The organism is Mesorhizobium sp. P3_A9 (assembly GCF_056402975.1).
Window position 1 is genome coordinate 112556 of record NZ_JBFUGJ010000001.1, and the last position, 56206, is coordinate 168761.

General features: G+C 63.7%; 51 protein-coding genes, 1 tRNA gene and 1 pseudogene (2 of these 53 cut by a window edge). 37 read left to right on the top strand and 16 right to left on the bottom strand.

Features of this window, described 5'->3' with window-relative positions:
• On the bottom strand, window positions 1-1399 hold the 5' portion of the coding sequence (gene acs / locus AC1DX0_RS00540; RefSeq protein ID WP_477221607.1) for an acetate--CoA ligase. 557 nt of this gene lie to the left of the window's left edge; 1399 of the gene's 1956 nt are visible here — the first part of the coding sequence; the start codon lies at window positions 1397-1399; the stop codon falls past the left edge of the window.
• Window positions 1400-1714: 315 nt separating this feature from the next.
• On the opposite strand from acs, the gene AC1DX0_RS00545 reads away from it, so the two are divergent.
• The gene (locus AC1DX0_RS00545; RefSeq protein WP_477221608.1) at window positions 1715-1987 is read left to right on the top strand and encodes an usg protein; all 273 of its coding nucleotides are present in this window, start codon (window positions 1715-1717) and stop codon (window positions 1985-1987) included.
• Window positions 1988-2294: 307 nt separating this feature from the next.
• On the opposite strand, the gene AC1DX0_RS00550 is transcribed toward AC1DX0_RS00545, so the two are convergent.
• The 3 genes from AC1DX0_RS00550 to AC1DX0_RS00560 are packed head-to-tail and all read right to left on the bottom strand — an operon-like array spanning window position 2295 to window position 5909.
• Complete coding sequence (locus tag AC1DX0_RS00550; RefSeq protein ID WP_477221609.1) at window positions 2295-3329, bottom strand: aldo/keto reductase; 1035 nt, start codon at window positions 3327-3329, stop codon at window positions 2295-2297.
• A 45-nt stretch (window positions 3330-3374) separates the two neighbouring features.
• Window positions 3375-4655: an SGNH/GDSL hydrolase family protein gene (locus AC1DX0_RS00555; protein ID WP_477221610.1), complete on the bottom strand. Its 1281-nt coding sequence runs from the start codon at window positions 4653-4655 to the stop codon at window positions 3375-3377.
• Between the two features lie 60 nt (window positions 4656-4715).
• A complete protein-coding gene (locus AC1DX0_RS00560) occupies window positions 4716-5909 on the bottom strand; it encodes an MFS transporter (protein ID WP_477221611.1) in 1194 nt (397 codons plus the stop codon).
• A 138-nt stretch (window positions 5910-6047) separates the two neighbouring features.
• Between AC1DX0_RS00560 and AC1DX0_RS00565 the strand changes: the two genes are divergently transcribed.
• Together AC1DX0_RS00565 and AC1DX0_RS00570 are read left to right on the top strand one after the other, a co-directional pair.
• A complete protein-coding gene (locus AC1DX0_RS00565; RefSeq protein ID WP_477221612.1) occupies window positions 6048-6953 on the top strand; it encodes a LysR family transcriptional regulator in 906 nt (301 codons plus the stop codon).
• Between the two features lie 123 nt (window positions 6954-7076).
• On the top strand, window positions 7077-7802 hold the full coding sequence (locus tag AC1DX0_RS00570) for a neutral zinc metallopeptidase (protein ID WP_477221613.1): 726 nt from the start codon (window positions 7077-7079) through the stop codon (window positions 7800-7802).
• A gap of 32 nt (window positions 7803-7834) precedes the next feature.
• Here the strand turns inward: AC1DX0_RS00570 and AC1DX0_RS00575 are convergent, their stop codons facing one another.
• The 3 genes from AC1DX0_RS00575 to AC1DX0_RS00585 all read right to left on the bottom strand — a co-directional run bounded on the left by AC1DX0_RS00575 (window position 7835) and on the right by AC1DX0_RS00585 (window position 10118).
• Complete coding sequence (locus AC1DX0_RS00575; RefSeq protein WP_477221614.1) at window positions 7835-8263, bottom strand: hypothetical protein; 429 nt, start codon at window positions 8261-8263, stop codon at window positions 7835-7837.
• A gap of 31 nt (window positions 8264-8294) precedes the next feature.
• Window positions 8295-9344 carry an aldo/keto reductase gene (locus tag AC1DX0_RS00580; protein WP_477221615.1) on the bottom strand — a complete coding sequence of 350 codons (1050 nt, stop codon included), beginning with the start codon at window positions 9342-9344 and terminating at the stop codon, window positions 8295-8297.
• A 111-nt stretch (window positions 9345-9455) separates the two neighbouring features.
• Complete coding sequence (locus AC1DX0_RS00585; RefSeq protein WP_477221616.1) at window positions 9456-10118, bottom strand: YggS family pyridoxal phosphate-dependent enzyme; 663 nt, start codon at window positions 10116-10118, stop codon at window positions 9456-9458.
• A gap of 155 nt (window positions 10119-10273) precedes the next feature.
• Here AC1DX0_RS00585 and leuS point away from each other — a divergent pair, with 155 nt between their 5' ends.
• The 3 genes from leuS (at window position 10274) to AC1DX0_RS00600 (ending at window position 16300) form a co-directional block, all read left to right on the top strand.
• Window positions 10274-12913, top strand: coding sequence for a leucine--tRNA ligase (gene leuS, locus AC1DX0_RS00590; protein ID WP_477221617.1), 2640 nt, complete (start codon window positions 10274-10276; stop codon window positions 12911-12913).
• Window positions 12900-13484 carry an LPS assembly lipoprotein LptE gene (locus AC1DX0_RS00595; protein WP_477221618.1) on the top strand — a complete coding sequence of 195 codons (585 nt, stop codon included), beginning with the start codon at window positions 12900-12902 and terminating at the stop codon, window positions 13482-13484. The genes leuS and AC1DX0_RS00595 overlap by 14 nt, the downstream gene beginning before the upstream one ends.
• Before the next feature lie 245 nt (window positions 13485-13729).
• Window positions 13730-16300 (top strand): DNA translocase FtsK, encoded by a 2571-nt coding sequence (locus tag AC1DX0_RS00600; RefSeq protein ID WP_477221619.1) that lies wholly within the window; start codon window positions 13730-13732, stop codon window positions 16298-16300.
• 88 nt (window positions 16301-16388) lie between these two features.
• Here AC1DX0_RS00600 and fsa read toward each other — a convergent pair whose 3' ends face one another.
• The gene (gene fsa, locus AC1DX0_RS00605) at window positions 16389-17045 is read right to left on the bottom strand and encodes a fructose-6-phosphate aldolase (RefSeq protein WP_477221620.1); all 657 of its coding nucleotides are present in this window, start codon (window positions 17043-17045) and stop codon (window positions 16389-16391) included.
• A gap of 91 nt (window positions 17046-17136) precedes the next feature.
• On the opposite strand from fsa, the gene AC1DX0_RS00610 reads away from it, so the two are divergent.
• The 9 genes from AC1DX0_RS00610 (at window position 17137) to lepB (ending at window position 27052) form a co-directional block, all read left to right on the top strand.
• Window positions 17137-19320: a primosomal protein N' gene (locus tag AC1DX0_RS00610; protein WP_477221621.1), complete on the top strand. Its 2184-nt coding sequence runs from the start codon at window positions 17137-17139 to the stop codon at window positions 19318-19320.
• Between the two features lie 50 nt (window positions 19321-19370).
• Window positions 19371-20066 (top strand): aspartate/glutamate racemase family protein, encoded by a 696-nt coding sequence (locus AC1DX0_RS00615; RefSeq protein WP_477221622.1) that lies wholly within the window; start codon window positions 19371-19373, stop codon window positions 20064-20066.
• Window positions 20067-20161: 95 nt separating this feature from the next.
• Window positions 20162-20557 carry an AGROH133_08824 family phage infection protein gene (locus tag AC1DX0_RS00620; RefSeq protein WP_069090425.1) on the top strand — a complete coding sequence of 132 codons (396 nt, stop codon included), beginning with the start codon at window positions 20162-20164 and terminating at the stop codon, window positions 20555-20557.
• Between the two features lie 246 nt (window positions 20558-20803).
• Window positions 20804-21364: a F0F1 ATP synthase subunit delta gene (locus AC1DX0_RS00625; protein ID WP_477221623.1), complete on the top strand. Its 561-nt coding sequence runs from the start codon at window positions 20804-20806 to the stop codon at window positions 21362-21364.
• Window positions 21364-22893 (top strand): F0F1 ATP synthase subunit alpha, encoded by a 1530-nt coding sequence (gene atpA, locus AC1DX0_RS00630; RefSeq protein ID WP_172222567.1) that lies wholly within the window; start codon window positions 21364-21366, stop codon window positions 22891-22893. The genes AC1DX0_RS00625 and atpA overlap by 1 nt, the downstream gene beginning before the upstream one ends.
• Before the next feature lie 32 nt (window positions 22894-22925).
• Window positions 22926-23810, top strand: a complete 885-nt coding sequence (locus AC1DX0_RS00635; protein ID WP_027043027.1) for a F0F1 ATP synthase subunit gamma — start codon at window positions 22926-22928, stop codon at window positions 23808-23810.
• A 70-nt stretch (window positions 23811-23880) separates the two neighbouring features.
• A complete protein-coding gene (gene atpD, locus AC1DX0_RS00640) occupies window positions 23881-25476 on the top strand; it encodes a F0F1 ATP synthase subunit beta (protein WP_477221624.1) in 1596 nt (531 codons plus the stop codon).
• A 100-nt stretch (window positions 25477-25576) separates the two neighbouring features.
• On the top strand, window positions 25577-25984 hold the full coding sequence (locus tag AC1DX0_RS00645; RefSeq protein ID WP_477221625.1) for a F0F1 ATP synthase subunit epsilon: 408 nt from the start codon (window positions 25577-25579) through the stop codon (window positions 25982-25984).
• Window positions 25985-26209: 225 nt separating this feature from the next.
• Window positions 26210-27052 carry a signal peptidase I gene (gene lepB / locus AC1DX0_RS00650; RefSeq protein WP_477354033.1) on the top strand — a complete coding sequence of 281 codons (843 nt, stop codon included), beginning with the start codon at window positions 26210-26212 and terminating at the stop codon, window positions 27050-27052.
• Window positions 27053-27079: 27 nt separating this feature from the next.
• Here lepB and AC1DX0_RS00655 read toward each other — a convergent pair whose 3' ends face one another.
• Entirely contained in the window at window positions 27080-28558 is a 1479-nt protein-coding gene (locus AC1DX0_RS00655) for a mannitol dehydrogenase family protein (protein WP_477221626.1), read from the bottom strand.
• Between the two features lie 155 nt (window positions 28559-28713).
• Between AC1DX0_RS00655 and uxaC the strand changes: the two genes are divergently transcribed.
• Together uxaC and AC1DX0_RS00665 are read left to right on the top strand one after the other, a co-directional pair.
• Window positions 28714-30123 (top strand): glucuronate isomerase, encoded by a 1410-nt coding sequence (uxaC, locus tag AC1DX0_RS00660; protein WP_477221627.1) that lies wholly within the window; start codon window positions 28714-28716, stop codon window positions 30121-30123.
• A 46-nt stretch (window positions 30124-30169) separates the two neighbouring features.
• Window positions 30170-30508 carry a cupin domain-containing protein gene (locus AC1DX0_RS00665; protein ID WP_477221628.1) on the top strand — a complete coding sequence of 113 codons (339 nt, stop codon included), beginning with the start codon at window positions 30170-30172 and terminating at the stop codon, window positions 30506-30508.
• Here the strand turns inward: AC1DX0_RS00665 and AC1DX0_RS00670 are convergent.
• Together AC1DX0_RS00670 and AC1DX0_RS00675 are read right to left on the bottom strand one after the other, a co-directional pair.
• Window positions 30501-31520, bottom strand: coding sequence for a glycosyltransferase family 9 protein (locus AC1DX0_RS00670; RefSeq protein WP_477221629.1), 1020 nt, complete (start codon window positions 31518-31520; stop codon window positions 30501-30503). The genes AC1DX0_RS00665 and AC1DX0_RS00670 overlap by 8 nt on opposite strands.
• 173 nt (window positions 31521-31693) lie before the next feature.
• The gene (locus tag AC1DX0_RS00675; protein ID WP_477221630.1) at window positions 31694-33115 is read right to left on the bottom strand and encodes a coniferyl aldehyde dehydrogenase; all 1422 of its coding nucleotides are present in this window, start codon (window positions 33113-33115) and stop codon (window positions 31694-31696) included.
• 255 nt (window positions 33116-33370) lie between these two features.
• Here AC1DX0_RS00675 and recQ point away from each other — a divergent pair, with 255 nt between their 5' ends.
• Window positions 33371-35206, top strand: coding sequence for a DNA helicase RecQ (recQ, locus tag AC1DX0_RS00680; protein ID WP_477221631.1), 1836 nt, complete (start codon window positions 33371-33373; stop codon window positions 35204-35206).
• 18 nt (window positions 35207-35224) lie between these two features.
• Here recQ and AC1DX0_RS00685 read toward each other — a convergent pair.
• Window positions 35225-35323: pseudogene (locus AC1DX0_RS00685) on the bottom strand (SDR family oxidoreductase); the annotation flags it as partial.
• An 814-nt stretch (window positions 35324-36137) separates the two neighbouring features.
• Here AC1DX0_RS00685 and AC1DX0_RS00690 point away from each other — a divergent pair.
• The gene (locus AC1DX0_RS00690; RefSeq protein WP_477221632.1) at window positions 36138-36401 is read left to right on the top strand and encodes a PilZ domain-containing protein; all 264 of its coding nucleotides are present in this window, start codon (window positions 36138-36140) and stop codon (window positions 36399-36401) included.
• Between the two features lie 153 nt (window positions 36402-36554).
• Here the strand turns inward: AC1DX0_RS00690 and AC1DX0_RS00695 are convergent.
• Window positions 36555-36644 (bottom strand) — tRNA-Ser (locus tag AC1DX0_RS00695).
• A 137-nt stretch (window positions 36645-36781) separates the two neighbouring features.
• Window positions 36782-37810: a serine hydrolase domain-containing protein gene (locus AC1DX0_RS00700; RefSeq protein ID WP_477221633.1), complete on the bottom strand. Its 1029-nt coding sequence runs from the start codon at window positions 37808-37810 to the stop codon at window positions 36782-36784.
• 242 nt (window positions 37811-38052) lie between these two features.
• On the opposite strand from AC1DX0_RS00700, the gene AC1DX0_RS00705 reads away from it, so the two are divergent.
• The 4 genes from AC1DX0_RS00705 (at window position 38053) to AC1DX0_RS00720 (ending at window position 40373) form a co-directional block, all read left to right on the top strand.
• Complete coding sequence (locus AC1DX0_RS00705) at window positions 38053-38745, top strand: 50S ribosomal protein L21 (protein WP_477221634.1); 693 nt, start codon at window positions 38053-38055, stop codon at window positions 38743-38745.
• Window positions 38746-38843: 98 nt separating this feature from the next.
• Complete coding sequence (gene rpmA / locus AC1DX0_RS00710) at window positions 38844-39113, top strand: 50S ribosomal protein L27 (RefSeq protein ID WP_095771984.1); 270 nt, start codon at window positions 38844-38846, stop codon at window positions 39111-39113.
• Window positions 39114-39230: 117 nt separating this feature from the next.
• On the top strand, window positions 39231-39818 hold the full coding sequence (locus AC1DX0_RS00715) for a GNAT family N-acetyltransferase (protein ID WP_477221635.1): 588 nt from the start codon (window positions 39231-39233) through the stop codon (window positions 39816-39818).
• Window positions 39819-39839: 21 nt separating this feature from the next.
• Window positions 39840-40373 carry a GNAT family N-acetyltransferase gene (locus AC1DX0_RS00720; RefSeq protein WP_477221636.1) on the top strand — a complete coding sequence of 178 codons (534 nt, stop codon included), beginning with the start codon at window positions 39840-39842 and terminating at the stop codon, window positions 40371-40373.
• Window positions 40374-40380: 7 nt separating this feature from the next.
• Here AC1DX0_RS00720 and AC1DX0_RS00725 read toward each other — a convergent pair whose 3' ends face one another.
• Window positions 40381-41250, bottom strand: a complete 870-nt coding sequence (locus AC1DX0_RS00725) for an endonuclease/exonuclease/phosphatase family protein (protein ID WP_477221637.1) — start codon at window positions 41248-41250, stop codon at window positions 40381-40383.
• 132 nt (window positions 41251-41382) lie between these two features.
• On the opposite strand from AC1DX0_RS00725, the gene obgE reads away from it, so the two are divergent.
• The 6 genes from obgE to AC1DX0_RS00755 all read left to right on the top strand — a co-directional run bounded on the left by obgE (window position 41383) and on the right by AC1DX0_RS00755 (window position 47910).
• Complete coding sequence (obgE, locus tag AC1DX0_RS00730) at window positions 41383-42414, top strand: GTPase ObgE (RefSeq protein WP_477221638.1); 1032 nt, start codon at window positions 41383-41385, stop codon at window positions 42412-42414.
• Between the two features lie 3 nt (window positions 42415-42417).
• Window positions 42418-43572, top strand: coding sequence for a glutamate 5-kinase (gene proB, locus AC1DX0_RS00735; RefSeq protein WP_477221639.1), 1155 nt, complete (start codon window positions 42418-42420; stop codon window positions 43570-43572).
• A gap of 3 nt (window positions 43573-43575) precedes the next feature.
• On the top strand, window positions 43576-44862 hold the full coding sequence (locus AC1DX0_RS00740; RefSeq protein WP_477221640.1) for a glutamate-5-semialdehyde dehydrogenase: 1287 nt from the start codon (window positions 43576-43578) through the stop codon (window positions 44860-44862).
• 285 nt (window positions 44863-45147) lie between these two features.
• Entirely contained in the window at window positions 45148-45780 is a 633-nt protein-coding gene (locus AC1DX0_RS00745; RefSeq protein ID WP_477221641.1) for a nicotinate-nucleotide adenylyltransferase, read from the top strand.
• Window positions 45777-46547: a glycosyltransferase family 32 protein gene (locus AC1DX0_RS00750; RefSeq protein ID WP_477221642.1), complete on the top strand. Its 771-nt coding sequence runs from the start codon at window positions 45777-45779 to the stop codon at window positions 46545-46547. Before AC1DX0_RS00745 ends, AC1DX0_RS00750 begins: the two co-directional genes overlap by 4 nt.
• A gap of 73 nt (window positions 46548-46620) precedes the next feature.
• On the top strand, window positions 46621-47910 hold the full coding sequence (locus AC1DX0_RS00755; protein ID WP_477221643.1) for an MFS transporter: 1290 nt from the start codon (window positions 46621-46623) through the stop codon (window positions 47908-47910).
• On the opposite strand, the gene AC1DX0_RS00760 is transcribed toward AC1DX0_RS00755, so the two are convergent.
• Window positions 47911-48762 carry a mechanosensitive ion channel family protein gene (locus AC1DX0_RS00760; protein ID WP_477221644.1) on the bottom strand — a complete coding sequence of 284 codons (852 nt, stop codon included), beginning with the start codon at window positions 48760-48762 and terminating at the stop codon, window positions 47911-47913. It lies immediately after the preceding gene.
• Between the two features lie 242 nt (window positions 48763-49004).
• Between AC1DX0_RS00760 and rsfS the strand changes: the two genes are divergently transcribed.
• The 8 genes from rsfS to AC1DX0_RS00800 form a co-directional block, all read left to right on the top strand.
• Complete coding sequence (gene rsfS, locus AC1DX0_RS00765) at window positions 49005-49382, top strand: ribosome silencing factor (protein WP_023777607.1); 378 nt, start codon at window positions 49005-49007, stop codon at window positions 49380-49382.
• Between the two features lie 73 nt (window positions 49383-49455).
• Entirely contained in the window at window positions 49456-49938 is a 483-nt protein-coding gene (rlmH, locus tag AC1DX0_RS00770; protein WP_477221645.1) for a 23S rRNA (pseudouridine(1915)-N(3))-methyltransferase RlmH, read from the top strand.
• A 204-nt stretch (window positions 49939-50142) separates the two neighbouring features.
• The gene (locus tag AC1DX0_RS00775; protein ID WP_477354036.1) at window positions 50143-51498 is read left to right on the top strand and encodes a murein hydrolase activator EnvC family protein; all 1356 of its coding nucleotides are present in this window, start codon (window positions 50143-50145) and stop codon (window positions 51496-51498) included.
• A gap of 1 nt (window position 51499) precedes the next feature.
• On the top strand, window positions 51500-52831 hold the full coding sequence (locus tag AC1DX0_RS00780; RefSeq protein WP_477221647.1) for a S41 family peptidase: 1332 nt from the start codon (window positions 51500-51502) through the stop codon (window positions 52829-52831).
• A gap of 151 nt (window positions 52832-52982) precedes the next feature.
• A complete protein-coding gene (locus AC1DX0_RS00785; RefSeq protein WP_477221648.1) occupies window positions 52983-54164 on the top strand; it encodes a divergent polysaccharide deacetylase family protein in 1182 nt (393 codons plus the stop codon).
• 50 nt (window positions 54165-54214) lie between these two features.
• Window positions 54215-54733 carry an RNA pyrophosphohydrolase gene (locus AC1DX0_RS00790; protein WP_477221649.1) on the top strand — a complete coding sequence of 173 codons (519 nt, stop codon included), beginning with the start codon at window positions 54215-54217 and terminating at the stop codon, window positions 54731-54733.
• A gap of 175 nt (window positions 54734-54908) precedes the next feature.
• Window positions 54909-56045, top strand: coding sequence for an alanine racemase (gene alr / locus AC1DX0_RS00795; protein WP_477221650.1), 1137 nt, complete (start codon window positions 54909-54911; stop codon window positions 56043-56045).
• 91 nt (window positions 56046-56136) lie between these two features.
• Window positions 56137-56206, top strand: partial view of a D-amino acid dehydrogenase gene (locus tag AC1DX0_RS00800; protein ID WP_477221816.1) — the 5' end (the start) only. Its footprint extends 1187 nt past the window's final position; only the first 70 of its 1257 coding nucleotides appear in the window; its start codon is at window positions 56137-56139; its stop codon lies off the right edge, out of view.

The following is a 56206-nucleotide window of genomic DNA, read 5'->3' on the forward strand; positions in this document are numbered from 1 at the left end:
TGCAGAGATTGCCGTCGGCGGCACCCTCCAGCACCTTGCCTTCGCCGTCGACCAGCTGCGGCTTGACGCCGAAGAAGGGCCGCGTCGCCGAGCCTGCCTTGAGGTCGGTGGCGCCGGGCAGCGGCGTGATCAGGATGCCGCCGGTCTCGGTCTGCCACCATGTGTCGACGATCGGCACCTTGCCGTTGCCGACGACGTTGAAATACCACTCCCAGGCTTCCGGGTTGATCGGCTCGCCGACCGAGCCGAGCACACGCAGCGACTTGCGTGAGGTCTTCGTCACCGGATCGTTGCCGGCGCCCATCAGGGCGCGCAGCGCCGTCGGCGCGGTGTAGAAGATGTTGACCTTGTGCTTGTCGATGACTTCCCAGAAGCGCGACTGCGACGGGTAGTTCGGCACGCCTTCGAACATCAGCGTGGTAGCGCCGTTGGCGAGCGGGCCATAAACGATGTAGCTGTGGCCGGTGACCCAGCCGACATCGGCGGTGCACCAGTAGATATCGCCGTCGTGATAGTCGAAGACATATTGGTGCGTCATCGAGGCGTAGACGAGGTAGCCGGCGGTGGTGTGCAGGACGCCCTTCGGCTTGCCGGTCGAGCCCGAGGTGTAGAGGATGAACAGCGGATCCTCAGCCTTCATCTTCTCCGGCTTGCACTCGGCCTTCACCGTTGCGACTTCATCATGGTACCAGAGGTCGCGGCCGGGCGCCCAGCCGATCTTGCCGCCGGTGCGGCGCACGACGATGACGTTCTTGACCATCACATGCTGCCTGGCGGCGATGTCGATGGCCTTGTCGGTGTTTTCCTTCAGCGGGATCGGCTTGCCGCCGCGCAGGCCCTCGTCCGATGTGATGACGAAGGTCGATTCGCAGTCGACGATGCGGCCGGCCAGCGCGTCGGGCGAGAAGCCGCCGAAGACGATCGAATGGATGGCGCCGATACGCGTGCAGGCGAGCATCGCATAGGCGGCTTCCGGGATCATCGGCATGTAGATGGTGACGCGGTCGCCCTTCTTGACGCCGTGCTTCTTCATCACATTGGCGAGCCGGCAGACATGCTCGTAAAGCTCGTTGTAGGTGATTTTCTTGTCGTCGTAGGGGTTGTCGCCTTCCCAGATGATGGCGGTCTGGTCGCCGCGCTTCTTCAGGTGGCGGTCGATGCAGTTGTAGGAAACGTTGGTCAGCCCGTCCTCGAACCATTTGATCGAGACCTTGCCGTCGAAGGAGGTGTTCTTGACCTTGCTGAAGGGCTTGAACCAGTCGATGCGCTTGCCGTGCTTGCCCCAGAACTTGTCCGGATTCTTGATGCTGTCGGCATACCATTTCAGGTAGGTCTCATTGTCGATCAGCGCTTTTTTCTTCCACGCCGGCTGGACGCGATGGACATGAACCTCGGACATTCCTGACTTTCCTCCCGAACCAATCCGCCAGCTTGAAACGCCGGCGGGATCGCGGCGACGCAGCCGCGAATTCGGCGGCATTATTACCAGTTCCGCCGTGACGGCAACATTAGACGTTGGATTCGCGCGGCGGGATGCCGCAGGGGCATTGTCATCCGTTGTCAGCACTCGGCTCAGCTCGCTGCTAACTGTATGTTTTCGCGTCGAAAAGCCTGTTTCGATCAGGAAAAATCAATAGACAGTTAAGCAACGGCGCGCACAATCTGACGTTGGGAGGAAAGGAGACTCAACCCGGGACCGCCCAAGGGGGCCACAATGCGCGACTATGCCGAAATGGACCTGATGCTCAAAGGCTATGGCCTGACCACGGCCAAGATTCTCTATCATTTTCCCGATCATCCGCATCTGCTGCAGAGCTTCATCTGGCAGGACTACGACCTCGCTCCGCAGTTTCCGGTACTGATCAAATTCATCGAATTCTGGAAGGCCAAGCTCGACGGGCCGCTGCATTCAGTCGTCTATACGCACCAGAAGCTGATCGCGCCGAATGAATGGCGCAAGGTGGATGGCGAGTTCGTGCTGCATTAAGGGCAGTAGTGCAGGCATTTTTATCGATTGCTAGTGATTGGCGGAAACGCCCATCGCTTCGTCATCCACGGGCGAAGCAAGGAGCGTAGCGACGCGGCGCAGACCCGAGGATCCATGCCGGGACTCCAACGCGTCACCACGCTGCGGAATTCTGCTCCGCTGCACTTTACGGTCAAGGTCGCGGCATGGATCCTCGGGTCTTCGCGACGCCGCTTCGCGGCTGCTCCGCCCGTGGATCACGAAGTTGAGGGGCTTCGGCTACTCCCCTATGTCTATAGCGGTCCCGGAGCATAGGACCGCGACTTAATCACACCGGCGGTGGGTTCAGCCGGGCAAAGCCTTCCTGCCGCCGATAGGGGAAGTACGGGTAGGGCGCTGTCACTTCGCTCGCCGCATCGAGTTTTTTCACCTGATCCGGCGTCAGCGACCAGCCGACGGCGCCGAGATTCTGGCGCAGTTGTTCCTCGTTGCGGGCGCCGATGATGACCGAGGAAACGGTCGGGCGTCGCAACAGCCAGTTGATGGCGATCTGCGACACGGTCTTGCCGGTTTCCTGCGCCACCGCGTCAAGCGCGTCCATCACACGGTAGAGATGTTCGTCCTCGACCGGCGGACCGAAATCTGCCGTGTCGTGCAGCCGGCTCTTTTCCGGCAGAGGCTGGCCACGGCGGATCTTGCCGGTCAGGCGGCCCCAGCCGAGTGGGCTCCACACCAGCGCGCCAACGCCCTGGTCGATGCCGAGCGGCATCAGCTCCCATTCATAGTCGCGGCCGACCAGCGAGTAGTAGACCTGATGCGCGGCGTAGCGCGGGTAGCCGTGCTTATCGGCTTCCGCCAGCGACTTCATCACTTGCCAGCCGGAGAAGTTGGAGACGCCGACATAGCGCAGCTTGCCGGCGCGCACGAGGTCGTCCAGCGTCGACAGCACCTCTTCGATCGGCGTACCCGCATCAAAGGCATGCAGTTGCAACAGGTCGATGTAGTCGGTGCCAAGGCGCTTCAGCGCGGCGTCGACGGACTTGATCAGACGCGAGCGCGATGAGCCGTAGTCGGCCGGTCCATCGCCCATCGGCAGCGAGGTCTTGGTCGAGATCAGAACGGCATCGCGGCGGCCCTTGATCGCTTCGCCGAGCACCTCTTCGGAAGCGCCGTTCGAATAGACGTCGGCGGTGTCGAACAGATTGACGCTGGCCTCCAGGCAGATGTCGATCAGCCGCCGCGCTTCGACGGCGTCGCTGTTGCCCCAGGCGCCGAACAGCGGGCCGGAGCCGCCAAACGTTCCCGCTCCGAATGAAAGCGCCGGCACTTTCAGGCCCGATGCGCCAAGACGCCGATAATCCATGGTTTTATCCTTTCAATTGCAATTCCAGGTCAGGTGCCGGTCTGCTCAGTTCCCGATCAGTTGGCCAAGGTCGATGGCCTCGGCCATGGCGCGGTTTCCCTTCTCACCCGGATGCAGATGGTCGCCGGAATCGAATTCCGGCAGCAGGCGTGCCGGATGCCTGGGATCGCGAAGCAGCGCATCGAAGTCGACGACGACGTCGAAGGCGCCACTGGTTCGGATCCAGTCGTTGACCTTCTGGCGCAAGGCTTCCTTCTCCGGTGTGTAGTAACCCTCGAGTGGAGTGCCGCTCAGCGCGCCCTCGAAAGGTGTCAGCGTGCCGCCGAGGATGATGAGATTGTGGGCGTGAGCCTGGGCGGCGAGCTGCTGATAGCCGTCGGTGAGTGCCGCCAATGACGGCAGGGATTTTCCAGACACAAAGGGCGTGCCGGGCCAGCTGATGTCGTTGATGCCGATAAGCAGCACCACCGCCTTGGCGCCGGGCTGGGCCAGCACGTCGCGTTCGAAGCGGGCCGATGCCTTCATGCCCATCGCGTCGTCGAGCAGCCGCGCGCCTGATATGCCCGCGTTGAGCACCGCAATATGCTTGGAAGCCAGGCGCTTTGCCAGGAAATCCGGCCAGCGATTGTCGGCGTCCAGCGTGGCACCATTGCCGTCGGTGATCGAATCGCCGATCGCGATCACCGCGCCATCATTTGCCGGCGCATCCACCAGGATTTCGCTCACCAGGATGCGCGCATCGGTGGTTTGCGCGGCGGCGATCGCGTGGGAAGCCGTCTGGTTGCCGTCACCGATGTAGGCGGTCTGCTTGCCGTCCCAGTGGAAGGTGGAGATCGGCGTTGCCTGAGGCAGATAGATCGATATGGACAGATGGCTCAAGGCGTCGAGGGGCAGGTCCACCGGATCGCTGACCAGAGGCGCGCCCGCCGGAACCATTGCCTTGGTCTGGCCGCCGAAGGTCACGACGTGGTCGGTGCCGGCGACGATTTTCGAACCCTCGCCAGCAATCGCGGCATGCGTTTCACCGATTTGGGTCGGTGTGTCGGTATATTCGTTCGACAGCACGATGCGGAATTGCTTGCCGCCAATGCTGGTGCGGACCGTCTGGCGTATGGTCTGGTTCTCAAGCTTCGGCGCTATCTTCACCGGCAAGGCGAAGTCGGGACCCCATGTCGGTTGCGGGCTGGCGGTCCAGGTGCCGACCCAGTCCTGTCTTTCGCCTGACATTGCGGGGTCGGCCATCAAAATGGTCGCCAAGACGAGCGCGGCGAGGGCCAAACGCTTTGCCGCAAAGGTGGTGATGGTACGGCGCATAGGATGTTTCATTGGGGCTCTCCTCTTGGGTTCTACCTTCCGTCATGCCGAAGGTAGGGTTCGGGCCTGCCGTCACTCTATGGATGCGGGGCGAGCAGCAGCCGGGACCAGCCGCTCTTCATGTCTGTCGAGACGCAGTGCCAATCCCGCCACGCCGAGCGCTGCGACCGGCAGCAAAGCGGCGACCCAGGTGAGGGAACCGAGCCCCATTCCATGGGCGATGACCGCGCCACCAAGCCAGGCGCCGGCGGCGTTGCCGAGATTGAAGGCGGCGATGTTGAAGGACGAGGCAAGGCTCTGGCCGGCCCCTTGCGCCTTGTCCAGCACCCACATCTGCAGCGGCGCCACGGTGGCAAAAGCGGCGGCACCGAGCAGGCCGACATAGATCACGGCCATGACCTGGCTGTGGATGGCGAAGCTCATGGTTGCGAGCACCAGGGCCAGCACGACGAGGCTGCCCAGCACGGCGGGCACCAGCCAGCGGTCGGCGACCTTGCCGCCGGCGAGATTGCCGGCGATGAGACCGCCGCCGAAGACGAGCAGAATCGGCGACACGGCGGCTTCCTTGAAGCCGCTGATCTCGGTCAGCAAAGGCGCGATGTAGGTGAAGACGGCGAAAACGCCGGCATAGCCGAGCACGGTGGTGGCGAGGCCGAGCAGGACGGGCGTACGGCGCAGCACGGCGAGGTCGGCGCGCAAATCACTCTTCTCGGGTGCCTCCTGGCTGCGCGGCACCAGAGCAAGGATGACGGCGAAGGCCGCCAGGCCGACCAGGGTCACTGCCCAGAAGGTCGCACGCCAGCCAAAGGCCTGGCCGAGCCAGGTGCCGAAGGGCACGCCGAGGATGTTGGCGATGGTGAGCCCGGTGAACATCAGCGCGATCGCCGAAGCCTTCTTGTTGGGCGCGACCAGGCCGGTGGCGACGACCGAGCCGACACCGAAGAAGGTGCCATGGGCAAAGGCGGTGATGACGCGGGCGCCCATCAGCGTCCAATAATCGGGGGCCAGCGCACAGGCGAGATTGCCCAGCGTGAAGATCGCCATAAGCGCCAGAAGCACGGTCTTGCGTGGCCAGTTGCCGGTGGCGATGGTCAGCAGCGGCGCGCCGATGACGACGCCGAGCGCATAGCCCGAAATCAGCTGGCCGGCGGCCGAGATCGAGACGCCGAGATCCTTGCTGACATCGAGCAGCAGGCCCATGATGACGAATTCGGTGACACCGATGCCGAAGGCACCGGCGGCGAGGGCGTAGAGAGCAAGAGGCATGGCTGTTTCCACTTCCAAGACGGCCCGTTAAGGCGACGAGCGCCTTGTCCAACCCGCGCCCCGACCCCTGAGATCGTGTCGCCATGCACTGTGAACCAGACTTGCATTGGGCACATTTTCTGTGAAATAGATTCACAGATGGCAAGATCCGACATCAACCGCTCCGGCGAGATCGAAGTTTTTGTCCGCGTCGTTGAGGCGGGCAGTTTTTCCGCCGCGGCGCGTGCGCTGCGTATGACGCCATCGGCGGTGAGCAAGCTGATCGCGCGGCTTGAGGCCCGGCTTGGCGCGCGGCTGGTCAGCCGGTCGACACGCAAGCTGCAGCTGACGCCGGAAGGGTCGGCTTTCTACGATAGCGGATTGCGCATCCTGGCGGACATGGCGGCGGCCGAGCGCGAGGCGGCGGCGGGTGCTGCACCTCGTGGGCGGCTGCGCGTCAACACCTATGTGCCGTTCGGGGTGCACCGGCTGATCCCGCTCTTGCCGCGTTTCCTCGAACGCTACCCCGAAATATCGGTCGATCTGGTGCTGACCGACAGCGTCATCGACCTGATGGCCGAACGCGCCGACGTTGCCATCCGCGCCGGTCCGCTCGGCGAATCACGGCTGGTGGCGCGCAAGCTCGGGCAGAGCCCGGTGGTGGTGGTTGCGGCACCCTCCTATCTCGAAACGCATGGCATACCGCTGGCGCCGGCCGATCTCGACAGCCACAACCGCATGGGCTTCGGCTTCGTCAGGCATATCGACGGCTGGCCGTTCCGCGACGCGGAGGGCCGCGCGGTCATGATCCCGATCACCGGCAACACGCTGGTCAGCGATGGCGAAGCGATGCGGCTGATGACGCTGGCCGGCGCCGGCATCTCCAGGCTGGCGCGCTGGCATGTGGCGGCCGATATCGCCGCCGGCCGGCTGGTGGCGCTGCTGGAGGAGTTCAATCCGGGCGACGAGGAGGCGACCCACGCCGTCTATGTCGGCCAGGGCCGGCACTTGCCGGCGCGGGTGCGGGCCTTTCTCGATTTCCTGGCCGAGAACGCGCGGCTCTGACGAAGCGCGGCTTTCAAGGTCTGTTCGACAACCCAATTGGGGCAGGATATGGAATCCCGTCCGGTTATTGCAGGCGCCTCGGCGCCCCGGCTCCGGGAGCGTTGGCAATTCAGGAGGCGTGAGTTGGTCCGCTTGTCCTTGGTCGCGGCATCCCTCCTTGCCATCGCGACATGGCTGCATGCCCCGACAATCTCCGAGGCCGCCGAGGTCGCCAAAGCAGCGGCACCTGCTGCAAACGCCAGCGATGACAACGTCAAGCAGCTCCTTTCCGTGGCTTTGGCTGAAACCGAGGATTTCTGGGGCGCCACCTTCAAAGCTGGTGGATCGACCTATGAGGAGCCCAAGCTGGTGCTGTTCACCGGCTTCATCGCTACCGCATGCGGTCCTGTTTCAGGGACATTGTACTGCGCGCAAGACCACAAGATTTATCTCGACCCGGCGTTCCCCGAGCTTCAACAGATCGGTTTGACGGGAGATTTCGCCAAGGCGTTGATTCTCGCCCGAGAGGTTGGGCATCATGTGCAGACCATCTCGGACGTTCCGCACGCCGCTGTCACCGACGGCGACCAGGAAGCCGCCATCGTCCGATCGGAACAGATGGAGCTCCAGGCCGATTGTTTTGCCGGACTATGGAGCCGCTATGTCCAGGACAAGGGGCTCCTGGAAGACACCGATCTGACTGAGGCCAGGCAATTGCTTCGATCTCTTGGAGATGATCAGCCCGCCAATGCCTCCAGAAATTCGACGGCAAATAGGTACGGCACCTCAGAACAGAGGATCCGCTGGTATGATCGCGGCCTTGCCGGAAAAGCGATCGCGGACTGCAATACCTCTGACAATCCGCTTTGATACCGAGCCCACCCATCGCCGGGTGAGCGCCATCATTGGCCGACGAGCCTCAATGCTGCCCTTATGTTCTCAATGACGGTGCCGATATCCGATCGCCCGGAGGTGTATTCTCCATCCGGGTCGTAATATGCGTCTCGCAGCCGCTCCAAACGAGAAATGACCGCGGCTCCATAGTCATGTGCCGTACCGGCGACAACGACCTTTTCAAATTCGCCTCTCGCGGCACTGACCGCGCCGACGCAGACCTTCCAATCGTAAGGGCTGGCAGAAGCCGCGGTTTGGCGAGCAGCCATGATCGCGACAATCCTGTCTCGAAATTCCTCGGCGGATGGTGCCATCATCGCCCCTGACATCCCGGCATGCTGCTCCGGCGGCATGATGGTAGCCGCGAAATCGTGTCCGGTACAAGGCGACCTTGCGGCCTTCATAAAGCGCGAAAAAGCCGCGCGCCCGAAGGGCACGCGGCTTTCCGGAATTCGCGTCGGAGACGGATTATGCCTTCGGCACGAAGGGCGCAGGGCGCCGGCCAGCCGCCTGGCGCTCGAGCATCCAGCCGGGATATTCGGCCGGCAGCGCGCTGACCTCATCGAGCTTGGCGAGATCGTCCGCATCGAGCTCCACTTCAGTCGCGGCGAGGTTCTGTTCGAGCTGATCCATACGGCTGGCGCCGATGATGACGCTCATCACGAAAGGCTTGGCCAGGACATAGCCGAGCGCCACCGTGGCGACGCTGACATCATGCTTCTTCGCGATCTCGCGCATGACGGCGACGGCCGCCCAGGCACGGTCCTCGTTGACCGGCGGGAAGTTGAAGGACGCGCGGCGGCCCTCGCCATTACCGGGCGCGCCGGGGCCGTATTTGCCGGAGAGCAGGCCGCCGGCCATCGGCGACCACACCATCAAGCCGAGTTTCTCCTCGTTGATCAGCGGCACGATCTCGCGTTCGAGGTCGCGGCCGGCGATCGAATAATAGGACTGGATGGTCTCGAAACGGGCAAGGCCCTTGCGGTCGGCGATGCCGAGCGCCTTGGCGATCCGCCACGCCGCCCAGTTCGACACGCCGACATAGCGGACCTTGCCGCTGGCAACGAGATCGTCGAGCGCTCGCAGCGTCTCGTCGATCGGTGTCACCGTATCGGTGCCGTGCAACTGATAGAGATCGATGTGACCGAGTTGCAGCCGTTCGAGGCTGGCATCGACCGCATCCATGATGTGGCCGCGCGACGAGCCGCGGTCATTCGGCCCGTTGCCCATGGCGCCATGCGCCTTGGTGGCGATCACCACGCTCGATCTGGCGACGCCGAGATCGCGAAGCGACTGGCCGAGCAGACGCTCGGACTCGCCGAAGGAGTAGACGTCGGCCGTGTCGAAGAAATTGACCCCGGCGGCGATCGAGCGGCCGACGATCTCGTTAACGCCCTTCTGATCGAGGCTGGCGATCAGGCCCCATTGGGCATTCTGGCCGGCGGCGCCGAAAGTCATGGTGCCGAGGCACAGTTCGGAGACGAACATCCCCGTATTTCCAAGCTGGTTGTAACGCATGGCGAAGGCTCCAGGAGACTATGTGATGACGCCAAACAAATAGGAACGGTACGTTTCGTTTCCAGTGGTGGTGTAGCCACCTTGCCAAACTGGACCAACACCTGCGGTTTGTTAGCGGCTCCCAAAAATCGCCGAGCCAACCCGCACGCTGGTGGCGCCGAAGGCGATGGCCGTCTCATAGTCGCCGGACATGCCCATCGACAGTTTTGCGACGCTGGCCTCACGCGCCAGTTTTTCCAACAAGGCGAAATGCGGGCCAGGATTCTCGTCGGCCGGCGGAATGCACATCAGGCCTTCGATGGCGAGGCCGTGGACATCGCGGCAGCGGGCGACGAAGGCGACGGCGTCGCGGGGTTCGATGCCGGCCTTCTGCGGCTCGGAGCCGGTGTTGACCTGGACATAGAGTTTTGGAGCGCGGCCTTGCCGGGCAATTTCCTTGGCGAGTTCGGCGGCGATTTTGTCGCGGTCGACCGTTTCGATGACGTCGAACAGCGCCACCGCTTCCTTGGCCTTGTTCGATTGCAGCGGGCCGATCAGATGCAGTTCGATATCGGCAACGGCCTGCTTCAGATCAGGCCATTTGCCTTGCGCCTCCTGCACGCGGTTCTCACCGAAGACGCGTTGGCCGGCCTCGATCACCGGCTGGATGTCGGCGGCGTCAAAGGTCTTGGAGACGGCCACCAGCGTCACTGCGTCGGCTTCGCGGCGGGCCTCCTGCTCGGCGGCGGCGATCTTCGCCTTGACCGCGAAAAACTGCTGAACGGTGTCACCCATATGCAAATCCCGCTGTTTTGACTCGCGTTTTTAGCCGCCGCGATACCCATATGGTTGACGGGTTTGCCAAACCATGGTGAACACCCGGACCACATTCCCTGAACCGCCGAGCTGTCGCCCGCGGTTCGCGCCTGCTTTTAAGTGAAAAACGTCCCATGGCAACCGAACGATACAATCCGCGCGCGTCAGAGCCCAAATGGCAGAAGGCCTGGGCCGAAAAGAAGCTGTTCGAAGCGCACAATGACGACCCGAAGCCGAAATACTACGTGCTGGAAATGTTCCCGTACCCGTCGGGGCGCATCCACATCGGCCATACCCGTAACTACACGATGGGCGACGTGGTGGCGCGCTACAAGCGGGCCAAGGGGTTCAATGTGCTGCACCCGATGGGCTGGGACGCCTTCGGCATGCCGGCAGAGAACGCGGCGATGCAGAACAAGGTCCATCCCAAGGAATGGACTTATCAGAACATCGCCACCATGCGCGAGCAGCTCAAGGTCATGGGCCTCTCGCTGGACTGGGCGCGCGAATTCGCCACCTGCGATGTCGACTACTACCACCGCCAGCAGATGCTGTTCCTCGATTTCGTCGAGAAGGGGCTGGTGACGCGCAAATCCTCCAAGGTCAACTGGGACCCGGAGGACATGACGGTGCTCGCCAACGAGCAGGTCATCGACGGGCGCGGCTGGCGCTCGGGCGCGCTGGTCGAACAGCGCGAGCTGACGCAGTGGTTCTTCAAGATCACCGATTTCGCACAGGACCTGCTGGATTCGCTCGACGGCCTCGACGAATGGCCCGAAAAAGTGAAGCTGATGCAGCAGAACTGGATCGGCCGTTCGGAAGGCCTGCTGATCCGCTGGCCTCTGGCTGTCCCAGATGCTGGCAAGATTGGCGACGGCGAGCATGAGCTGGAAGTCTACACGACGCGGCCCGACACCATTTTCGGCGCCTCCTTCATGGCCGTCGCAGCTGATCATCCGCTGGCCAAGAAAGCCGCCGAGAACAATCCGGAACTGGCGAAGTTCATAGAAGAGATACGCCATATGGGCACTTCGGTGGCAGCGCTGGAGACGGCCGAGAAGAAGGGTTTCGACACCGGCATCCGCGTCGTCCATCCTTTTGACGACAGCTGGACGCTGCCTGTCTACGTCGCCAATTTCGTGCTGATGGAGTACGGCACCGGCGCTATCTTCGGCTGCCCGTCCGGCGACCAGCGCGACCTCGACTTCGCCAACAAATACGGCCTGCCGGTGATTCCGGTGGTGATGCCCGAGGGAGCCGACGCGAAGACCTTCCAGATCACCGAGGAAGCCTATGTCGACGACGGCGTGATCATCAATTCACGCTTCCTCGACGGCATGGAGCCGGACCGCGCCTTCGACGAGGTGGCGAAGCTGCTGGAGCAGAAGACGATCGGCAACCGGCCTATGGCCGAGCGCAAGGTGAATTTCCGCCTGCGCGACTGGGGCATTTCGCGCCAGCGTTACTGGGGCTGCCCGATCCCGATGATCCATTGCGAGGCTTGCGGCGTGGTGCCGGTGCCGAAGGCCGACCTGCCGGTCAAGCTGCCGGACGATGTCGATTTCGACCGGCCGGGCAATCCGCTCGACCGGCATCCGAGCTGGCGCCATGTGAAGTGCCCGCAATGCGGTGGGGATGCGCGGCGCGAAACCGACACGATGGACACGTTCGTCGATTCGTCCTGGTATTTCGCCCGCTTCACCGCGCCCTGGGCGCATGAGCCGACCGATCCCAAGGCGGCCAATGAGTGGCTGCCGGTCGACCAGTATATCGGCGGCATCGAGCATGCGATCCTGCATCTACTCTATTCGCGCTTCTTCACCCGCGCCATGCGCGAGACCGGCCATGTCGATCTGGCCGAGCCGTTCAAGGGCCTGTTCACGCAAGGCATGGTGGTGCACGAGACCTACCGCGTCGGCTCGGCTTCGAATGGCCGCTGGCTGGCGCCGACCGAGGTCAGGCTGGAGGGCGTCGACGGCGAACGCCGCGCCTTCGACATCGCCACCGGCGAGGCGGTCACCATCGGTCCGCTCGAGAAGATGTCGAAGTCGAAGAAGAACACGGTGAGCCCGGAAGACATCACCGACGGTTACGGCGCCGACACGGCGCGCTGGTTCATGCTGTCGGATTCGCCGCCCGAGCGCGACGTCGAATGGACCGACGATGGCGCCGCCGGCGCGCATCGCTTCATGCAGCGCATCTGGCGCCTGGTGTCGACGGCGGCCGAGACGCTGGCAGGCGTCAAGCCGGTCGCCGCTGATGCCGGCGAGGCGGGAGCGGTCTCGAAGGCCACGCACAAGATCCTGAAGGCAGTCGGCGAGGACATCGAGAAGCTCGGCTTCAACCGTGCCATCGCCCGCATCTATGAACTGGCCAATTTGCTGACCACGCCGCTCAACGCGGTGGCGGAAGGCAAGGCCGATCCGGCACTGCAAGGCGCCTGCCGCGAGGCGGTGGAGATCCTGGTGCATCTGGTCGCGCCTGTCATGCCGCATCTGGCCGAAGAGTGCTGGGAGACGCTCGGCGGCACCGATCTGGTCGCCGAACGGCCGTGGCCAGTCTTCGATCCGGCACTGGTCGTCGACAATGAAGTGACCTATCCGGTGCAGGTCAACGGCAAGAAGCGGGGGGATTTGACAATTGCCCGCGACGCGGACCAAGGTGCGGTCGAAAAAGCGGTATTGGCTCTCGACTTCGTGCAGAAAGCGCTCGAAGGTAAGGCTCCGCGCAAGGTGATCATCGTGCCGCAGAGGATCGTCAATGTCGTTGCCTGATCGGGAAAAGACAGAGCTGAGCCGTTTGCTGCGCCGCGCCGCGCTTGCCGGCCTAATCGGCTCGCTTGCGCTGGTTTCGGCCTGCACGGTGCGGCCGCTCTATTCCAACGCGCCTTTGTCGCCCGGCTCGAACGCGACAGCCAATTCCGAACTAGCGTCGATCGCCATCAAGCCGGTCAAGACGCGCTATGCCCAGCAGGTGCGCAACAATCTGATCTTCGGCTTCGGGCGCGGCGCCGGCGAACCGGCATCGCCGGTTTATTCGCTCGACCTCACCGTGACCGAGGCGGTCGAATCCTCGGCCCTCGTGCAGGTCCAAACCGATCAGGACGAGCCAACCGCCGGTTCGGTGACGCTGACCGCCAGCTATTCGCTGACGGACATGAAAACCGGCGCCGTCGTCACGGTCGGCAAGCGCGCGATCACCTCGTCCTTCGACAGGCCGCGGCAGGAATTTGCCTCCTACCGGGCGCAGATCGACGCCGAAAATCGCGCCGCGCGCGAGCTGGCCGAAGCCCTGCAACTGTCCATCGCCCAGGATCTGGTCCGGCACGGCAAGAAGACTGGCTAGCGCCACTTTTCCTGTCACGGAAGACGCCATCTCGGCCCGCTTTGCGCTGGCCGAGAGCTCCTTCTTTTTAGCCTCACGCATGTCGATCAGTGGATGATCATGGGTGAGGATCGTCGGCTCGAATCCGGCTCGTCCGCCGTCGCTGCGAAAGATGCATTTCGGTCGCTCCAAAGGCGCTGACGGGAAGCAACTGTTAACCACTCGCTCCCTATTGCTCAGCAGACGGTTCAGCGTGAGTCTTGAGAATGGAATCCAAGCGTTTTCCTCGGGTCAATTCATTGACAGTTTCGCCCGATAATCCCGAGGGTGAGCGTTTGAACAACAAGGCGGATGGCCAGCGGGCCGGCGCGGCCAGGGCTGGCAATCCCCCGCCGCCTCTCGATCTCGGCGGCAACGAAAGCCCGGCCTGGCAGGACTATTTCTTCCTGGCGCCCAATGTGCGGTTCACGCGCACGCCGGACTATGAAGCCAGCACACGTCAGCCGCGCCAGATTACCCCCGAGCAAGGCGAACCGCCGGCGCGGCAAGCAGTCGCACAGCCTGCTGCGGCGCCGTCGTCCGCAGTCTCGCCCCCGTCATTGTCGGCGGCGGTGCAAAGCCGGAATTCGGCTTCGGTGGCCGCTCGGCCACCTGCGGACAACAGAGCCGCGACGCATGGGAGGCCGCCAGCACCGGGTGCGGCAGCCGTTCCGCCAAGGCATGTTGGCGAAGATGCACGGGCTGCTGCGCCGGCGGGTGCGAGAACAGCGGTCGCGGCACGTGCATCCGCACCGGCATCGTCTGCCCAGGCAATGGCGGCGCCGGTCAAAACAACAGGTCGCGAAACCGTACGCTGGCCCTATCTGTCGAATCACGTCTTCTTCGAACTCATGGCGCCTTACATGATCGAGAGCCCGTTGCCGGCGCCGCGGGCGGTTCCGGCTTCGCGCCCGGCAGCGCCGGTTGTCTCCCCACGGGTCGACATCCGCGCCGCCACGGCCGATCCGACCGCGTTGTTCCGGATCATTGAATGCCTTCCAGGCCAGCAGGCTCCGTCGACCTTGCCGGAAGTCCGCCCTGCCAACTCGAACGAAGCGGTGGTTCAACCGGCAGCGAGCAGCGCACCGCAACGGACCCGGGTGAAGGTGGCAATTCCGTCTGCTGTCAGCAACGGCGTTCCGGCGCAGGTCACGCAAGGCGCGGAGGAGACCGTGTCTGCTCCGGCAGCACGCGTGTCTTCGCCGCTGCCCGTGGTCGGCAAGATCGTGCCGGCCACGACAGGCGAGGCGTATGAACTTCCCTCGGAAGAGCTGCTGCAGCGGCCGCCGGAGGGACAGGGTTTCTACATGTCGCAGGAGCGGCTTGAGCAGAATGCCGACCTGCTGGAAAGCGTCTTGGAAGATTTCGGCGTGCGCGGCGAGATCATCCACGTTCGCCCCGGTCCGGTCGTCACGCTCTATGAGTTCGAGCCGGCGCCGGGCGTCAAATCCTCGCGTGTCATCGGGCTCGCCGACGACATCGCCCGCTCCATGTCGGCGGTTTCGGCGCGCGTCGCCGTCGTGCCCGGCCGCAACGTCATCGGCATCGAGCTTCCCAACGAGACGCGCGAGACCGTCTATTTCCGCGAACTGATCGAATCGGAGGGTTTCCGCAAGACCAGCTGCAAGCTGGCGCTTTGCCTCGGCAAGACGATCGGCGGCGAGCCTGTCATCGCCGAGCTGGCGAAGATGCCGCATCTGCTCGTCGCCGGCACCACCGGCTCGGGCAAGTCGGTTGCCATCAACACCATGATCCTGTCGCTGCTCTACCGGCTGAAGCCGGAAGAGTGCCGGCTGATCATGGTCGATCCCAAGATGCTCGAACTCTCGGTCTATGACGGTATCCCGCATCTTCTGACCCCCGTCGTCACCGATCCCAAGAAGGCGGTTACCGCGCTCAAATGGGCGGTGCGCGAGATGGAGGACCGCTATCGCAAGATGGCGCGGCTCGGCGTACGCAATATCGACGGCTACAATGAGCGCGCCGCCCAAGCCCGCGACAAGGGCGAGGCGGTCGTCATGACCGTGCAGGCCGGCTTCGAAAAGGGCACCGGCGAGCCGCTGTTCGAGCAGCAGGAAATCGACCTTGCGCCGATGCCCTACATCGTCGTCATCGTCGACGAGATGGCCGACCTGATGATGGTCGCCGGCAAGGAGATCGAAGGCGCCATCCAGCGCCTGGCGCAGATGGCGCGCGCCGCCGGCATCCACCTGATCATGGCGACGCAGCGCCCCTCGGTCGATGTCATCACCGGCACGATCAAGGCCAACTTCCCAACCCGCATCTCCTTCCAGGTCACCTCGAAAATCGACAGCCGCACCATTCTGGGCGAGCAGGGCGCCGAACAACTGCTTGGCCAGGGCGACATGCTGCACATGATGGGTGGCGGCCGCATTTCTCGCGTGCACGGCCCCTTCGTGTCCGACGCGGAGGTCGAGCATGTCGTGGCGCATCTGAAGGCGCAGGGCCGCCCGGAATATCTGGAAACCGTGACAGCCGACGAGGACGAGGAAGAGATCGAAGACGACCAGGGCGCGGTCTTCGACAAGGGATCCGTTGCCGCCGAAGACAGTGATGCCGCCTATGACGAGGCGGTCAAGGTGGTGGTGCGAGACAAGAAGTGTTCGACGTCGTACATCCAGCGCCGCCTCGGCATCGGCTACAACCGCGCCGCATCGCTGGTCGAACGCATGGAAAAGGAAGGGCTGGTCGGCGCGCCCAACCATGTCGGCAAGCGCGAGATCATCATGGGGCGGCGCCCGCCGGTAGCCGCGCCTGACGATGACGGCGCGGAATGATCGGCGGCCCTTTCGGCGATAGGGCTTCTTCTGACGCGTAATAAAAAAGGCCGGTTGCCCGGCCTTTTCTCATTGAAGCAGTGCGACCTCAGCCGATCTTCTGGCCGGTCTTTGCCCAGTCTGCGGCGAACTGGTCCAGGCCCTTATCGGTCAGCGGGTGCTTGACCAGCGCCTTCAGCGTCGCCGGCGGTGCGGTCACGACGTCGGCGCCGATCAGGGCGGCCTGCTTGACATGGTTCACCGTGCGCACCGAGGCGACGAGGATCTCGGTCTGGAAATCGTAATTGTCGTAGATCTGCCGGATCTCCTGGATCAGCTCCATGCCGTCCGAACCGGTGTCGTCGACGCGGCCGACGAAGGGCGAAATGAACGAGGCGCCGGCCTTGGCGGCGAGCAGCGCCTGGTTGGCCGAGAAGCACAGCGTGACGTTGACCATGCGGTTCATCTGGGTGCGGATCGTCTTGCAGGCCCTCAGGCCGTCCAGCGTCAGCGGCACCTTGATGCAGACATTGGGGGCGATCTTGGCCAGCACCTCGGCCTCCGCCATCATGTCCTTGTACTCGCTCGCCACGACTTCGGCCGAGACCGGGCCGGCGACGATATCGCAGATCTGTTTGGTGACGTCGGCGATCTTGCCGCCGGATTTGAGGATCAGCGACGGATTGGTGGTGACGCCGTCGAGCAGCCCCAGATCGTTGAGCTCACGGATATCCTTGATATCGGCGGTGTCGACAAAAAATTTCATGGCGGGTCTCCTGACGATTTCGTCGTGCTTGGGAAGGCACGTTCAGCGTTGCTCTTTGATCTAGACCAAAGTCGGGGCAAGGTCACGCCTCATGATCGAAGATTCGCCCTTTGTCGCAGCCGCACCGGTGCTGGTGCCGATGCCTGCCGAACGCCCCTACACCTATGCCGTGCCGGCCGGCATGCGCGTGGTGCCGGGCTCGATCGTGCGCGTGCCGCTCGGGCCGCGCCAGGTTGCCGGCATCGTCTGGGATGGCGCGGTCGAGAATATCGACGCGAAAAAGCTGCGCCCGATCGAACAGGTTTTCGACTGCCCGCCGATCGACCGCGCCATGCGTCGTTTCGTCGATTGGGTGGCGCAGTACACGCTGTCACCACCCGGAATGGTGGCGCGGATGCTGCTGCGTGCGCCGGAGGCCTTTGATCCGGAACCCTGGATCGAGGGGCTGCAGCGCACGCTCATTGTTCCCGACCGCATGACCGATGCGCGGGCGCGCGTGCTGGAAACGGCCGAGGGCGGGCTGGCCTGGACACGCTCGGGTCTGGCGCACGCCGCCGGTGTGTCGTCGACGGTGATCGAGGGGCTGAAAGCGCAAGGCGTGTTCGAGACGGTGATGATCCCGCCGCGCCCGGTGGTGGCCGCGCCCGACTCGAGCTATGCCATACCGGAATTGATGCCGGATCAGAGCGACGCGGCGCTGATGCTGCGCGCCAATGTCGCGGCTGGCGTGTTCAATGTCGCGCTGCTCGACGGCGTCACCGGCTCCGGCAAGACCGAGGTTTATTTCGAGGCGGTGGCGGCCGCGCTCGACCAGGGCAAGCAGGTGCTGATCCTGCTGCCGGAAATCGCGCTCACCCACGCGTTCCTCGAACGCTTCCAGCAGCGCTTCGGCGCCAAGCCGGGCGAATGGCATTCAGACCTGCCGCCCAGGATGCGCGAAAAAGTCTGGCGGCAAGTGGCGGAAGGCAGCGTGCGCGTCGTTGCCGGTGCCCGCTCGGCGCTGTTCCTGCCGTTCAAGGAGCTTGGCCTGATCGTCGTCGATGAGGAGCACGACCCGGCCTACAAGCAGGAAGACCGGGTCTTCTACAATGCGCGCGACATGGCAGTGGTGCGCGGTCACATCGGCAGCTTTCCGGTCGTACTGGCGTCAGCGACACCTTCGGTCGAAAGCCGGGTCAATGCGAGCCAAGGCAAATACAACAGAGCCGTTCTCTCTGCCCGTTTCGCCGAGGCCGCACTTCCGCAGCTGAAGTCGATCGACATGCGCCGCGCGCCGCCGGCGCGGGGCGGCTTCCTGTCGCCGGTGCTGCTCGACCATATGCGCAAGACGCTGGAAAGGAAGGAGCAGTCGCTGCTGTTCCTCAACCGGCGCGGCTATGCGCCACTGACGCTGTGCCGGGTCTGCGGCCACCGTTTCGGCTGCCCGGTCTGCTCGGCCTGGCTGGTCGAGCATCGCTTTCGCGGGCAATTGGTCTGCCATCATTGCGGGCACAATGAGCGCCGCCCCGAAGCCTGCCCGGAATGTGGCACGCTCGATCATCTGGTCGCTTGCGGGCCGGGCGTCGAGCGCATCGCCGAGGAGGTCGTCACGCATTTCCCCGACGCGCGCACCATCGTTTTGTCATCCGACCTGATGGGTGGGGTGCGGCGGCTGCGGCTGGAACTGGAGGCGATCGCCGATGGCGAGGCTGACATCGTCATCGGCACGCAGCTGGTCGCCAAGGGGCACAATTTTCCCAATATGACGCTGGTCGGCGTCGTCGATGCCGACCTTGGCCTTGCCAATGGCGACCCGCGCGCCGCCGAGCGCACTTTCCAATTGCTCAGCCAGGTCACGGGTCGCGCGGGACGCACCGGCAAGAAGAGCCTTGGCCTGCTGCAAACCTTTCAACCCGAGCATCCGGTGATGCGGGCGATCGTCTCGGGCGATGCCGAGGCCTTTTACGAGCGCGAGATCGCCGAGCGCGAACGGGCGGCCTTGCCACCGTTCGGCCGGCTGGCCGGCGTCATCGTCAGCGCGGTGACGCGGGCTGAGGCCGAGGGCCATGCACGCGGCCTGCGCCGCGCCGCGCCCGAGGCGTCAGACCTGTTCGTGCTGGGGCCGGCCGAGGCGCCACTGTCCTTGCTTGGCGGCCGCCATCGCTTCCGCCTGCTGATCCAGGGCGAACGGCGCGCCGACATGCAAGGCTTTATCCGCGCCATGCTGGCCAACGGACCAAAGCAGCGCGGCTCGGTCAGGGTCCAGGTCGACATCGATCCGCAGAGCTTTTTGTAAGGTCGCGATATCGGCGATACGGTGCAGGCCAGCGAGAAACGGAAGATTACATGAAAACCCTTGGCCTTCTGGGCGGCATGAGCTGGGAATCGACGGCCATCTACTATCGCCTGCTCAACGAGATCGTGCGAGAGCGCCTCGGCGGGCTGCATTCGGCGAAACTGCTGCTCTGGTCGTTCGACTTTGCCGAGATCGCCGAGCGCCAGCATCACGGCGACTGGGACGGCGCCGGCGTGCTTCTTGTCGAGGCCGCGCGCAAGCTCGAGGCGGGTGGTGCGGAAGGCCTGCTTCTGTGCACCAACACCATGCACAAACTGGCCGACCAGGTGCAGACGTCCGTCTCCATCCCGCTGATCCATATCGCCGACGCCACCGCGATCGCGGTCAAGCGTGCCGGCATGCAGCGCCCGGCGCTTTTGGCGACGCGCTTCACCATGGAGCAGGATTTCTACAAGGGCCGGCTCGCCGATAAATACGGCCTGTCGCCAGTGGTGCCCGATGCCGCAGGCCGCGACATGGTGCATCGCGTCATCTATGACGAGTTGTGCCAGGGCATCGTCACCGACGCCTCGAAGACGGCTTACATAGAAGAGGCCGAACGCCTGCGCCGGGAAGAGGCTGCCGACAGCATCATCATGGGCTGCACCGAGATCACCATGCTGATCGGACAGGGCGATTTCGACATTCCGGTTTTTGACACGACACGCATCCATGCCGAGGCGGCAGTGGAATTCGCTCTGGGTTGATGCGGCTTTCCTAAAGTGCCCGGAGCCATCTGGCGCGGCTTTTTTCCTCCGCTAGAATGCCCGCAATTTCAAAACAGGCATTTTGAGGGGATAGTATGGATTTTGCGCTTCCGTGGCCGACGAGCCAGGGCGAATGGCTGGCCTGGTCGAGCGCCGTCTTCACCGTGCTGCTTGGCCTTCTGTTTTTTCTGGCGCCTGGCCTCGCCTTCCGCATCCTGCGCCTGCAGGCCAAGCCCGAGAAAGCAGCGGCGATTGCCGAGGGGCGGGGCAGGATGTCGGGCTTTTATCTCGGTGTCGGCCTGTGCTGCATCCTCTTGGCGCAGCCGCTGGTTTACATGGCGCTCGGCTTCTCCTGGCTGTTCACCGCCTTCGGCCGGCTGCTGTCGATGATGTCGGATGGCGCCAACACACCTTTCAATTGGGTTTCCATTGTGGTGGAATTGGTCTTGGCGGCATTGCCGCTCGCCTTTGCCTTCGGCTTTGTGCCTTGAATCCTTAGCTATTCCGGGGCGCAGGGCGAGACTCTTTTGCCGGATGCGACAATAGTGCCTGAAAACCATGCGGAACGACGCATTGCGGTCTTAAAATGCCTGTGCTAGACGGCAATCGACTTTCGGCCGGGGATAGCGGAAGCCGCGCCTCCGTGCTTGAAAAAATGCAGTAAGGTCAAAGATTTAGCCAGAGTTTTTGCTCGCGCCAACAATCTGCGGCCTGTCAGACAAGAGAAAAGACGGTCCGTGGCTCAATCGTCATCGCCAATCTCAGGTGTTGCAGAACGCTACGCGGGTTCGCTGTTCGAACTCGCGCGGCAGGCAAATTCGGTCGCCAAGGTCGAGGCCGACCTCAACAGTTTCGAAGCCATGCTCGAAGGCAGCGCCGACCTGACCCGCCTGATCAACAGCCCGGTGTTCTCCAGCGAGGACCAAGCCAAGGCTATCGCTGCGATCGCCGACAAGGCGGGGATTACCGGCCTCGCCGGCAATTTCCTGCGCGTCGTCGCCCAGAACCGGCGGCTGTTCGCCGTTCCCGGCATGATCAAGGCGTTCCGCCAGATTGCTGCCGAAGCGCGTGGTGAGACCACTGCTGATGTCACGTCGGCACATGAGCTGACGGCGGCCCAGCAAACAGAACTGAAGGCCGCGCTGAAAAGCGTTGCCGGCAAGGACGTGGCCATCTCCGTCACCGTCGATCCGTCGCTGCTCGGCGGGCTGGTGGTCAAGATGGGCTCGCGCCAGATCGATACGTCGCTCAAAACCAAACTCAATTCGCTCAAGCTTGCACTGAAAGAGGTCGGCTGATGGACATCCGCGCCGCGGAAATTTCCGCAATTCTGAAAGACCAGATCAAGAATTTCGGCAAGGAGGCCGAGGTCTCCGAAGTCGGACAGGTGCTGTCCGTCGGTGACGGTATCGCCCGCGTCTACGGCCTCGACAATGTCCAGGCCGGCGAAATGGTCGAATTCCCCGGCGGCATCCGCGGCATGGCGCTCAACCTCGAAGCCGACAATGTCGGCGTCGTCATCTTCGGTGCCGACCGCGACATCAAGGAAGGCGACATCGTCAAGCGCACCGGCGCCATCGTCGACGTTCCGGTCGGTCCAGGCCTGCTCGGCCGCGTCGTCGACGCGCTCGGCAACCCGATCGACGGCAAGGGCCCGATCAAGGCGACCGAACGCAAGCGCGTCGACGTCAAGGCGCCCGGCATCATCCCGCGCAAATCGGTGAACGAGCCGATGTCGACCGGCCTCAAGGCCATCGATGCGCTGATCCCGGTCGGCCGCGGCCAGCGCGAGCTGGTCATCGGCGATCGCCAGACCGGCAAGACCGCCATCATCCTCGACACCATGCTCAACCAGAAGTCGGTGCACGACAACGGTCCCGAGAAGGAAAAGCTGTACTGCGTCTACGTCGCCGTCGGCCAGAAGCGCTCGACCGTCGCGCAGTTCGTCAAGGTTCTGGAAGAGCGCGGCGCGCTCGAATATTCGATCATCGTCGCCGCCACCGCTTCCGACCCGGCGCCGATGCAGTTCCTGGCGCCGTTCGCCGGCGCCACCATGGGCGAATATTTCCGCGACAACGGCATGCACGCGCTGATCAGCTACGACGATCTGTCGAAGCAGGCCGTCGCCTATCGCCAGATGTCGCTGCTGCTGCGCCGCCCGCCGGGCCGCGAAGCCTATCCTGGCGACGTTTTCTACCTGCACTCGCGCCTGCTCGAGCGCGCCGCCAAGCTCAATGACGATCTGGGCGGCGGATCGCTGACCGCTTTGCCGATCATCGAGACGCAGGCCAATGACGTGTCGGCCTACATCCCGACCAACGTGATCTCGATCACCGACGGCCAGATCTTCCTCGAAACCAACCTGTTCTTCCAGGGTATCCGCCCTGCGGTGAACGTCGGCCTCTCGGTCAGCCGCGTCGGCTCGGCCGCGCAGATCAAGGCGATGAAGCAGGTTGCCGGCTCGATCAAGGGCGAGCTCGCGCAGTACCGCGAAATGGCGGCCTTCGCGCAGTTCGGCTCGGATCTCGATGCCGCCACGCAGCGCCTGCTCAACCGCGGATCGCGCCTGACCGAACTCCTGAAGCAGCCGCAGTTCTCGCCGCTGAAGACGGAAGAGCAGGTCGCTGTGATCTTCGCCGGCGTCAACGGCTATCTCGACAAGCTGCCGGTCAACCAGGTCGGCAAGTTCGAGCATGGCCTGCTCAGCCACATGCGTGCGGCGGGCAAGGACGTTCTCGATGCCATCCGCAAGGAAAAGGCACTGTCGGACGATCTGCGCGCCAAGCTGAAGGCCGAGATCGACGCTTTCGCCAAGACCTTCGCCTGAGCGAAGCGACAAGACGGGATCAGGTTTGAAGCATGCCTTCATTAAAAGACCTTCGTAACCGTATCGCCTCGGTCAAGGCGACGCAGAAGATCACCAAGGCGATGCAGATGGTCGCCGCGGCGAAGCTGCGCCGTGCGCAAGAGGCCGCGGAAGCGGCGCGCCCCTATTCGGAGCGCATGGGTTCCGTGCTGGCCAACATCACCCAGGCGATCGGCGGCGGCGGCGATGCCCCGGCGCTGATGACCGGCACCGGCAAGGACAACGTGCACCTGCTCGTCGTCTGCACCGCCGAGCGCGGCCTGTGCGGCGGTTTCAATTCGCAGATCGCCCGTCTTGCCCGCGACCACATCCGCCGGCTTTTGGCCGACGGCAAGCAGGTCAAGATCATCTGCGTCGGCAAGAAGGGTTTCGACATCCTGCGCCGCGATTACGCATCGATGATCATCGACCGTGTGGATCTGCGCGAGGTCAAGACGCTCCGTTTCGTCAACGCCGACGCGATCGCCAAGAAGGTCATCCACCTCTTCAACGAGGGCGGCTTCGACATCTGCACGCTGTTCTATTCGCAGTTCAAGTCGGTGATCAGCCAGATCCCGACCGCACAGCAGATCATTCCGGCCGGTGTGGCTTCGGCTCCAGCCGAGGCGGTGGATGGCGGTAACGCCGTTTACGAATACGAACCGGAGCCGGGCGAAATCCTCTCCGACCTCATCCCGCGCAACATCTCCGTGCAGGTTTTCCGGGCGCTGCTCGAAAACGCCGCCGGCGAAATGGGCGCCAAAATGAGTGCCATGGACAATGCGACGCGCAACGCCGGCGAGATGATCAACAAGCTGTCGATCACCTACAACCGCCAGCGGCAGGCGCAGATCACCAAGGAACTGATCGAAATCATTTCGGGCGCCGAAGCGCTCTAGGCGCGGTCCGCGGGTCATCGACCCGCGACCGGACCGCGTTAGAAACAAAGGACGAAAAAGGGTAAAGACGATGGCGAAAGCAGCGACCCCCAAGACGGCGGCCCCCAAGGCAGCCGCCGCAAAGACCGCAGCCCCGGCGAAGGCAGCCAAGGCTCCGGCGGCAGCCGCGAAGGCAGCTCCGGCAAAGACGGCGGCAGCGCCGGCCAAAACCGCGGCGGCCAAGACTTCGGCTGTTGCCACCAAGGCAACCGGCGTTGTCGGCAAGGTTCGCCAGGTCATCGGCGCCGTCGTCGACGTGCAGTTCGGCGATCACCTGCCGGCGATCCTGAACGCGCTCGAGACGACCAATGTCGGCAACCGCCTGGTGCTCGAAGTTGCCCAGCATCTCGGTGAAAACACCGTGCGCTGCATCGCCATGGACTCGACCGAAGGTCTGGTGCGCGGCCAGGAAGTGCGCGACACCGGCGCGCCGATCACCGTTCCGGTCGGCCCGGGCATGCTCGGCCGCATCATCAACGTCATCGGCGAGCCGGTCGACGAAGAAGGCCCGGTCGATGCGACCGAAATGCGCTCCATCCACCAGCCGGCTCCGACCTATGTCGAGCAGTCGACGGAAGCACAGATCCTGATCACCGGCATCAAGGTGCTCGACCTGCTGGCGCCTTACGCCAAGGGCGGCAAGATCGGCCTGTTCGGCGGCGCCGGCGTCGGCAAGACCGTGCTGATCCAGGAGCTGATCAACAACATCGCCAAGGCGCATGGTGGTTATTCGGTGTTCGCCGGCGTTGGCGAGCGCACCCGCGAAGGCAACGATCTCTATCACGAATTCATCGAATCCGGCGTCAACAAGAAGGGCGGCGGCGAAGGTTCCAAGGCCGCGCTCGTGTACGGCCAGATGAACGAGCCGCCGGGCGCGCGCGCCCGCGTCGGCCTGACCGGTCTGACGGTTGCGGAATATTTCCGCGACCAGGGCCAGGACGTGCTGTTCTTCGTCGACAACATCTTCCGCTTCACGCAGGCGGGTTCGGAAGTGTCGGCTCTGCTCGGCCGTATCCCGTCGGCCGTCGGCTATCAGCCGACGCTCGCCACCGACATGGGCGCGCTGCAGGAACGCATCACCACCACCACCAAGGGTTCGATCACCTCGGTGCAGGCCATCTACGTGCCCGCCGACGACTTGACCGATCCGGCGCCGGCGACCTCGTTCGCTCACCTTGACGCGACGACGACGCTCAACCGCGCGATCGCCGAAAAGGGCATCTACCCCGCGGTCGATCCGCTGGATTCGACCTCGCGCATGCTCGACCCGCTGGTCGTCGGCGACGAGCATTACGGCGTCGCGCGCCAGGTGCAGTCGATCCTCCAGCGCTACAAGTCGCTGCAGGACATCATCGCCATCCTGGGCATGGACGAGCTGTCGGAAGAGGACAAACAGACCGTGGCCCGCGCCCGCAAGATCGAGCGCTTCCTGTCGCAGCCGTTCTTCGTCGCCGAAGTGTTCACCGGCGCGCCGGGCAAGCTGGTCGACCTCGCCGACACCATCAAGGGCTTCAAGGGCCTCTGCAACGGCGACTACGATCACCTGCCGGAAGCCGCCTTCTACATGGTCGGCGGCATCGAGGAAGCGGTCGAGAAGGCACAGCGCCTGGCGGCTGAAGCAGCTTAATCAAGCGAATAGCGGATAGGGAGTAGCGAATAGGGCAAGGTGAGCCGAGCGAGTTTCTTCCCTACTCGCTACTCACTATTCCCTACTCGCTAAAGTGATCATGGCTGAAGCTTTCAAATTCGAACTGGTCTCGCCGGAACGCCTGCTGGTTTCCGAGCAGGTCGAATCCGTCGTCATTCCGGGCGCCGAAGGCGAGATGACGGTGATGGCGCATCACGCGCCGGTCATGACAACGATCAAGCCGGGTGTCGTCACGGTGAAGACCGCGTCGGGCGGCGAAGAACGCTATGTCGTGTTCGGCGGTTTCGCCGACATTGTTCCAGCCGGCTGCACGCTGCTGGCGGAATCGGCAGTAGCGGTGAAGGATGTCGACCGTGCCGACCTCACGCGCCGCATCCAGGAAGCCAAGGAAGACGCCACTGATGCCAAGGACGATCAGACCCGCAGCAAGGCGGAACAGTTCCTTAGCCAGCTCACTACACTGGAAGGCGCGCTCCTGCCGGCGTAAAAGTCGGTTTGGATGACTTGATGAAAAGCGGGGCCTTGCCTCGCTTTTTTGTTTGTTGGACAGTCCGGCTGACTTGGCGTGGGGGGACAGCCGATGACGCAGGAAGCAGACCAACCAGAAACGGCTTCCAGATCCCGGTGGTCGACGGCGCTGGTGTCGGCCTTTGGCGGACCGTTCGGCGGATTTCTGTGGATCGGCGCCGGCAGGCTGGCGCTCGCCAGCCTGGTGGCGGTCAGCGTCCTCAGTCTCGCGATCATCTACATCGGCTTTCCGGTGCTGCCCGGCGTCGATCTTACCTGGCTGGCCAATCTTTCAAGTATCGGCTTGATGATCTTGTGGGTGGCGCTTGTCGTGCCCTTCGCGTCCCGGTTCAAGCCGGACAAATGGTACGCGCACGGGTTTTGGGTGCTGGTGCTCGTCTTTCTCTCCTCACCCGTGCCCGCAATGGTGATCCGTTCGTTTCTATTCCAACCGTTTTCGATTCCGTCCGGCAGCATGGTGCCGACATTGCAGGAAGGCGACCATCTCTTCGTCTCCAAATTCGCCTACGGCTACAGTCGCTACAGCGTGCCATTCAATCTGCTGCCGATAGAAGGACGCATATTCGGCGCGGAGCCCAAGCGCGGGGATGTCGTGGTGTTCAAATTCCCGCCAGACCCCAGCGCGGATTACATCCAGCGGATCGTCGGTCTTCCCGGCGACAGGATTCAGATCGTCGACGGTGTGCTTCACATCAACGATGTGGCCGTCGGCCTTGAGGATGCCGGCACGTTCTCGTACGAGGAGAGGCCAGCCAAGCTTCAACGGGAGACCCTGCCGGGGGGCGTCAGCCATTTCGTTCTCAACCTGACGGACAACTCGATTGGTGACAATACGCGTGTGTTCGAGGTGCCCGAAGGCCATTATTTCGTACTGGGCGACAACAGGGACAATGCCTCCGACAGCCGGTTCACGGTAGGCTTCGTTCCCTACGAAAACCTTGTCGGCAAGGCCGTGCGATTGTTCTGGAATTCGCAAGGCACGGATTACGCGTCCCGGCAGACGTTGGACGGTTCGGCTGCCAGATAGGCCCAAACCACATTGGGTCCGACTCGACTACTCGCTTCCTATGCCGAGCGCAGCGAAGGCCAGGGTGGGACCATCCCGTCGCAGGTGGACGAGATGCACGGCCACGAGTTCGATCAGCGTCTGGCGCTCGGCGTGCTCCCCAGCGAAGCCGGCAAGGTCGAACACCGCCGTCACGGTCTCATTCGCCGGTAGCTGTTGGCTCAAAAGCGCCGTCAGTGCCGCGTCGAGCGGATCGGTGAAATGGTTTTCGGGCAAGGTGTTTCCGCGCGCGGCGCAGGCGGCGATCCAGGCGGCAACCACCAGAGTGAGATGCACGAACTCGGTACCGGCTTCGAGGCACTCGAGGGCGGACGCGATGATGCGCTGGGGCAGCTTCTGGCTGCCATCATTGGCGATCTGCGCGGTGCGGTGGGCGAGCGCGGTGTTTGAAAAACGCTCGGCAAGCTCGGCTGTATAGGTTTTTGTGTCGAGTCCGGCATCCTCCGGCAATGTCGGGATGGCTTCGGCCCAGAGCCCGTCGACGAACTGCCGGATCGCCGGATCGGCGAAGGCGCGGTCGACCGTGGCGTGGCCGCTGAGCAGGCCGAGATAGGCGATGCCTGAATGCGCGCCGTTGAGCAGCCTGAGCTTCATGTCCTCGAAGGGGGCGACATCCCCAACCATGGTAACGCCGAATTTCTCCCAAGCCGGCCGACCCGCCGGAAAATTGTCTTCGATGACCCATTGGCGGAAGGGTTCGGTCATAACAGGCCAGGCATCCTCGACGCCGAGTTGTCCCGCGATCCGCGCCCGGTCGGCATAGGTTGTCGCCGGCACGATGCGGTCGACCATGCTGGAGGGAAACGCGACTGCATCGGCGATGTGACGGGCGAGCCCGGCATCGCGCAACGCCGCGAATTCGGTCAGCAGCCGGTGCAGTGTGGCGCCATTGGCCGGCAGGTTGTCGCAACACAGCACGGTAAAGGGCGGTGTTCCCGCGGCCAGCCTTCGGGCAAGCGCTTCGGTCAGAAAACCATGCGCGGTCTTTGGCATCCGCGGATTGGCCAGATCGTGGATGATGTCGGGATGGCTGGCGTCCAGTCCGCCGCCCGCCGCCCTGAGATAGGCCTTCTCGGTGATCGTCAGCGTGACGATGCGGGTGCGAGGATCGGTCAGCGCGGCCAGCACCGCACCGGGGTCTTCCGGGGCCACCAGCAGCGACTGGATCGAGCCGATGACGCGCAGCTCCTCCTCGCCACTGCTGCGGATCGCCAGCGTGTAGAGCCCGTCCTGCGGCGTCAGCGCGTCGCGCGTGTCGGGGCTGCGCAAGGAGACGCCAACGATGCCCCAGTCCGTTTCGCCTGCAGCCAGGCAGTCGTCGACATAGGCGGCCTGATGGGCGCGATGGAAGGCGCCGACACCAAGATGCACCATGCCTGGGGTAACCTTGCCGCGATCATATAAGGGGATTTTGGTCCCCTCGGGCAGCTGTTGTAGCGTGGCGTCGGACAGATGGCTTCTGGTCATCACGATACCGGGGCTGAGGGCTTGGGGACGCGGCGGATGACAGGCGGCGTAACACCTGTTTGCGCCTGCCGCAAGGATGCCGCTTTGCCAGCGCACATTGACTTCGCCTTGGCCCGAACGTACCGGTATCCAGACTGGAAGGAGCCGCTTTCCCCATGGTCGCGCTGACCGATCCGGACCTGCTGTTTCCATCCGAAGCGCATTCGCGCTCGCTTGCCCGCGACCTCTATGCCGGCATCAAGAACCTGCCCATCGTCAGCCCGCACGGCCACACCGATCCGCGCTGGTATGCGCTCAACGAGCCGTTCCCGGATCCGGCGCAATTGCTCATCGTGCCCGACCACTACATCTTCCGCATGCTGTTCAGCCAGGGCGTGCGGCTCGAGGATCTCGGTGTGGCGACCCTGGACGGCGCCCCGGTCGAGACCGACGGCAGGACGATCTGGCGGCGCTTTGCCGAGCACTATTATTTGTTTCGCGGCACGCCGACCCGGCTGTGGCTCGATCATGTGCTGGCCGATCTGTTCGGCATTGAAGAGCCGCTGAGCGCCGAGACCGCCGACCGCCATTACGACACGATCGCGACGCTGCTGCAGTGGGAGAATTTCCGCCCGCGCGCTTTGTTCGAGCGCTTCAACATCGAGGTCATCGCGACGACGGAAGGCGCGCTCGACGACCTGAAATGGCACCAGATGATTCGTGACAGCGGCTGGGAGGGCCGCGTCATCACCGCTTATCGGCCGGACGCGGTTGTCGATCCCGATTTCGAAGGGTTTGCGGCCAATCTCGACCGGCTCGGCGAGATCACCGGTTGCGATACCGGCAGCTGGGCTGGCTATCTCGACGCGCATCGCCAGCGCCGCGCCTTCTTCAAGAGCTTTGGCGCGACCTCGTCCGACCACGGCCATCCGACGGCCGAGACCGCCAACCTTTCCGATGCGGCTGCCCAGGAGCTGTTCAACCGCATCCGCCACGGCTCGGACGATGAGCGCGAGCGAAAGCTGTTCCGAGCCCAGATGCTGACCGAGATGGCCAAGATGAGCCGGGATGACGGGCTGGTGCTGCAGATCCATCCTGGCTCCTGGCGCAATCACTCGCCTGGCATCTTCCAGAAGTTCGGCCGCGACAAGGGTTTCGATATTCCGACGCGGACCGACTATGTGACGGCGCTGAAGCCGTTGCTCGACTGCGTCGGACTGGAGCGCGACCTGACAATCATCGCCTTCACGCTCGACGAAACCAGCTACGCACGCGAATTGGCGCCATTGGCCGGCGTCTATCCGGCGCTCCGGCTCGGGCCGGCCTGGTGGTTCCACGACAGTCCGGAAGGCATGCGCCGCTTCCGCGAGATGACAACGGAGACGGCCGGCTTCTACAACACTGTCGGCTTCAACGACGACACCCGCGCCTTTCCCTCGATCCCGGCCCGCCACGATGTGGCGCGTCGCGTCGACTGCGCCTTCCTGGCGCGGCTCGTCGCCGAACACCGGCTGCGCGAAAACGAGGCGCATGAGCTGGCCGGTGAATTGGCCTATACGCTCGCCAAGAAAGCCTATCGGCTCTGATGCATGCCGATGCGATTACCGTTGGCCAGCCGTCGACGATGAGGAGATGACGATGACAAAGATCTTCGCCCATGCCGGCGAGAGCGACTGGACGCCGACGTCTGACGGCAACAGGCGGCGGGTTCTCCTCTCCACCGATGAATTGATGCTGGTCGAATTCGGTTTCGACAAGGGCGGTGTCGGTGCCCTGCATTCGCATCCGCATGTCCAGTCAAGCTATGTCGCCGAGGGCCGGTTCGAGGTGACAATAGACGGCCAAACCGAAATCCTCGGGACAGGCGGCAGCTTCATCGTGCCGTCGGGTCTGGTGCACGGCGTCAAGGCGCTGGAAGCGGGGCGGCTGGTTGACAGCTTCACGCCGCACAGGGCCGATTTTCTCACCTGAAAGCGCGAGCGCCCGCATGGTCACGGCGACCGGCGGCGAGCAAGCGATGCGTGGCCTCGAGAATGGCCTCGACCGGTGCGTCGGCGACGTCAGCCCTGCGTCCGCGTCTCGGCGCCGTCACCACCTCGACCATGTTCGACAGCGGCCGCCACCGCTCCAGATTGGCGCCGTTGTTGACGATCACCGTCGGTGTCATGACCGTGGCGAACAGGTGCCCCAGACCGCCTTCCATGCCGACATAGGCAGCCGCCATTTCGCCGAGCGCCAGCAGGAGATCGCCGAATGCCTCGACATCGAGCCCAAGGTCGGGACCGATCATCGTGAGCCGGCTTTCCCTGGCGGCCAGGCTCTGTGGCGTCGGTCCCTTGCCCGGGGTGACCAGATACAGCACGTGATAGCCGGCATCGATGAGATTGCGGGCAACGGCTGATATCTGGTCCTCGCTCATGAACTTGTTGCCCCTGGCGTTGCCGCCAAGCAGGACCAGCGGACGGTCGTCGGCGCCGACGAGCCGGCGCGCCATGGTCCGGGCGGCCGGCGGAACATCGAGCCTGTGGTCGAAGGGCAGGTGGCGGCCGGCGAGGCGCTCGATCAGCCTGTGGTAGCGCCAGGCGTTGTGTTCGGGCCGCAAGGTCCATCGGGTGCCCCGGCGCAGCGACAGGAGATAGCCGGCAAAATTGGGCTCGTAGTGAACGCCGCGGCCGAGAAGCTGCAATCCGGTGACCATCAAGCCGGGCACGCCCGTCCGGAAGTCGACGACCGTCTTCTGTCTGCCCGGCCGTGCGAATTCAGCGAGAATGTCGGAAAGCGGCTTCAGCCTGAAGTCGTCGACCAGGGGAGCGGCATGCTTGTGCAACATGCCCATGAGCGAAGACTTGCCCTGGCAACCATAGACGATATGGCTTTGTGGGAAGGCCGTTCTCGCCGCCCGCAAGGCCGGGATCCGCAGCAACCCATCCCCGAGGGCGTCGTTGCGGACGTAGAAAATCAGCAGCGGCGCGGGCAAGTCCATGGTCGGGCGGATCCGTTAGGGCTATGGCGTCGAGAGGGGAGCCAGCTTCGGAAAAAATGCAAGAAGACAGCAAACCCCGGCTGAATCCAGAGGGAATATGCGCCAGACGTAACATTATGAGCGATAGCCGGTATCGCCGCCGCCCCGCCTCGTCATTTCGGCATTGATGTCGGTCAGGTGATATGCCGGAGCAGGCCGAAGAGCCGCTCGAACGTCTTGCCATAGGGCGGGCGCAGCAGGGCGCCGGCGCTCAAGCGCGACTGCAGGAAAACCGGCTTCTCCTTGCTGAAGGTGCGGAACCCCCATTCGCCGTGATAGGCGCCCATGCCGCTGGCGCCGACACCGCCGAAGGGCTGGTTTTCCTGCACCAGATGCAGCATGCAGTCGTTGATGGTGACGCCGCCGGCGACGGTCTCGCGCAGGATGCGCTGGCGGTTGCCGCTGTCGTTGCCGAACCAGTAGAGCGCCAGCGGCCGGTCGGCCTGGTTCACATGGCTGATCGCCTCGTCGACGGTGGCGTATTCGACGATCGGCAGCACCGGTCCGAAAATCTCCTCGCGCATCAGCCGCAGGTCCGGGCCGGCATTGCGGACCAGGGTCGGTAGCAGCTTGCGGCTCGTGGTGCCGAGATCTTCGCCGGCTGGGTTGATTTCGATGACATCGGCGCCGGCATCGCGGGCTTCCGCGATCATGGCGTGCAGGCGCTGAAAGTGCCGGTCGCTGATGATGGCGGTATAGTCGGGGTTGTCGCGCAGGGTGGGGTAGAGCTTCGCGATTGCCGTTGCGAGCTTCGCGGCGACCGCGCTTGCCTGTCCCTTCGGCACCAGCAGATAATCCGGCGCGATGCAGGTCTGCCCGGCATTGAGCAGCTTGCCATAGGCGACGCTGGCTGTTGCCGCATCGAGATCGCAGGAGGGGTCGAAGATTGCCGGCGACTTGCCGCCGAGCTCGAGCGTAACCGGGGTCAGGTTGGCGGCAGCGGCCATCGCCACATGGCGGCCGACCGCGGTCGAACCGGTGAACAGCAGATGATCGAAGGGCATCGATACGAAGGCCTTGCCCATCTCGGCATCGCCGGTGATGACGCTGAGCTCATCCGGGGCGAAATGCTCGCCGACAAGTTTGGCGAGCAATTCCGAGAAAGCCGGTGTCAGTTCGGACGGCTTGACCAGCACGCGGTTGCCGGCGGCGAGCGCTGCCGTGACCGGCGCGACGGCGAGCTGAAAGGGGTAATTCCACGGCGAGACGATGCCGACCACACCAAGCGGCTGCGGCAGCAGGCGATTTCGACCCGGCAGGAACGGCAAGGTGGTGGCGACACGACGCTCCCGCATCCAGCCTTTCAGATGAGACAGTGTGTGGCGGATGCCGGCGCGTACGACAAACAGCTCGGCAAGACGCGTCTCGTGTGTCGAGCGGCTGCCAAAGTCGGCGTTGATTGCGGCGCAGATCTCCGCCTCATGCTGCTCGGTCAGCGCCTGCAGGCGCTTCAGGCGGTCTTTCCGAACGCTCAGGTCCGGAAAGGGCCGCTTCTCGAAGGCGGCGCGCTGCAGCTGGAACCGTTCGCCGAGGACGTCCTGTCTCACCTGCAGCATCGTGCCCTCCCTGGCTCGTCTGGCCAAGCTTACATCCTAGCGCGTGAAGGAATCCAGCGGGGGTGCAGGTGTCGTTGGGGAAGGTGAGCCTTCGCTAGCCATGGCCAATCAGTCCTCCGTCGAGATGGAGTGGCCGTTCCGGTTGTGTTCCGAGACCAGCTGCGCTACTCCGAAGGCTCACGCGGAGAGTCTCTTGACCGGTTTCCACATCCTCTCCAATCCTCGCAAAATCGCTTCCCGTCCGGTGTCCGCCTGATGTCGGCGCAGGCAGCTAGCCTTCGGACCGAGGATCCCAAGCGGCGCGTCCTGAAGGACGTGTTCGGCTTCGACGATTTCCGCCCCGGGCAGGCCGATGTCATGGACGCGCTGCTGGGTGGGCGCCATGTGCTGGCCGTCATGCCGACGGGTGCGGGCAAATCGCTCTGCTACCAGGTTCCGGCGCTGGTTCTGGGCGGGCTCACCCTCGTCGTGTCGCCGCTGGTGGCGCTGATGCAGGATCAGGTCGCCGCCTTGCGGCTGGCCGGAGTGTCCGCCGACACGATCAATTCCTCGATCGACCGCGAGGCCAATGTCGCGGCCTGGCGGCGCGTAGCGTCCGGCCAGACGCGGCTGCTTTACCTGGCGCCGGAGCGGCTGATGACCGAGCGTATGCTCGAGGCGCTCTCGAGGCTCGAAATCAGCCTGATCGCCATCGACGAGGCGCATTGCATCTCGCAATGGGGACCGGCGTTCCGGCCCGAATATGAGGATCTGTCGCGGCTGCGGCACGTCTTTCCCAACGCGCCGATCATCGCGGTGACGGCGACGGCGGACGAGAGCACGCGCAGCGATATCGTGGCACGGCTGTTCGCCGAGCGCGTCGAGACCCTGGTGCTGGGTTTCGACCGGCCCAACATCAAGCTGGCGATCGAATCCAAACAGGACAGCAAGCGGCAATTGCTGCGTTTCATCGAACGCCATGCCGGTAAGAGCGGCATCGTCTACTGCCTGTCGCGCAAGAAGACGGAAGAGATGGCGGCCTTCCTCGAGAAGAACGGCGTCACCGCGCTCGCTTATCATGCCGGCATGAGCAAGGAGGCGCGTGAAGCGAATCAGAACGCTTTCATGACGCTGTCGGGCGTCGTCATGGTGGCGACCATCGCCTTCGGCATGGGCATCGACAAGCCTGATGTCGCCTATGTCTTTCACACCGATATGCCGGGCAGCCTGGAAGCCTATTATCAGGAGATCGGGCGTGCCGGCCGCGATGGGCGGGATGCCGAGGCGCATATGCTGTTTGGCCTCGGCGATATCCGCATGCGGCGGCTGTTCATCGACGACGAGGACGCATCAGCCGAGCACAAAAAACGATCGCACCAGCGACTCAACACCTTGATCGGTTATTGCGAGACGGCGCAGTGCCGCCGCCAGGTGCTGCTCGGCTATTTCGGCGAGGAGGCGCAGCCTTGCGGCAATTGCGACAACTGCCTCGACCAGGTGCCGCGCGCCGATGGTGCGGCCGAGGCGCGCATCATCCTGGTGGCCGTGGCGCAGAGCGGCGAGCGCTTCGGCGCCGCCCATGTCATCGACATCCTGCTCGGCCACGAGACCGAGAAGGTGCAGGCCAGAAGCCATCAGAGGCTAGCCTGCTTCGGCAGCGGCGCGGCGCAAAAGAAGGATTTCTGGATGTCGCTGATGCGGCAGCTGGTCGCGAACGGTTTCCTGGAGCCGGACCCGAGCGGCCATGGCGGGCTCGCCATCGCCGAAAAAGGTCATGCGCTTGGCCGCGGCGAGATGCCGTTCCGCTACCGTGTCGAGATGCGCAGCCGCGCCTTGCGCAAGATGCGAGCGGCCGAAGGTTCGGGTGCCGAAGGCGTCGACGCTTCGCTGCTGGCCACGCTCAAGACACTTCGCTTGCGCCTCGCCAAGGAGCGCCAGGTGCCGGCCTATGTGGTGTTTTCCGACCGCACCTTGATCGACATGGCCGAGCGCTGTCCGCGCGACCTCGACGCCTTCGCCGAAGTGAATGGCGTGGGGGCGGCGAAGCTCAAGGAGTTCGGGCAGATCTTTCTGAGCGCCATTGCGGCGCACCAGGCGGGTGGATCGGCCTGAAGGCCGTCCGCGCAATCGTCACATCTGTATCGACATGCCGCCATCGACGGTCAGGACATGCCCGTTGACGAAAGACGCCGCGTCGCTGGCGAGGAAAAGCGCGGCACCGGCGATCTCCTGCCATTCCCAACTATGAGGGCCACCAGCGGGAGCGCGTCCGCGACGGGAAGCTTACGTTTGACCGAAGTGCACCGGAACATAAGTGATCGACAAAGGTTTGAATTCGGCGGGCGGTTCCCTTATTTCGCCTGCCCGAGATCGCGCTCAAGAGGCTAGATCGATCCGCAGCTGCCGTGAGTGGGGCGGCGGGATTCTTGTGTTGGAACTTTAGAAAGCGGCCCGGCATCCTTTGTTGGGATCTAAACGAGACACCGGGCCTAACCCGACGGAGCGGTTTGTGAGGAACGGCGCCGTGGGCTGGCGAATATATGCACCCAGGCTGATATTCTTGAAGTCATACGAATGAAGTACAAGAGCAGCAATTCGGGGGCCAACCGATGGCCCACAAGCCCCGCCGTCCCTGTGGCGGCCCCCCGTCGTCATCTGTCACTTGAGAATGAAATAGAGCGGGACAAGCATTGCGGCGACCGCGGTGAGAAACAGGTCTGTGGTCATGAGCCCCCGCTCGGAATTCCATGGCCACTGACACAATCAATTTAGCCAAGATGCAAGGAATCAAACCATGGTTTTGCGCAGTGGCAACCAACCCCTCCGCTGCTCGTTGACCTATGCTGGGATGATCCCTAGCCACCTCTTGGCCCGCCCTTGATCCCCATTCCGGGCGGGCTCTTTTTGCCTATTGGGCGGCAGCCGATCGAACCTCGCGTCGCAGTAAATGTTCCGGAACTATTTTAGCGTATGCTAATTGAATGGCGATTGTTGCGGTCAGTTTATGCGCTTGGCTGCGAGATTTTCGGGAGGAATAAAAAAGATGAGCGGTAACCCCGATGATCCACCAATTGAACGACGCTCACATCCCCGGGCGGCCGTTCTAAAGGATGGGACCATTGTCACCGAGGATGTGACAATCGCTTGCTCCGTCAGAAACCAGCACGCTCATGGGGCGGAGCTACGGGTGGAGCCGGGCGTGGTGGTTCCCGAGCGGTTCGTCCTGCACATCCATGCCGATGGTGTCGAATATCGTGCCGTGGTGCGGTGGAGGAAGAACGAGCGGCTTGGCGTACAGATCTATTGAAACAGCATGCCATTGGCGAACCGGACGCCGGAACCTAAGCAACTGGTCGAACTTATCGCGTCATGACCTTGCATGAGGTGCTGTTGAGGGCCGTGCGGGAAGTGACCGGTGAAGCAGGTCCCCTACGCTACTTCATAGCTTCAGGCGCAGGAATGGCGGAGAGGGAGGGATTCGAACCCCCGATGGGCTTGCACCCATGCCGCATTTCGAGTGCGGTGCATTCGACCACTCTGCCACCTCTCCGCGGTCATGGTCGGCCGTTGCCGGCGCGGCGCACTAGATAACGGCTGAACGGGCAGGTTACAAGGCCAAATCCGCCGATATTTGGCTTGCCATCCGGCCTGCCGGGCAAGCAGCGGATTCAAGGCGGTATTTGCCGGTCACTGGCCCGGCACGGTATAGGCGGCCTTGGCGGTCATCACCGCCCTCACGCTTTTTTCCAAGGCACCGTAGACCTTGCCGTCGTTCTCGCCGGAAAAGATCACCACGGCGGCGTAGCCGGCTTCGTTGACGAAGAAGAAAGAGCCGCCGGTCTCGGGGTAGTCGGGCATGTGATGATGCAGCAGGCCATCATGATAATACTGGGTGCCACGGGCGGTGCGCTTCATGTAGGCGCCCAGGCCATAGCTCACTTTGCCCGGCAGAGCGTCCAGCCATTGGCGTGTCGTCGGGCCGAGAACGCCGGATTGTTTGTCGAAGGCATAGAGGAATTTGGCATAATCCTGCGCCGAAATATCCCAGCCGCCATTCGGTGTCCGCGCCACCAGCGTGTCGTCGATGACGCCGGCATTTGCGGCCAACCCAAGCCTTGTGAAGACCTTGCCGCAGACGTTGCTATAGGCGTGGTTGGCGAGCACCTGTGCGACGTAGCCCAAAATGAGGTAGCCGCTGTCGCTGTAGGAAGTCGTGCTGCCCGGAGCAAACTCGAGCATGGTCTGTGTCGCCGTCTTGAACGAGGCGCTGACCGAATGGTCGTTCTTGTCGTCGAAGGCGTTCTTTACCAGCCCGGCGCGATGGGTGAGCAATTCGTCGATGGTGATCGCGGTGAAACGCGGATCCTTCGGGGCGTTGGCGCCGTTGTTGCGCCTGAAATAGCCGACGAGCACGCTGCCCAGCGTATCCGTGAACGCCAGGCGCTTGTCATCGACGAGACCGGCGATGCAAACGCCGGTGATCGCTTTCGACAGGCTGGCGATCGGGTGCCGCTCGGTCGGTTTCCAGCCATGGTCGTAGGAGCCGACGAGCGTCTGGTGCAGCGCCACGGCAACCTCGGCATCGGCGATGTGATAGTCCTTCATCCAGGCGGTGACGGCGCTGTCGACGCTTTCGGCGACCGGGTTGGGCGCCGATAGAGCGGGCTGCCATGCCAACAGCATCAAACTCAGGCAAAGTCCCGACCAGCCACGCATCCTCGCCTCCCCCGACGGCAAACGCCTGTGCATGTTGACACGGCCGGTTCGCGCCGGCCAATAACAGTCTCGGCAACGGCTGTTTGCCTTGACTCCCACGCAACCTTCGGTTAGGGACAGCGCGCAATCGGCGTGGAGGGTTCTTCCACGCCGCTTGTTTTTTGAACCCGCAGACTGACAAAAAGACGGCCGAACCGCCTCAGGCGGTTCATCAAGGCCGACCGAACAGCGAAAGGCAAAAAATGTTCGCAGTCATTAAAACGGGCGGTAAGCAGTATCGCGTTGCCGCCAACGATCTCCTGAAGATCGAAAAAGTCGAAGCCAATGTCGGCGATATCGTCGAGATCGGCCACGTGCTCGCGCATGGCGAGGGCGAGAATGTCACGTTCGGCGCGCCGTTCGTCGATGGCGCTCTGGTCACCGCCGAAGTCGTCGAGCAGGGCAAGAACCGCACGGTCATCGCTTTCAAGAAGCGCCGCCGCCAGAATTCGCGCCGCAAGATCGGCCATCGCCAGCTTCTGACCACCGTGCGGATCGCCGAGATCCTGCTGGGTGGCGCAAAGCCGACGAAGACGGCAGCGGTGAAGGCACCGAAGAAGGAAGCCAAGGCCGAGGTGGCCGCCGAGCCGAAGGCCGAGGCCGCACCGAAGGAAGCCAAGGCCAAGAAGGAAGCTGCCCCCAAGGCGGAAGTGACGGCCGAGACGGCTGCAGCGCCGCTGTTCAAGGCGCCGAAGGGCGAGCCGGACGACCTGACCGTGATCAAGGGCATCGGCCCGGTCGCCGCCAAGGATCTCGCCGAGCAGGGCATCATCACCTTCGCGCAGCTGGCCAAGCTGTCCGACAAGGATGTCGCCAAGATCGACGAGCACATGCCGTTCAGCGCCGACCAGATCAAGGACTGGCGCGAACAGGCCAAAGAACTGGCGAAGAAGTAATTTTTCCGGCGATCAGGTCGCCGGATCGGACTTGAAACGGAACGCGAACGCGTTCATAAGGCCTTTTAGGCGCCTTGCGGCGCAACGGAGTTAGTTAGATGGCACACAAGAAAGCTGGCGGCTCGTCGCGCAACGGTCGCGACTCGCATTCCAAGCGTCTGGGCGTGAAGAAGTTCGGCGGCGAAGCCGTCATCCCGGGCAACATCATCATTCGTCAACGCGGCACGACCTGGCATCCCGGCGTCAATGTCGGCATGGGCACGGACCACACCCTTTTCGCGCTCGAATCCGGCGCCGTGACGTTCAACAAAAAAGCCAACGGCCGAACCTACGTATCGGTCAACCCGATTGCCAAAGCCGCGGAGTAGCCGGTTCCGCACTAGAACACCGGCGCCCATCTCGGGGACCGGTGTCTGGCAAAGCCAGGAAAAGGATCAAGGGAGATGGGTTTCCATCTCCCTTTTTCTTTGCCTGGAGGACTTCAAATGGTTGCCGAAGCAGAAGACTCAGAAGACGAAAGTTACGCGATAGACTGCCCGGTGCTGGTCACCGAGCGGCTGGTGATGCGGGCGCCGCGCGAAAGCGACATCGCGCAACTGGTCGAGCTTGCCGACAACCGCCATGTCGCCGAAATGCTGGCGCGCATGCCGCACCCGTATGGCGAGGCCGAGGCGCGCGCCTTCCTGGCCATGACCAAGTCGCGCCGCGCCGGCATTGTCTATGCGCTGACGCTGGCCGGCACCGACACCTTCGTCGGCTGCGCGGGCTTGAACACCACCGATCGCGGGCTGGAGCTCGGCTACTGGATCGGCGAGCCCTTCTGGAAGCGCGGCTATGCGACCGAAGCCGCCCACGCGCTGGTCGACCTCGCCTTCCAGAAGACGTCGATCCAGGTGCTGCAGGCGTCAACGCGGGTCATCAATCCGGCCTCTCGCCGGGTGATCCACAAATGCGGCTTCCAGTATGCTGGCCAAGGCATGCTGAACTCGATCGTCGCCGGCCAGGTGCCCGTCGAGCGCTACCGGCTCGACCGCAAGACTTGGACCAGCCTCAGGAATTGGGTTCACTTCTGATGTATGGCGTTGGTGAAGCCAATGGTTGAGGACAGCAGCGAAATTGAAACGGTCGCGATCGTGCCGTTCGCACTTGGGCATATCGAAAGCTTTCATCACGCGCTCGATGTCGTTTCGCGTGAGCGAAAGTACTTGTCCTTTCTCGAGGCGCCACCGCTGGATCAAGCCAGAAGATTTGTGATGGACCGAATCGCAAGAGGCGATCCAGGCTATGTAGCAGCTGTTCGTGGCGAGGTTGTCGGCTGGTGCGACATCACGCGCCATGATCGGCCCATACACGCTCATCGCGGCGCGCTTGGGATGGGCATTGTCCCGTCTTATCGGGGGCGTGGCCTTGGACGGAAGCTCATCAAGGCAACCGTGGCGCAAGCGCGCAAGGACGGCTTTGTCCGTATCGAGCTTTTCGTACATGCCGACAATGCCCGCGCCATCGCGCTTTACGACAAGGTCGGATTTGTCAGGGAGGGCGTGCAGCGCGACGCGGTCTATATCGATGGGGAATATCGCGATGCGATCATGATGGCGATCGTCGAACGCGAAAACGCAGGCGGATAAAGAGCCATCAGCCCAGTTCGGCCCACACCGGCAGGTGGTCCGAACCGGTTGCCTGGTGGTCGACCCACAGGCGCTGTAGCGATCGGGCAAGCGAGGCGCTGGTGAAGACGTAGTCGATCCGCTTGTGGCGGTCGGTGTTGGCGGGGTCCTTGGGGTCGACCCAACTGACGAGATCGTCGCCGGCGACATCAAGGCGCACGGCGGCATCGACTGCGAAGTCGGCGGTCAGCGGCATGCCGAATTGGTGGTCCGGCCGGCCGGCGAGTTCGACATATTCGGGCGAGCCGGCCAGCATGTTGAAATCGCCCAAGGCCACAAACGCCTCGGGGTGCGGCAATTCCGGCAGGCCGATCTCGGCGACGCCGGACAGCGCGCCGCCCTCAAGCGCATAGTTCAACAGGCGCCGGCGCAGGAACTGGATCTGGCTGGCGCGTTCGACCGGGCTGCGGTGATCGAGATGGATGGAATAGAAGCGGATGAAGCCAAGCGGCGTCTCGATCAGTGCCTCCAGCGCACCGCGCTGGAAGTTCATCATCTCGAAGCTGCGGCTGCGCGGCAAAAGCAGGTTGCGCGACAGATGAATTGGTGTTTTCGACAGCATCATGTTGCCGAGCTGGAAGGTCGTGGTGATGGCGCGGCCGTTCTCGATGCGCGAGCCGATATTGGCCTCGAAATTGCTGCCGTAGACGGCGAAATAGTCGGGCAGCGCCTCGCCGATCTCGGCGACCATGTCACGGCTGCCGTTTCTCGGATTGTTGCGGGTGACCTCCTGCAGCGCGATCACGTCGGCGCCGCGCACGGAATCGGCGATCCGTCCGACATCGTACTGCCCATCAAGACCGATGCCGTACTGGATGTTGTAGGTTACAAGCTTCATACCAACATTTCTCCGGCCGACCCCAAGCGGCCATTGTCACAAAACGGCCTCGCCCTTGGCCGCGCCTTGGTTTAGAGCAAGGCCCAAGGTTTAGAGCAATGCCGCAAGGCCAATAAAAGAAACTGCAATCCCATGAAATTTCTCGATCAAGCCAAGGTCTATGTCCGCTCCGGTGACGGAGGCGCCGGTTCGGTGTCTTTCCGGCGCGAGAAATTCATCGAGTTCGGCGGGCCGGATGGCGGCGATGGCGGCCGTGGCGGCGATGTCTGGCTGGAAGCGGTGAACGGCCTGAACACGCTGATCGACTATCGCTACCATCAGCATTTCAAGGCCAAGACCGGTGTCCACGGCATGGGCCGCAACATGACCGGCGCCAAGGGCGCCGATGTGACGCTGAAAGTGCCGGCGGGAACCCAGGTCTTCGAGGAGGACAACGAGACGCTGATCTGCGACCTCACCGTGGTCGGCCAGCGCTTCTTGCTCGCCAAGGGCGGCAATGGCGGCTTCGGCAACCAGCATTTCAAGACCTCGACCAACCAGGCGCCGCGCCGCGCCAACCCCGGCCTTCCCGGCGAAGAGCTCAACATCTGGCTGCGGCTGAAGCTGATCGCCGATGCGGGGCTGGTCGGACTGCCCAATGCCGGCAAGTCGACATTCCTCGCGGCTGTTACAGCGGCCAAGCCGAAGATCGCCGACTATCCGTTCACGACGCTGCATCCCGGCCTCGGCGTCGCGCGCATCGACGCGCGCGAGTTCGTCATCGCCGATATTCCCGGCCTCATCGAAGGCGCGCATGAAGGCGTCGGCATCGGCGACCGCTTCCTTGGCCATGTCGAGCGCACGCGCGTGCTGCTGCACCTGGTTTCGGCGCAGGAGGAAAATCCGGGCAAGGCCTACAAGACCGTGCGTGCCGAACTCGACGCCTATGGCAATGGGTTGGTCGAGAAGGTCGAGATCGTGGCGCTTTCCCAAGTCGACACGCTCGACGCCGATGCACGCAAGAAGAAGGTTGCTTCGCTGAAGCGAGCCGCCGGACGCGCGCCGATGCTGCTGTCCGCCGTCACCGGTGAGGGGGTCGAGGCGGTGCTGCGGGCGCTGATGAGGGTGATTGCCGAGGCGCGCGCGGAGGCTGCGCCGGTGGTCGAGACGCGCTGGGAAAAGTAAGGCATGCAGTCGCTCAGGAAATACCGGCGCATCACCGTCAAGATCGGCTCGGCGTTGCTCGTCGACCGGGCGAGCGGCTTGAAGCGCGATTGGCTGGCCTCGCTGGCCGACGATATTGCCGTGCTCGCCCAAGGTGGCGCTGAAATCCTCGTCGTGTCCTCCGGCGCCATTGCGCTTGGTCGCACCATTCTGGGGTTGGGCAAGCGGGCGCTCAAACTCGAGGAAAGCCAGGCCGCCGCCGCCGTCGGACAGATCGCTCTCGCCGGCGCCTGGTCGGATGCGCTCGGCAAGGGCGCGCTGAAATCAGGCCAGATTCTTTTGACCCTTGGCGACACCGAGGAGCGCCGCCGCTACCTCAATGCGCGGGCGACGATCTCGACGCTGCTCAAGATGAAGGCGGTGCCGGTCATCAACGAGAACGACACGGTGGCCACCTCCGAAATCCGCTATGGCGACAATGACAGGCTGGCCGCACGCGTGGCGACGATGATGGGGGCCGACCTTTTGGTCCTGCTCTCCGACATTGACGGGCTCTACACGGCGCCGCCAGCCAAGGATCCGGGAGCAAAATTCATTCCGGTGGTCGACCGCATCACGCCCGATATCGAGGCGATGGCGGGAGCGGCCGCGTCGGAGCTGTCGCGCGGCGGCATGCGCACCAAGCTCGATGCCGGCAAGATCGCCACCGCCGCCGGCACGGCTATGATCATCACATCGGGCACGCGGCTGTCGCCGCTGATGGCGATCGAGCGCGGCGAGCGCGCCACCTTCTTCCGGCCGAGCAGCAATCCGGTCAAGGGTTACAAGACATGGATCGCCGGCCAACTTGAACCGGCGGGCCGGCTGACGGTCGATGCCGGCGCTGTCGGCGCGCTCACGTCGGGAAAATCGCTGTTGCCGGCCGGCGTCAAGCTGGTCAGCGGCAATTTCTCGCGCGGCGATACGGTGGCGATCCTGTCGCCCGAAGGCCGCGAGATCGCGCGCGGGCTGGTTGCCTATGATGCCGCCGATGCCGTAAGGATCGCAGGCCTGAAGACGGCCGAGATCGAAACCGTGCTCGGTTACGAAGCGCGTTCGGCGATGATCCACCGCGATGATCTGGTGGTGAGTCATTCCGATGAACAAGTACGGGCTGGAAGCGACATAAGCGGAGGGTGAGCCATGCTGAAGCTGCATGAAAAATCCGGGGACGACACCGTGGCGCTGATGGCCGATATCGGCCGCCGCGCCCGCGCTGCCGCCCGACCGTTGGCCATCGTCACCACCGCGGCCAAGAATGCCGCACTCCGTGCCATGGCAGACGCGATCCTTGCCCGGGAGCAGGACATTCTCGACGCAAACGCCATCGACGTCTCGAATGGCCACGAATCCGGGCTTTCCGGTTCTTTCATGGACCGGCTGAAGCTCAATCCGGCGCGCGTTCGTGCCATGGCCGACGGCATTCGCGAGATCGCCGAACTCAAGGATCCGGTCGGCGATGTGATCGCGGCCTGGGAGCGGCCGAACGGCTTGCAGATCGAGCGCGTGCGCACGCCGCTCGGCGTCATCGGCGTCATCTATGAAAGCCGGCCGAACGTCACGGCGGATGCCGGCGCTCTCTGCCTCAAAGCCGGCAATCCGGTGATCCTGCGCGGCGGCTCGGATTCGCTCAATTCATCCTCCGCCATCCATGCCTGCCTGGTCGAAGGCCTGAAGGAAGCCGGCTTGCCTGAAGACGCCATCCAGTTGGTGCCGACCACCGACCGCGCCGCGGTCGGCGAGATGCTCAAGGGCCTAGGTGGCACGCTCGACGTGATCATTCCGCGCGGCGGCAAAAGCCTGGTCGGACGGGTGCAGAGCGAGGCGCGCGTGCCGGTCTTTGCTCATCTCGAAGGCATCTGCCATCTCTATATCGACCGTTCCGCCAATCTCGACATGGCGGTGAAGATTGCCGTCAACGCCAAGATGCGGCGCACCGGCGTCTGCGGCGCCGCCGAAACGCTGCTGGTCGACCGCGCCGTGGCATCCACCCATCTGGTGCCGATCCTCGACGCCCTGCGCGCCGCCGGCTGCGAGATCCATGCCGACGCCGAGGTGCTGAAGGTGTTTTTCGACGCCAAGCCGGCGACCGATGCCGACTGGGTGACCGAATATCTCGACGCCATTATCGCGGTGAAGCTGGTCGATGGCATCGGTGGTGCGATCGAGCACATCGAAACCTTCTCCTCGCATCACACCGAGGCGATCATCGCCGAGGACGCGAAGGCCGTGGAACGGTTCTTCAACGAGATCGACTCGGCGATCCTGCTGCACAATGCCTCGACGCAGTTCGCCGATGGTGGCGAATTTGGCATGGGCGCCGAGATCGGCATCGCCACCGGCAAGATGCATGCGCGTGGGCCGGTTGGCGTCGAGCAGCTGACCTCGTTCAAATACCGCGTGCGCGGCTCGGGACAGGTGAGGCCTTGAAGCTTTTCGTCCTAAGGGGCTGAAGCTTGCGCCCGGGCACCCCCCTCTGTCCTGCCGGACCCGGCCCTTCGCTGTCGCTCCGGGCGTTCGTCGTTCGGAAAGCCAAGCAATTGGCTTCCCGTCCGCTTCGCGGACCACTCCTCACCCCCCGCAAGGGGGGAGATTGGGTGGCATTTCGGGTTTCGCCAATCTTCAACGTTGCAAGATCTACGCCTTCGTCGAAACTGCTGATCTCCCCCCTTGCGGGGGAGATGCCCGGCAGGGCAGAGGGGGGTGCCTAGCGCGATGCTATCTCCTTCTCCACCCCCCGCCCCCTCGGCCTATCTCCGCATGCCGCACGCCGAAAAAGGCCTCGCCGTCGGCCTGTTCGGCGGTTCGTTCAATCCGCCGCATGCCGGCCATGCGCTGGTCGCGGAGATTGCGTTGCGGCGCCTGGCGCTCGACCAGTTGTGGTGGATGGTGACGCCGGGCAACCCGCTGAAGAGCACGCGCGAGCTGGCGCCGCTGACTGAACGGCTGCAGCTGTCGGAGAAGATCGCCAAGAACCCGAAGATCAAGGTCACCGCCTTCGAAGCAGCGCATCATGTGCGCTACACCGCGGACACGCTGGCGCTGGTCAAGGCGCGCAATCCCGGCGTCGAGTTCGTCTGGATCATGGGCGCGGACAGTTTGCGCGATTTCCACCGCTGGCAGCGCTGGCGTGAGATCGTGCTGACCTTCCCGATCGCGGTCATCGATCGGCCGGGCGCGACGCTGTCATTCCTGTCATCGGTTGTCGCCAAGACCTTCGACTATGCCCGCATCGATGAAGGCGATGCGCCGCTGCTTGCGCGCATGAAAGCGCCGGCCTGGACCTTCATTCACGGCCCACGCTCCTCGCTGTCGTCGAGCGCGATCCGCAAGATGGCGAAGTCATGATCGATCCCGGCCTGCCCTCGGTTCATGCTTTCTGGATCGGCGGGCCGCTCGGGCCGATGCAAGTCGCCTGCCTCAAATCCTTCGTCCGCCTTGGCCATCGTACCGTGCTGCACGTCTATGACGATCCCGGCGACGCGCCGCCGGGCGTGGAGCTTGCGGACGCGACGAACATCCTGCCGCGCGAGCGTGTCATCGTTCACCGCAACGGCAGCTATTCTCTGTTCGGCAATATCTTCCGCTACAAGCTGCTGACCACCGGGGCCGAGATCTATGTCGACTGCGACATGTATTGCATCAGGCCCTTGCCGCGCCGGCCCTACATGTTCGGTTGGGAGAGCCAGACCCGCATCAACAATGCGGTGCTGAGCCTGCCCGCCGGATCGCCGATCCTGGGGGATCTCGCCGACATGGTCGACCATCCCGAGCGGTTTCCGGAATGGTATTCTTGGAGCAAGCGGCTGCGCTTCGGTGTTCGGCGGGCGTTCGGCCGGCTCAAGGGATTCGAGAACCTGCCGCATGCCTCGCTCGGGCCGCCTCTGCTGACTTATCTGGTGCGCAAGCACGGGCTGCTCGACCAGGCGTCGGCTCAGAATGTGTTTTATGCCAATGTCGAGGGTGAAGGCACGTTGCTCGATCCGCAGCGGTCTCTCGCCGACCTGGTCGGTCCAGACACACTGGCGATCCACCTCTGGCGCGGATCGCTGCGCAAGCTGTCGTTCGCCGATGTGCCTGCGACCTCGCCGCTAGGCGAAATTCTCGCCATGTGATCGGCGCCGTCATCTGTCCCAAGATGTCGCTTTTGCGGCGGCTTTTCGCTTTGGGGTGGGCGATGCTGCGCGCATGCTGGATAAGAACCGCACCACGATCGACCCAGAGCATGGCAGTCAGCCCACGCCGCTGATCGCGATTGCCAGCGTCATCGTGTCGATGGCGCTGATCGCCATCGGCAACGGGTTGATGTTTGCCTATATCCCGGTCCGGCTCGGTGCAGAAGGGTTCGATCCGACCTGGGCCGGGTTGATCATTACCGGGCTGTCGGCCGGCGGTCTCGCAGGCTGTATCCTGACCGGACCACTGGTGCGCCGGGTCGGCCATGCCCGCGCCTTCATGGTGCTGTCGGCGCTGATTGCGCTGGCCAATGCCGCCGTTGGTGCTGGACCGCATCCGATTCTGTGGATCGCTGCCCGCGCTCTGTACGGCTTTGCCATATGCGGCCTGTTCATCGTCGCGCAGAGCTGGCTGAACGATGCCGTGGCCAACGCCATACGCGGACGGGTGATGGCGTTCTTCTACGTTGCCTATGTCGCTGGGCTCGGTGTTGGCTATGCGACGCTGGCGCTGGTCGATATCAGAACCGCGGATGCGCCCTTGATCGGCATCGTCTTTACTGCCCTGTCGATCCTGCCCGTCGGCATGACACGGCTGGCGCAGCCGCCGGCGCCGCAGGCGGCCTCGGTGGCGCTGCGCCGGGCCTGGCGGATTTCGCCGGTCGGCGTTGCCGGCATGCTGGCGGTCGGCGGCCTGTCGATGTCGATTGCCGGCTTTGCGCCGATCCATGCCACCGCCAAGGGCTATAGCCAGGCCGATGTGGCGCTCCTGCTTTCGGTGATGCCGCTCGGGACGCTGATCCTGCAGCTCCCATTCGGCTGGATTTCCGATCGCACCGACCGCCGCTATGTGCTGATCGGGGCATCCGGGCTTGCCGCGTTGGCCGGCATTTTCGCGCTCGGCTTCGACGGCGGCGCGCTGCCGGCGCTGCTGGTGATCTATGTCTTGTGGGACGGCGCGGCGGAATCGATCTATTCGCTGTCCAGCGCGCATGCCGCCGACCGTGCCGGCAAGGACGATATGGTGGCGCTGTCCAGTTCGCTTCTGTTTGCCTGGTCGCTGTCGGGCTTCATCGTGCCGGGCATCGTCACCGCGCTGTCGGCCGTCTTCGGCACACAGGCCTTCATCTATGTGGCAATCGTCATTGCCTGCGCCTTCTGCCTGTTCGTGCTGCTGCGCGTGTTCACCACACAGGCCGTGCCTGCCACCGAGACCGGCAGCTTCGCGCCGATGACGGCGCAAGCGCCGCTGCCGGTCGAGCTTGCTTATGCGCCGGACGAGCCTCGGCGCGCGGGTGATTGATTACTGCCGGCGCGCTTCGGGCGTCGGTGCTTCCGGCGGCGGCAGCGGGATCGAAATGCCTTCGCTATCGAACTCCTGCTTGGCGCGTTTGGTGAGATCGATCTGGGTGGCGAAGAAATCGGCTGATGACGTCCAGTAGCGCAAGGTGATGGAGACGGTGCTGTCGCCCAAGGTCGCGACGAAGGCGATCGGTGCCGGTTCGCGACGGATGCGTTTCTCGGCGCCGGCTATGGCAAGCAGTGTCTTCTGGGCGCGGTCGATGTCGTTCCATGAGCCGATCGAGAGGGTGATATCGGCGCGACGCACGCCATTGCGCGAGAAATTGCGCACCGGCTGGTTCCACAGCGTCGAATTGGGCGCCAGGATATAGACGCCGTCGGCGGTCCTGAGCTTGGTGGCGAACAGGCCGATTTCCTCGATCGAGCCTGATATGGAGCCGACCTCGACGGATTCGCCGATGCGGAACGGCCGCAGCGCCAGAAGCATGATGCCGGCGGCGATGTTCTGCAGCGTGCCTTGCAGCGCCAGGCCGATGGCAAGGCCGATGGCGCCGATCGCGGCAATGATCGATGCGGTCTGCACGCCGAACTGGCCGAGCACCATGATGACGACGAGCACCAAAATGGCGTAGCGGACGATCTTGGAGAAGAAATGCCGCAGCGTCTGGTCGAAACCATGGATGTGGCCGAGGCCAGCGAAAATGGAGCGTTCGGCGAGCCCGGCGACGATGTAGCCGACGACAAGCAGAATGACGGCACCAATGGCCGAAAAGGAGTACGAAACAATCAGCGTGCTGAGCTGGGCCAGGCTGGCCTGAACGGTAAGAAGAGCATTTTGCGGGTCGATCGGCATAGTGGAATCCCGGTTGGTCGATGAGCCGATAACCCATGCGGGCGGCCTGAGTTCCGATCTTTTAAGGGGTGCGGCGGAACCACAGGACCAACAAGACGTTAGTGCGCGGCGCGGCTGCGTCTTGAAACTGTCAGGGAACTCTGCCTATCTAAGCAGTGTCACCTGCTTTTGGGGGTGATTTGGTTGTTCTTGCTGCGAAAGGAAATACACTGAGAACAGCACTGCGGAAGAAGGCCGATATCATGCCTTCGCCGGCCAGGATCAGCGTAGACGACGCCGTGTCCCGTGCCATCAAGACAGTCCTTGCCAGTCTGGAAGACTCCAAGGCCGAAAATATTGTCTCAATCGACATTCAGGGGAAATCGAGCCTCGGCGACTACATGGTCGTCGCGTCGGGCCGATCGCACCGTCATGTCTCGGCTGTCGCCGATCATCTCCTCAAGGCGCTCAAGGATGCCGGCCTCGGCACGGCGCGCGTCGAGGGGCTGTCAGGCGCCGACTGGGTCCTGATCGATTCGGGCGATATCATCGTCCATGTCTTCCGCCCCGAAGTCCGCGAATTCTACAATCTTGAAAAGATGTGGCAGGCGCCGGATCTCGAGGAAGAGACCCTTCATTAAGCTGCACTGTGCCGTTGCCCAGAATCGGATTTACCCTTTGGGTGACATGCATTAGCGGCTTATAGAGGCGAGGATGAAGATTTCAGTTCATGCCGTGGGCCGAATGAAAACCGGCCCCGAGCGGGAGTTGGCCGACCGCTATTTCGAGCGCTTTGCCAAGAGCGGGCCAGCGGTCGGGCTTGAATTCTCGGGGATAACCGAGATCGCCGAGGGCCGCGCGCAGAGCGCTGCCGAGCGCCAGCGCGACGAAGGCTCCAGGCTGCAGACGCAGCTGCAGCCTGGCACCGCCCTGATCCTGCTCGACGAGCGCGGCAAGAGCCTTTCCTCGCAGGATTTAGCCAATCGCATCGGACAGTTGCGCGATGGCGGGCGCAAGGCGCTGGTGCTGGCCATAGGCGGCGCCGACGGTCACGATCCGTCACTGCGCGACCAGGCCGATCTGGTGCTGTCGTTCGGCGCGCTCACCTGGCCGCACCAACTGGTGCGGGTGATGCTGGGGGAGCAGCTCTACAGGGTCTCGACGATCCTCTCCGGCCACCCCTATCATCGCGCGTGAGCCTGCCGCTACAGTTGCCGGAAGCTGTGATTCGTCGCCCGTTGCCCGGATTTCCGCCCCAATGCCGCGTAAGATCGAAATCTCAGGTTTTTATGCATGTCGTTTCCCAAAATCGGGACCACTTTTGGGTGACATGCATTCGGGCGGGCTGTTCAAACATGGTTGATGGTTCGTTAACGAAGCCGCGGATAGTATAGATCGCGAATGTCTGAAGGCTGGAAATCGACACCGAGCCCAAAAGGGGGCTCCTGGCGCGCGCGCTGCGGCATCGCGGCAGCGGCGATCCTTCTGTCGCTCCACGCAGCGCGGGCCGAGAACACGCTCGACATGACGCCTGATCCGGACCAGAGCCGTGCCGAATACGAACAGGTTTCCAAGGAAATCACGCTGTCGTCGGAACGGCTGGCCAAGCTCGCCGCCGATATCGCCGCGGTCAAGAAGGACCATGCCTCGATCACCGCCGCACTGATCCAGTCGGCGATGACCGAGCAGAAGCTTGGCCAGGACATCGAGGACATCGGCGCCAAGCTGGAGGGGCTCAAGGCCCAGCAGCAGAAGATCCGTGCCTCGCTGATGGCACGGCGCGACGTGCTGGCCGAAGTGCTGGGCGCGCTGCAGCGCATGGGGCTCAACCCGCCGCCGGCGATCCTGGTCAAGCCGGAGGATGCGCTGTCGTCGGTGCGCAGCGCCATCCTGCTCGGCGCCGTGGTGCCGGAATTGCGCCAGCAGACCGATAGCCTGCTGGCCGACCTCACGGAACAGACCCGGGGGACGGCCTCGATCGAAGCCGAGCGGGCGCGGCTGACGGAGGCGGTCGGCGAGCAGACGGCGGAAAAGAAGCGGCTCGGCATGCTGCTGGAGGCCAAGCAGAAGCTCGAGGCCGATACGCAGGCGCAGATGGCGACCGAGCAGCAGAAATCCGAAGCGCTGGCGGCCAAGGCCTCCAGCCTTAAGGATCTGATCGCGTCGCTCGAAGCGCAGGCCGACAAGACCCGCAAGGCCGCGGATGCCGCAAAGGCGGCCGCCGCGGGCCAGGGGGGTGACGGTCGGACGGGTGGCGACACAACGGCATCGCTGGCGTCATTGCCGGTTCCCGAAGGCAACAGGCTCACCGCGACGGCGCCCTTTTCAGCGCTGCAAGGGCAGATCGCGTTGCCGGTTACCGGCCGCATCAAACGCCGGTTTGGCGCCGATGACGGTAACGGCGCGGTGATGCTTGGAGACATGCTTGCGACACAATCGGGAGCCATCGTCACCGCACCGGCGGATGGGAATGTGCTTTATGCGGGGCCGTTTCGCTCCTATGGTCAACTCTTGATCCTCAATGCCGGGGACGGCTATCATGTCGTTCTGGCAGGGATGAGCAGAATCAGCGTCGTGACTGGCCAGTCGGTGCTCGCAGGAGAGCCGGTCGGCGCGATGGGAGAGGCCCGGGTGGCAAGCACCTCGGCTTCGAAGAATGGAAATGCCACACCGGAACTCTACGTCGAGTTTCGCAAGGATGGAAAACCCGTCGATCCGGCCCCATGGTGGGCGGACCGTTTTTCTGGAAGGACGTGAAATGATGCGGAAACTGTCGCTTCTGTTTGCCGGTGCGCTGATGGGCGCGTCCGCCATGAGCCTTGTCTATGGCGCTCCTGGCTCGTCGGCGAACGCTGCGGGATCGGAGACCTACAAGCAGCTGGCGATCTTCGGCGACATCTTCGAGCGGGTGCGGGCACAATATGTCACGCCGCCCGACGACAAGTCGCTGGTCGAGAACGCCATCAACGGCATGCTTTCGTCGCTCGACCCGCACTCCTCCTACATGAACGCCGAGCAGGCGCAGGACATGCGCGTGCAGACCAAGGGTGAGTTCGGCGGCCTCGGCATCGAGGTCACCATGGAGAACGACCTGGTCAAGGTGATCACGCCGATCGACGACACGCCCGCTGCCAAGGCCGGCGTGCTGGCCGGCGACTATATCGCCAAGATCGACGGCGAAGAGGTCCGCGGCCTGACGCTGAACGACGCGGTCGAGAAGATGCGCGGCCTGGTCAACACACCGATCAAGCTCACCATCCTGCGCCAGGGCGCCGACAAGCCGATCGAGCTGACGGTGGTGCGCGACATCATCAAGGTCAAGGCGGTCAAGTTCCGGGTCGAGAACGACATCGGCTACATGAAGATCACCTCCTTCACCGAAAAGACCTATGACGACCTCGAGAATGCCATCGACACCATCAAGAAGCAGGTGCCGGACGACAAGCTCAAGGGCTATGTGCTCGACCTGCGCCTCAATCCGGGCGGCCTGCTCGACCAGGCGGTGAGCGTGTCCGATGCCTTCCTGAAGCGTGGCGAGATCGTCTCGACGCGCGGTCGCGATCCGAAGGACGTCACCCGCTTCGACGCCAAGCCGAAGCAGGTCGACGATGTCAACGGCAAGCCGATCATCGTGCTCGTCAATGGCGGCTCGGCCAGTGCTTCCGAAATCGTCGCCGGCGCGCTGCAGGATCTGCGCCGCGTCACGGTGGTCGGCACGCAGTCCTTCGGCAAGGGTTCGGTGCAGACCATCATTCCGCTCGGCGAGAATGGTGCGCTCAGGCTGACGACGGCGCTCTATTACACGCCGTCGGGCAAGTCGATCCAGGGCAAGGGCATCACGCCCGACATCAAGGTCGACCAGCCGCTGCCGCCCGAACTGCAGGGCAGGGATCTGACCCGCGGTGAATCCGACCTCAAGGGCCACATCAAGGGCGCCGACGAGAGCTCGACCGGCTCGGGCTCGGCAGCCTATGTGCCGCCGGATCCCAAGGACGATCTGCAGCTCATCTTTGCCGAGCAGCTGCTGCGTGGCGAGAAGACCGATCCGGCCTTCCCGCCAAATCCGGAAAAGGCCGTGCTCAACCAGTAATGGTTTGGCAGTAACGGTTTGGCCGGCCAGGTCTGGCCGCCTGAACGAAGCAATGCGATGCTGCCGGGACCGAAAGGTTCCGGCAGTTTGATTCGGGGAGGCAAGACGCGGCCTCCAGATGTGGCGCCAGGGATGCGCCCGGGGACAGGGCTTGGCTGATATCGGCAAGGACATCGAACGCCCGCTTGGACAGACCGTCCGGGCGCCGCGCGCTGCCGGCAAGGTCAGCGCGGGCGTGATTGCAGCCAGCGCCGTGGTGCTGGCGGTGGTCGGCGTCTCGGCCGCGATCGCGCTCCGGGAAAAGCCGTTTCGCAAGCCGCAAGAGGTCGCCGTTTCGGCGCCGAAAGTGACGGCGGCCGCCGAGCCCGCCGCTGCACCATCCGCTTTGGCCCCGGTCGCGGCGCCAAAGGTTGAAACGCCGACCAAGACCGGTGGTCCGCAGATCATCCATGTGCAGAAGCAGGAGGGCGATGGTCCTCCGCAGGCGGCCATCGTCATCCGTGACCCCTCAAGCATCGGCCAGAACCTGAAGATCGCGCATATCCCCGACAAGGCGCTGATCGAGACCAGCGACACCGGACCCTTGCCGATGCGCTCCGCCGATGGGCGGCGGCCGTTCGATGTCTATGCGCGGCCGTGGTCCGGCGCGCGCGGTGCTCGCGTGGCGATCGTCATCGGTGGACTTGCGGTCTCGCAGACCGGTACCCAGGCGGCCATTGCGAAGCTGCCGCCGGAAGTGACGCTGGGCTTCGCGCCGCAAGGCAACAGCATCGGCCGCTGGATGCAGGCTGCCAGGCAGGGCGGCCACGAGATCGTCATGCAGGTGCCGCTCGAACCGTTCGACTATCCCAACGTCAACCCTGGCCGCAACACGCTGACCGTAGCGGCGAGCGCTGAAGAGAACCTCAAGAATCTGCACTGGGCGCTGTCGCGGACGACGAACTATACCGGCGTCATGAACTATATGGGCGCGCGCTTTTCCGCCGACACGGCGGCGATGGAGCCGTTCATGGCCGAGCTCGGCAAACGGGGCCTCGCCTATATCGACGACGGCTCGTCGGCACGCAGCCTGGCACCCGATTTGGCGCTGAAGGACGGCGTGCCCTTCGTCGCCGGCGACATGGCGATCGACGCGGTGCAGGATCGCGGCGCCATCCTGAAGAAACTCGACAGTCTCGAAGCCACCGCGCGCGCCAAGGGCTCTGCCGTCGGCATCGGCTCGGCCTTCGACCTGACGGTCGACACCGTCTCGTCCTGGATTGCCGAAGCCAAGAAACGCGGCATCGAGATCGTCCCGATTTCGGCGGTGGCGATCGATCCGCAAAAGGGGTGACGATCTGCTGATCGCACCGAACTTTCCCAAGAACAGCCAGAGAGCGTCAGATGGCTAAAAAGACAGTTGATCGTGAAACGCTGCCCTACCGTCCGTGTGTCGGGCTGATGATCCTCAATGGCGAGGGCCTGGTCTGGGTCGGGCATCGCATTGCCGAGCCCGACAGCGAATTCGCCGGCACGACGCAGCTGTGGCAGATGCCGCAAGGCGGCATCGACAAGGGCGAGGAGCCGCTGCAGGCGGCGGAGCGCGAGCTCTACGAGGAGACCGGCATGCGCAGCGTCTCGCTGCTCGCCGAGGCGCCGGACTGGATCAACTATGATCTGCCGGACCATCTCGTCGGCATTGCCTTCAAAGGCCGGTATCGCGGCCAGACGCAGAAATGGTTCGCCTTCCGCTTCCATGGCGACAGCAGCGAAATCCAGATCAATCCGCCGCCAGGCGGCCACACCGCCGAATTCGACGAATGGTCGTGGCGGCCGATGCAGGACCTGCCCGACCTGATCGTGCCGTTCAAGCGCAAGGTCTATGAAGACGTGGTGGCGGCGTTCAGCCATCTGGCGCGATAGAGCAATTCCAGGAAAAGTGTGAGCGGTTTTCCCGGGAAAAGCGGGTAGCGCTTTCCCTTGGGAATTGCGTTGAAACTAAGAGATAGCAAAGTGAACGGCGGCCTCTGAAACGATCGCGGTTGCCCCACTGGCCCGACGGTCCTATTGATGTCTATCCGCCACAATAAGGGTCGCCATGCACGACGCCCCCAAGAGGTCATCGCCCGAGGATGCTGCCATAAGCGAGGCGGCGGCTGGGGCCATCCTCACCATCGACCTCAGCGCGATCCGTGAAAACTACCGGCGACTGAAGGCGCGGCTGGGCGGCGTGCGCTGCGCCGGCGTGGTCAAGGCCAATGGCTACGGTCTCGGCGCTGCCCAAGTGGCATCGGCGCTGACCCGGGAAGGCTGCGACATCTTCTTCGTCGCCCTGCTGGCTGAAGGCATCGCGCTGCGCAAGGCGATTGGGGCTGGGCCAGACATTTACGTGCTGAACGGGCTGCCGCCAGGCTCTGAGCCGGAGGCGGTGGCGGCGGACCTCTGTGCGGTCATCAACAGTGGCGCGCAGTTGAAAGCCTGGAGTGCTGCGGCACGCGCTGCCGGCCGAAAGCTGCCGGCGGCGGTTCAGGCCGACAGCGGCATGTCGCGGCTCGGCATGGCGCCGGCGGAAGTCGAGGCGCTGGCCGGGGATGCCGGCGCGTTCGACGGAATCGACGTCAGATATGTCATGAGCCATCTGGCCTGCGCCGACGAGCCACGTCATGCGGCCAATGAACAACAGCGGCTGACCTTCGAGCGGCTACGCGCCATGCTGCCCGAGGCGCCTGCCTCGCTCGCCAATTCCTCCGGCATCTTTCTCGGGCCGTCTTACCATTACGACCTCGCCAGGCCAGGGGCGGCGCTCTACGGCATCAACCCGACGCCCGGCGAAGCCAATCCGATGCTTCCTGTCGTGTCGCTGCAGGCCAAGGTGGCGCAGACGCGCCGCGTCGAAAAGGGCACCGGCGTCGGTTACGGCCATACCTATCAGGCGGAAGGCCCACTCAGCTTGGCGACGATCTCGTTCGGCTATGCGGATGGTTGGCTGCGCCGTTCCTCTTCGGCGGCCTGGTTCGAAGGGGCGCGTCTGCCGTTCCTCGGGCGCGTTTCGATGGATTCCATCATTCTCGACATTTCCGCTCTGCCGCCCGGCAGACTGCGCGAGGGCGATCTGGTCGAGCTGCTGGGTCCCTCGCAGAGCGTTGACGATGCCGCCGGCCACGCCGGCACCATCGGCTACGAAATCCTCGCCAGTCTCGGCCCGCGCTTTCACCGGCGCTACGTCAATGGTTAGCCCTTGGGGCTAGCCTCTTGGCGGGCGCGGCAAAATCCGGCAGACAGGGAATGGCATGCCCGGTGTCCGTGGCGGCGTGGAGCGTGATGCGATGAAGATCATGGTGCTGGGCGGCGGTGTCATCGGGGTGACCACGGCCTATTATCTCGCCGAGGCCGGTC

What these genes read in the sequence shown, in the direction of transcription:
- AC1DX0_RS00610 (WP_477221621.1), top strand. Translation starts at nt 17,137, where the DNA reads ATGATCGAAGATTCGCCCTTTGTCGCAGCCGCACCGGTGCTGGTGCCG.
- AC1DX0_RS00615 (WP_477221622.1), top strand. Translation starts at nt 19,371, where the DNA reads ATGAAAACCCTTGGCCTTCTGGGCGGCATGAGCTGGGAATCGACGGCC.
- AC1DX0_RS00550 (WP_477221609.1), bottom strand. Translation starts at nt 3,329, where the DNA reads ATGGATTATCGGCGTCTTGGCGCATCGGGCCTGAAAGTGCCGGCGCTT.
- alr (WP_477221650.1), top strand. Translation starts at nt 54,909, where the DNA reads ATGCACGACGCCCCCAAGAGGTCATCGCCCGAGGATGCTGCCATAAGC.
- AC1DX0_RS00645 (WP_477221625.1), top strand. Translation starts at nt 25,577, where the DNA reads ATGGCTGAAGCTTTCAAATTCGAACTGGTCTCGCCGGAACGCCTGCTG.
- leuS (WP_477221617.1), top strand. Translation starts at nt 10,274, where the DNA reads ATGGCAACCGAACGATACAATCCGCGCGCGTCAGAGCCCAAATGGCAG.
- proB (WP_477221639.1), top strand. Translation starts at nt 42,418, where the DNA reads ATGCAGTCGCTCAGGAAATACCGGCGCATCACCGTCAAGATCGGCTCG.
- AC1DX0_RS00775 (WP_477354036.1), top strand. Translation starts at nt 50,143, where the DNA reads ATGTCTGAAGGCTGGAAATCGACACCGAGCCCAAAAGGGGGCTCCTGG.
- atpA (WP_172222567.1), top strand. Translation starts at nt 21,364, where the DNA reads ATGGACATCCGCGCCGCGGAAATTTCCGCAATTCTGAAAGACCAGATC.
- AC1DX0_RS00565 (WP_477221612.1), top strand. Translation starts at nt 6,048, where the DNA reads ATGGCAAGATCCGACATCAACCGCTCCGGCGAGATCGAAGTTTTTGTC.
- AC1DX0_RS00545 (WP_477221608.1), top strand. Translation starts at nt 1,715, where the DNA reads ATGCGCGACTATGCCGAAATGGACCTGATGCTCAAAGGCTATGGCCTG.
- rsfS (WP_023777607.1), top strand. Translation starts at nt 49,005, where the DNA reads ATGCCTTCGCCGGCCAGGATCAGCGTAGACGACGCCGTGTCCCGTGCC.
- AC1DX0_RS00600 (WP_477221619.1), top strand. Translation starts at nt 13,730, where the DNA reads ATGGAATCCAAGCGTTTTCCTCGGGTCAATTCATTGACAGTTTCGCCC.
- AC1DX0_RS00635 (WP_027043027.1), top strand. Translation starts at nt 22,926, where the DNA reads ATGCCTTCATTAAAAGACCTTCGTAACCGTATCGCCTCGGTCAAGGCG.
- AC1DX0_RS00700 (WP_477221633.1), bottom strand. Translation starts at nt 37,810, where the DNA reads ATGCGTGGCTGGTCGGGACTTTGCCTGAGTTTGATGCTGTTGGCATGG.
- AC1DX0_RS00690 (WP_477221632.1), top strand. Translation starts at nt 36,138, where the DNA reads ATGAGCGGTAACCCCGATGATCCACCAATTGAACGACGCTCACATCCC.
- AC1DX0_RS00665 (WP_477221628.1), top strand. Translation starts at nt 30,170, where the DNA reads ATGACGATGACAAAGATCTTCGCCCATGCCGGCGAGAGCGACTGGACG.
- AC1DX0_RS00675 (WP_477221630.1), bottom strand. Translation starts at nt 33,115, where the DNA reads ATGCTGCAGGTGAGACAGGACGTCCTCGGCGAACGGTTCCAGCTGCAG.
- rlmH (WP_477221645.1), top strand. Translation starts at nt 49,456, where the DNA reads ATGAAGATTTCAGTTCATGCCGTGGGCCGAATGAAAACCGGCCCCGAG.
- AC1DX0_RS00555 (WP_477221610.1), bottom strand. Translation starts at nt 4,655, where the DNA reads ATGAAACATCCTATGCGCCGTACCATCACCACCTTTGCGGCAAAGCGT.
- rpmA (WP_095771984.1), top strand. Translation starts at nt 38,844, where the DNA reads ATGGCACACAAGAAAGCTGGCGGCTCGTCGCGCAACGGTCGCGACTCG.
- AC1DX0_RS00580 (WP_477221615.1), bottom strand. Translation starts at nt 9,344, where the DNA reads ATGCGTTACAACCAGCTTGGAAATACGGGGATGTTCGTCTCCGAACTG.
- AC1DX0_RS00715 (WP_477221635.1), top strand. Translation starts at nt 39,231, where the DNA reads ATGGTTGCCGAAGCAGAAGACTCAGAAGACGAAAGTTACGCGATAGAC.
- AC1DX0_RS00725 (WP_477221637.1), bottom strand. Translation starts at nt 41,250, where the DNA reads ATGAAGCTTGTAACCTACAACATCCAGTACGGCATCGGTCTTGATGGG.
- AC1DX0_RS00755 (WP_477221643.1), top strand. Translation starts at nt 46,621, where the DNA reads ATGCTGGATAAGAACCGCACCACGATCGACCCAGAGCATGGCAGTCAG.
- recQ (WP_477221631.1), top strand. Translation starts at nt 33,371, where the DNA reads ATGTCGGCGCAGGCAGCTAGCCTTCGGACCGAGGATCCCAAGCGGCGC.
- AC1DX0_RS00720 (WP_477221636.1), top strand. Translation starts at nt 39,840, where the DNA reads ATGGTTGAGGACAGCAGCGAAATTGAAACGGTCGCGATCGTGCCGTTC.
- AC1DX0_RS00750 (WP_477221642.1), top strand. Translation starts at nt 45,777, where the DNA reads ATGATCGATCCCGGCCTGCCCTCGGTTCATGCTTTCTGGATCGGCGGG.
- uxaC (WP_477221627.1), top strand. Translation starts at nt 28,714, where the DNA reads ATGGTCGCGCTGACCGATCCGGACCTGCTGTTTCCATCCGAAGCGCAT.
- AC1DX0_RS00585 (WP_477221616.1), bottom strand. Translation starts at nt 10,118, where the DNA reads ATGGGTGACACCGTTCAGCAGTTTTTCGCGGTCAAGGCGAAGATCGCC.
- obgE (WP_477221638.1), top strand. Translation starts at nt 41,383, where the DNA reads ATGAAATTTCTCGATCAAGCCAAGGTCTATGTCCGCTCCGGTGACGGA.
- AC1DX0_RS00760 (WP_477221644.1), bottom strand. Translation starts at nt 48,762, where the DNA reads ATGCCGATCGACCCGCAAAATGCTCTTCTTACCGTTCAGGCCAGCCTG.
- fsa (WP_477221620.1), bottom strand. Translation starts at nt 17,045, where the DNA reads ATGAAATTTTTTGTCGACACCGCCGATATCAAGGATATCCGTGAGCTC.
- atpD (WP_477221624.1), top strand. Translation starts at nt 23,881, where the DNA reads ATGGCGAAAGCAGCGACCCCCAAGACGGCGGCCCCCAAGGCAGCCGCC.
- AC1DX0_RS00655 (WP_477221626.1), bottom strand. Translation starts at nt 28,558, where the DNA reads ATGACCAGAAGCCATCTGTCCGACGCCACGCTACAACAGCTGCCCGAG.
- AC1DX0_RS00780 (WP_477221647.1), top strand. Translation starts at nt 51,500, where the DNA reads ATGATGCGGAAACTGTCGCTTCTGTTTGCCGGTGCGCTGATGGGCGCG.
- AC1DX0_RS00745 (WP_477221641.1), top strand. Translation starts at nt 45,148, where the DNA reads ATGCTATCTCCTTCTCCACCCCCCGCCCCCTCGGCCTATCTCCGCATG.
- AC1DX0_RS00620 (WP_069090425.1), top strand. Translation starts at nt 20,162, where the DNA reads ATGGATTTTGCGCTTCCGTGGCCGACGAGCCAGGGCGAATGGCTGGCC.
- AC1DX0_RS00595 (WP_477221618.1), top strand. Translation starts at nt 12,900, where the DNA reads ATGTCGTTGCCTGATCGGGAAAAGACAGAGCTGAGCCGTTTGCTGCGC.
- AC1DX0_RS00740 (WP_477221640.1), top strand. Translation starts at nt 43,576, where the DNA reads ATGCTGAAGCTGCATGAAAAATCCGGGGACGACACCGTGGCGCTGATG.
- AC1DX0_RS00670 (WP_477221629.1), bottom strand. Translation starts at nt 31,520, where the DNA reads ATGGACTTGCCCGCGCCGCTGCTGATTTTCTACGTCCGCAACGACGCC.
- AC1DX0_RS00560 (WP_477221611.1), bottom strand. Translation starts at nt 5,909, where the DNA reads ATGCCTCTTGCTCTCTACGCCCTCGCCGCCGGTGCCTTCGGCATCGGT.
- AC1DX0_RS00790 (WP_477221649.1), top strand. Translation starts at nt 54,215, where the DNA reads ATGGCTAAAAAGACAGTTGATCGTGAAACGCTGCCCTACCGTCCGTGT.
- AC1DX0_RS00705 (WP_477221634.1), top strand. Translation starts at nt 38,053, where the DNA reads ATGTTCGCAGTCATTAAAACGGGCGGTAAGCAGTATCGCGTTGCCGCC.